Below are 56,702 nucleotides of genomic sequence, written 5' to 3' on the forward strand. Positions count from 1 at the left end.
CCGTTCCCCGAGGGAGCGAGCGACACGGCCAACTGCGGCGGGCTGTGCTCGCGCTGCCACCAGGTGAAGACCGCCGGGCACGCGACCATCGAGGACAGCGCCCAAGACGGGTTCGGAACGTGGGTCACCCGCTGGCGGCAGCGCATCCGCATCCCGGCCCAGCCGGTCCTCGAACCACCCCCACGCCACGCAGCACGATCGGCCGGACCTCAGGCCGGACCGCAGGCCGGACCACCTGCCCCGCCCGGCGGCGTACCCGCGCGCCCCGGTACGGAGGGGTCCGGCGGTGGGCACTCCGACCCCCTCGCGGACGATCCACCGGAACGCCCGCCGTTCTGACCGCGACCGCCACCCGAGCGCCCGTCCTGCCGCGGCCGTCGTCGGCTGCCGGGGCTCGGGCGACGGCGGTCCGGGCCCGTGGCGTCACCGTGAGGGTCGCGGCGGACGCCGCCGCAGGGTGCGCGCGAGGGGGCGTCGCCGCCACCGCCGAGCACGTCCGAGGCGGCGTTCGCCGTAGGACGAGCGGGTGGCGAGCGATCCACGTCGGCCGCCGCGGGCGACGCGGCGCCGGTGCGGCGCACGGCCCGGCCGGCGAGGCATCATCACGCCATGGGCTGCCTCCGCTGCGGTCGACGTCAGGTGGACCCGGTGTCCGGGCCGTCGGATTGGCGGCGCGCCGTCGTGCACGGCGCGCAGGTGCTGGTGTGCCCGGACTGCCAGACACCGGGCTGGACCGACGGGCTCGACCGCTGCGCGTCCTGCGGCTCCACCGCGCTGTCGAAGCGGCTCGGCGTCGTGGTGTGCCGTGCCTGCGGGCACGAGGACGCCGGCGCACCCACCCCGGCACCGGCGGAGCCTGCGCCGGCAGCCGGGGGGACCGGTCCCGAGACCGGCGTCGCGCCGGACGGGCCGGGTCGGCAGGGCCACCTCAGCGAGGCCGGCGGCAGCAGCGCACCGGGGTCCGGGTCGCGACGCTCGACGCCGGCCGGACCGCAGCGCGCCGCGGGCGGCCCCGACCCGGACGACCCGGCGCGGGCGGCGCTCGCGGCCGAGGTCGCGGCCGCCGTCGACCGCGTGCTCGGCCGTGGCTGAGGGCTCGTCCAAGATCGAGATGCGGGATCGGACGTCCTGACCCAGCATGACCACGCGGCCCCGTCGTCGATGGCCCGAGACCTCGACGGCGGGGCCGTGTCATGTCCCCGGGCTCCGAGGACGACGGCAGGCTCGACGACGACGGTCCGCGGTCCTCGCGGGGATTCGGCGCGGTGCGCCCGCCCCCGGTAGCCTCGCGGGCCACGGCGGATGCCCGTCGCGGGCGCATAGCTCAGCTGGTCAGAGCACCTGCCTTACAAGCAGGGGGTCAGGGGTTCGAGTCCCTTTGCGCCCACCGTGTCCCGTCCCAGGACGGCGTCGCGCTCACCGTGGGACGTCGCGGGAGGGCCCACGACCCGCGCCATGAACGGCACGCCCTGCCTGCGCACGCCCGGCGTGGCGATGGCCACAGCGGGCAGGTCGCGCGCCGGGGCCGTCGAGCCCGGCGATTACTCTTCGCCCATGCACCCTCGGTCCCCGTCCCGTCGCCGCGCCGGGGGTGTCCTGCTGCTGCCGCTGGTCGTCGTGCTGCTCCTGCTCGCGACCCCCTCGCCGGCGTCCGCGCACACCCAGCTGGTGGGGATGTCGCCCGCGGACGGGTCCGTGGTGTCGCAGGTGCCGGGCCAGGTGGTGCTCACGTTCGACGAGGCGGTCGAGAACGTCGGCTACGGGCTGGTGGTCACCGCGCCCTCCGGCGCGTCCGTCGTCGACGGCACCCCGGTGCTCGACGGCGCGCAGCTCTCGCAGAAGCTCGTGCCGCTGACCGAGCCCGGCCACTACACCGTGTCCTACCGCGTCGTCGCCGACGACGGTCACCCGGTCACCGGCACGCGCGGCTTCGAGCTCTCCGCCGACGCGGTGTCGGGCGCCTCGGCCCCGGCGACGCCGGCGCCCTCGGCGTCGTCGTCCGCGAGCCCGGCCGCTTCGACGGACCCGGGCATCGACAGCGGGTCGCCGGCTACCGCCATGGTCATCGGCGTGGTGCTGCTCGCCCTGGCGGGCGGGCTCACCTGGTTCGTCTCCTCCCGCCGGTCCGGCGGCCCGAGCTGACCCCGGCGCCGGCGCCCGTCCGGGCGCCGGTTCAGCCGCCGAGCACCCGGCGCACGGCGGCGCACAGGTCGGCGGCGGTCTCGGTGCCCTCCGGGAACGCCGCGGCGCTCTGCGGGACACCCACGAAGCCGGTGCCCGCGGCCCGGGCGGCCTCGGCGTCCCAGGACGAGTCGCCGATCATCACGGCCGCGGACGGCGCGACGCCGAGGGTGACGCAGGCGCGCAGCAGGCCGTCGGGCGCCGGCTTGGGACGGTCGTCCGGACGCCGCCCGACCACGACGAGCTCGGCGTCGCCCGCGGCGATCCCGTGCCGGGCGAGGGCCTCGCGCGCGACCGGCTCGGGCAGCAGGGTCACCACGGCCCGCGGGACGACCGCGGCGAGGGCCCACGCCTCGTGCAGGCCGGGCATCGGCACCGAGCGCGGCAGGGCCGCGGCCTCGTGCGCGGCGATGGCCGCGCTCACCGCCTCCCACCGCGCGTCGCCCGAGCAGGCCACCAGCAGCGCCATCGCGGCGCGGGTCTCGTGCGTCCAGTCCGTGGCGGGAGCGTCGTCGGCGGCCAGCGGCCCGGCCACCCGGCGGGCGTCGGCCAGCGCGGCGGCGTAGTCCGTGGCCGACTGCAGGTCCACGAGCGTGCGATCGAGGTCGAAGAGCACCGCGTCGGCCATGGCGACGATCCTGCCGCGGGTGCGCCAAGTCCGCCCGGGCTCGTCCCGCGGACGGCGCGCGATCCGGTCAGCCTGCGGGCGGCGGCCGGCGTCCCAGCGTCAGCATGACGAGCCCGCGACTCCCCGCTCCCGGTGTCGCGCAACCGTGACCGGTAGGCGCGGCGCAGCCGGTGCAGCCGCCCGCAGGGCAGCCGACCGGTGCCGTGCCGCGCTCGAGGTGGCCGAGCCGCGTGAGCGTGTCGAGCGCCACGGCGACCAGGTCGCGGTCGAGCCCGGTCGCCCGGCTGAGGTCCTCCGGGGTGGCGGCGCCGCCGCGCACGGCGGTGAGCACAGCACCCAGGGCGCCGCCGGAGCCGGGCGGGGGAGCGGGCACCGCGGCCGGCTGCGGTGTGCTCACGCGACCAGCCGCCCCACCTGGAACACCGCGACCGCGAGCACCCAGGCGACCACCAGCTGGATCCCGACGCCGGCCAGGGTCCAGCGCATGCCGATCTCGCGTCGCTGGGCCGCGAGCGTGGCCACGCACGGCGTGTAGGCGAGCAGGAACACCAGGAACGCGAGCACGGCCGGCACGGTGTGCCCGCCCGAGGAGTCCGCGAAGCTCGTTCGCAGGGCGTCGCCGAGAGCCCCGGGCTCCCCGGCGGCGTCGGGTTCCGCGGTGGCGAAGGTCTGCGCCCACGAGGAGATCACCGCCTCCTTGGCCACGAACCCGACCATGAGTGCGCTCGTGGCCTCCCAGCTGCCGAACCCCGCCGGGGCGAACGCCGGCGCGACCCCGCCGGCGACCGAGGCGTAGACGCTGTCCTGCACCGGCACGTCGGCGAACGAGCCGCCGGAACCGGGTGCCGGTACGGCGGAGAGCGCCCACACCACGACGACGGTGGCCACGATGATGCCGCTCGCCGTGCGCAGGAAGCCCTGCAGCCGGCGCCAGGTCGCCGCGGCCACCAGGCGGGGCAGAGGCAGCTGGTAGGGCGGCAGGTCGATCGCGAGCGGGTCGTCGCCCATGGCGCGCAGCAGGGTGGTGCGCAGCAGCAGGCCGACGAGCACCACGAGCACGATCGAGAGCACGTACATGGCGAACACCACGGTGCCGGCGTGGCCGGCGAAGAACGTGGTGGCCACGAGCACGTACACGGTCAGGCGCGCGCTGCACGACGTGAACGGCACGAGCAGCGCGGTGAGCAGCCGGTGGCGGGTGTCCGGCAGCACCCGCGTGGCGCTGATCGCCGGCACGTTGCAGCCGAACCCGACGATGAGGGGCAGGAACGCGCGCCCCGGCAGCCCGATCGCGCGCATGGCGCGGTCGGTCACGACGGCGGCGCGGGCCATGTAGCCGGAGTCCTCGAGCACGCTGAGGAAGGTGAACATCACCGCCATCACCGGCACGAACGTGAGCAGCATGCCGACACCCGCGACGAGCCCGTCGACGACGAGGCCCTCCACCCACGTCCCGCCGAGCCCCACCGCGCCGAGCAGCGCGCTCGCGGCGTCGGACACTGGCCCGCCGAACAGGTCGTCGAGCCAGCCCTGCACCGGTGCGGCCACCGTGGTGGTGGCCTGGAACACCAGCCACATCACCCCGAGGAAGAGCAGCGGCCCCACCACCGGCGCGGTGGTGAGCCGGTCGAGCCGGTCGGACCACGACCTCGGCGCCTGCTCGTCGCGGCGCAGCGCGCGCCCGACGGCGTCGGTCACGACGGCGAAGCGCCGCTCGGCCTCCGCGAGCGCGGTGTCGACGTCCGGGACCGCGCCCAGGACGACGTCGACGGCATCCCCGGCAGGTGACGTGGTGGTCGACGCCGGAGTCGCCGGCGGCGCGGCCGCCAGGGCCGAGGCGATCGCCGCCACGAGCGCGCCGTGGTCGCCCGAGCGGCGCGGGTCGACCACCACCACCTCGACGCCCAGGCTGCGGGCCAGCGACGCGACGTCGACCTCGACCCCGCGGCGGGCCGCGACGTCGGCCATCGTGAGGGCGACCACGGTGCGCAGCCCGAGCTCGTGCACCTGCTGCTGGAGGTAGACGCCCCGGGCGAGGTGCACGGCCGAGGCGACCACCACGACGACGTCCGGCCGCTCGTGCGGCGGCTGGTCGACGAGCAGCTCGCGGGTGAGCTCCTCGTCCGGCGACTGCGGGTCCAGGCTCACGGCCCCGGGCAGGTCGACGAGGACGGCGCGACCGAGCTCGGGCGTGGTCCACAGGTCGCGTCCCACCGCCACGGAGGCCGTTGAACAGCGTGGACTTGCCGACGTTGGGGTTGCCCACCAGCGCCACGACCGGGACCCCCGCAGGCGCGTCGACGGCGCCCGCCTCGGCGTGGCAGGACGGCACGGTCCGCGTGCCGCCGCGGGCCGGCGTCACGCGGCGCCGCCGGCGTGCGGCACCGGCTCCACGCCCACGCGGCGCAGCACGCGGCGCGCGAGCGCGAGGCGGGCGTCGTCGACGGCGACCACCCGGGCCCCGCCCGCCGTGCGGCCCAGGGGCACCACCACGGCACCGGGACGCACGCCGAGCTCGGCGAGGCGCCGGGCCAGCGCCGGGTCGGCGCCGCTGCCGGTCACGAGGACGGCGACGCCTGCGGGGGCGTCGTCGAGGGTGGGAGCAGGGGAGGACGCCGGCTCAGTAAGGGTCACCTAAGTAAGGCTACCCTAAACCGATCCGGTACCGCGCTCAGCCCACCGGTTCGGCGGCGAGCTCCTCGTCGTCGAGCGCCCCGACGAACTGCGCGTTGTAGAGCGCCGCGTAGGCGCCGCCGCGCGCGAGCAGCTCGTCGTGCGTGCCTTGCTCGACGATCTGCCCGTGCTCCATCACGAGGATGAGGTCGGCGTCGCGGATCGTGGAGAGCCGGTGCGCGATCACGAAGCTGGTGCGGTCCGAGCGCAGGGCCGTCATCGCCTTCTGCACCAGCACCTCCGTGCGGGTGTCGACCGAGCTCGTCGCCTCGTCGAGGATCAGCAGCGACGGCGCCGACAGGAACGCCCGCGCGATCGTCACCAGCTGCCGCTCGCCGGTCGAGAGGTTGCTGCCCTCGTCGTCGATGACGGTGTCGTAGCCGTCCGGCAGCGCCCGCACGAAGCGGTCGACGTAGGTGGCCCGTGCTGCCTCGAGGATCTCCTCCTCGGTGGCGTCGGGTCGTCCGTAGGCGATGTTGTCGCGGATGGTGCCGCCGAACAGCCAGGTGTCCTGGAGCACCATGCCGATCTGCTCGCGCAGGTGGTCGCGGGTCATCGTCGCGATGTCGACGCCGTCCAGCGTGATCCGCCCGGAGTCGATCTCGTAGAAGCGCATCACGAGGTTCACCAGGGTGGTCTTGCCGGCGCCGGTGGGTCCCACGATGGCGACCGACTGCCCCGGCGCGGCGACGAGGGAGAGGTCCTCGATGAGCGGGGCGTCCTCGACGTAGCGGAACGACACGTCCTCGAACTCCACGCGGCCGCGGGGGAGGTCGGAGCGGTTGGGGGAGACCGGGTCGGGGGTCTGCTCGTCCTCGTCGAGCAGCTCGAAGACCCGCTCGGCCGAGGCGACTCCGGACTGCAGCAGGTTGGACATCGAGGCCACCTGCGTGAGCGGCTGGCTGAACTGGCGCGAGTACTGGATGAACGCCTGGACGTCGCCGAGCGACAGGCTGCCGGAGGCGACGCGCAGCCCGCCGATGACGGCGACGAAGACGTAGTTGAGGTTCCCGATGAACTGGATGGCGGGCATGATGATGCCGCTGAGGAACTGGGCGCCCGCGCTGGCGCTGTAGAGGGCCTCGTTGCGCTCCCGGAAGATCTCCTCGGCCTCCTTCTGGTGGCCGAAGACCTTGACCAGCGCGTGGCCGGTGTAGACCTCCTCGATGTGGCCGTTGAGCCGGCCGGTCTGCCCCCACTGCTCGATGAACAGCGGCTGCGAGCGCTTGGCGATGACGGCCGTGACGATCATCGACAGCGGCACGGACACGAGGGCGACCAGGGCCAGGACCCACGAGATCCAGAGCATCATCGCGAGCACACCGACGAGGGTCAGCAGCGAGTTGAGTAGCTGGCTGAAGGTCTGCTGCATCGTCTGCTGGATGTTGTCGATGTCGTTGGTCACGCGGCTGAGCAGCTCGCCGCGCGGCACCGTGTCGAAGTAGCTCAGCGGCAGCCGGTGCAGCTTGTCCTCGACGTCGGAGCGCAGGCGCAGAGCGGTGCGCTGCACGACCGTGTTGAGCACGAAGGCCTGCCCCCACATGGACACCGACGCGACGACGTAGAGGCCGAGCACGATCAGGAGCACGTGCGCGAGCTGGGTGAAGTCGATGCCCTGCCCCGGGACCACGGTCATGCCGGAGAGGAGGTCGGCGAAGCCGTCGTCGCCCCGGGCGCGGGCCGCCGCGATCACCTGCTCCTGCGTCATCCCGGCCGGCAGCTGCTTGCCGATGACCCCCTCGAAGATGAGGTTCGTCGCGTTGCCCAGGATCTTGGGCCCGACGACGCTGAACGCGACTCCGAGCACGGTCAGCAGCACGACGACGACGACCAGCGCGCGCTGCGGCCGCAGCTGGGCGACGAGGCGGCGGGCCGACGGCCAGAAGTTGAGCGACTTCTCCGCCGGCATGCCGGCGCTCATCATGGCGCCGGGACCGCGCATCGGCGGCCCGCCGGCCGGCCGCTGCGGCAGGCGGGAGCCGCCGCCGGCGGACCGGGCCGGACCGGCCCCGGCAGGCCGCCCCGGGGGAGGCGTGGTCGGGGCGCTCATGCGGCCACCTCCGCCGGGAGCTGCGACTGGACGATCTCGGCGTAGGTCGGGCAGGTGAGCAGCAGCTCGTCGTGGCGCCCGATGCCGACGACCGCGCCGTCGTCGAGGACGACGATCTGGTCGGCGTCGACGATCGTGGACACCCGCTGCGCGACGACGAGGACGGTGGCCTCCCGCGTGGTGGGCCGCAGCGCCGCGCGCAGCCGGGCGTCGGTGGCCAGGTCCAGCGCGGAGAACGAGTCGTCGAACAGGTAGATCTCCGGGCGCCGCACCACGGCCCGGGCGATCGCGAGCCGCTGCCGCTGGCCGCCGGAGAAGTTGGTGCCGCCCTGGGCGACCGGGGCGTCGAGGCCCTCGGGCAGCGCCTGGACGAAGTCCGCGGCCTGGGCGATGCGCAGCGCGTCCCACAGCTCCTCGTCGGTGGCGTCCTCGCGGCCGTAGCGCAGGTTGTCGGCGACGGTGCCGGTGAACAGATAGGCCTTCTGCGGGACGAGGCCGATCCGCGCGTGCAGCTGATCGGGGTCGAGGTCGCGCACGTCGACGCCGTCGACGAGCACGGCGCCCTCGGTCGCGTCGAACAGGCGGGGGACCAGCGAGAGCAGCGTGGTCTTGCCCGACCCCGTGCTCCCGATGATCGCCGTCGTGCGACCGGCGACGGCGCGCAGCGAGATGTCGCGCAGCACGGGCTCGTCGGCGCCGGGGTACTGGAACGACGCCCCGCGCAGCTCGACCGTGCCGCGCTCGGGCACCTCGGCCACGGGGTGCTCGGACGGCACCACGGACGACTCGGTGTCGAGCACCTCGCTGATGCGCTCGGCACTGACCGCCGCACGCGGGATCAGCACGAGCATGAACGTGGCCATCATGATCGACATCAGGATCTGCACGAGGTAGCTGAGGAACGCGGTGAGCGAGCCCACCTGCATCTCGCCGTTGTCGATGCGGTGGCCGCCGAACCACAGCACGGCCACGCTCGACGCGTTGAGCACGAGGATGACGATCGGGAACATCAGCGCCATCAACCGGCCGACCTTGAGGGCGGTCTCGGTGAGGTCGGCGTTCGCGGACCCGAACCGCTCGCGCTCGACCGGCTCCCGCACGAAGGCACGCACCACGCGGATGCCGGTGATCTGCTCGCGCAGCACGCGGTTGACGTTGTCGAGCCGCTTCTGCATGCGGCGGAATTGCGGGACCATCCGCGTGACGATGAGCGCGATGGCCACGACCAGCACCGTGACGCTGACGACGATCAGCCAGGCGAGGCCGATGTCCTGGCGCAGGGCCATCACGATGCCGCCCACGCCCATGATCGGAGCGGCGACCATGAGCGTGCAGGTGAGCAGCACGAGCATCTGCACCTGCTGCACGTCGTTGGTGGTGCGCGTGATGAGCGACGGCGCGCCGAAGTGGGTGACCTCGCGCGCGGAGAACGTCCCCACCTGGTGGAAGACCGCGGCCCGCGCGTCGCGGCCGAAGCCCATGGCGCTGCGGGCCCCGAAGAACACCGCCGAGACCGTGCAGGCCACCTGGAGGACGGTGAAGGCCAGCATCACGGCGCCGATGCGCAGGATGTAGGCCGTGTCGCCCTTGGCCACGCCGTTGTCGATGATGTCGGCGTTGAGCGTCGGCAGGTAGAGCGCCGCGAGCGTGCCGAAGAACTGGAAGACCACGACGGCGATCAGCGCGTTGCGGTAGCGCGGCAGGAAGCGGCGCAGGAGCGAGACGAGCACGGGCGACTCCGGTGATGGGGCGCGGGTCGAGGCGGTGGCCGGTGGCGGGTGTCGCCGGCGTCGACGGTGGGTGCGGCGGTGGCCGTACCTGGCAGGGCTCAGGCGGCCCGACCGATGGTACGCAGCGCGTCCGACTCCAGCGCCGCCGTTTCGGCCCCCAGCGAACGCAGCAGGGCCAGCGTGTCGGCGTCGCCCGCGCGCAGCAGCCCGAGCAGCAGATGCGCGCTGGTGATCTCCCCGGACCGCAGGCGCTGCGCCTCGCGCACGCTCGCCGCCATCACCGCCCGCGACGGGGCGGAGAAGCGCGTGCGGCCGTGACGGCCGCGGGGCGCCGGGGCGAGGGCGTCGGGGCCGAAGGCGTCCTCGGCGCGCCGCAGCACCGCGGCGAGGTCGATGCCGAGCGCGGCCAGCGCGCCGGCGTCCTCGTCGGAGAAGCCCGCGGACGCCGGGTCCGGCCGGCAGGCGGCGAGCACGTCGCGGGCGCGGACGCCGTGCGCCTCGAGCACCTCGCGCGAGGGGCCGGCGGCGGGAGCGAGCAGCCCGAGCAGCAGGTGCACGGGCGTGATGGCGGGGCTGCCGAGCTCGCGCGCCCGCGCCTCGGCCTCGACGACGACGGACCTGCCCGCCCCGGTGAAGCGCTCGAACATCAGGACCTCCCGGCTCCGGTGCGCGGTGCGCCCCGCTCGAGCGAGCGGTAGCGCTGGTGGACCGCCTGGCGCGAGACGCCGAGCACGTCGGCGACCTCCTGCCACGACCAGCCCTCGCGCCGGGCCCGGGCCACCTGGGCCGCCTCGAGCCGCTGGGCGAGGCGGCCGAGCGCCGCCGCGGCCCGCAGGCCCTCGGCCACGTCGCCGCCGGCGGCGGTCGCCGCGACCGCGGCGAGGTCGCCGTCGGGCGCCGGCCGGTCGGGGGGAACGGAGGGTGCGGTCATGCGTCAAGAATAGTTGACACAGCGGGGCTGTCAAGGTGGCTTGACACGGCACGAGGCCCGCACGCGGGTGGCGTGCGGGCCTCGCGAGGCGCCGGGGGTCCGGCGAGGTCTCAGTGCTCGTGACCGGCGTGGTCGTGCCCGGAGTGGTCGTGGTCGGCGTGGTCGTGGTCGGCGTGGTCGTGGCCCGCCTGCGCCTGCTGCTCGGCCACCTGGCGGTGGACCTCGGCCATGTCGACCTCGCGCACCGCGGTGATGAGCTTCTCGAGCTGCGTGCCGGGCAGCGCACCGGGCTGGGCGTAGAGCAGGACGCCCTCGCGGAAGGCCATGAGCGTGGGGATCGAGGTGATGTCGGCCGCGGCGGCGAGCGCCTGCTCGGCGTCGGTGTCGACCTTGGCGAACACGATGTCGCCGTGGCTCTCGGAGGCCTTCTCGAACACCGGCGCGAAGCTGCGGCACGGGCCGCACCACGACGCCCAGAAGTCGACGAGCACGATGTCGTTGCCGGTCACCGTGGAGTCGAAGGTCTCGGCGGTGATGTCGATCGTGGGCACGGTGTCTCCTGTTCGTCGGGGCCGCGGTGGACGACGTCGTTCGCCGCCGCTGGGGTCCGTCGCACCTGCCGAGCACAACCGGGCCCGAGGGGCACGGTATTCCGCCGACCCCTGCGTAGGCTCGCCCGCGTGAGCGAGCCGCGCGCGACCGTCGCCGACGTGGTGGCCGCGGTCCACCGCCGCTTCCCGCCGGACACCGCCGAGCCCTGGGACGCCGTGGGCCTCGTCTGCGGCGACCCGGCCGCCGTCGTGCGGCGCGTGCTCGTGGCGGTCGACCCCGTCGATGCCGTCGTCGACGAGGCGCTCGGGTCCGGCACCGACCTCCTGCTCACCCACCACCCGCTGCTGCTGACGCCCGTGTCGTCGGTGGCCGCGACCACGCCCCAGGGGCGCGTGGTCCACCGGCTGGTCACGGGCGGCTGCGCCCTGCTCGCGGCGCACACCAACGCCGACGTCGCCCGCCCGGGCGTGAGCGACGCGCTGGCGGAGGCGCTCGGGCTGCGCGACCTCGTGCCGCTGCTGCCGTCGGCCCCGGGCTCGCCCACCGGGCTGGGGCGGGTCGGCGTCGTCGACGAGCAGCCGTTGCCGGACTTCGCGCGCCGCGTGGCGGCCGCCCTGCCCGTCACGGCGCACGGCGTGCGCGTGGCCGGCGACCCCGGCCGGGTCGTGCGCCGGGTCGCCGTCGTGGGCGGCTCGGGCGGCGACGCCCTCGGCGCGGCCCGGGAGGCCGGGGTGGACGTCGTGGTCACCAGCGACCTCAAGCATCACGTGGCGACCGACCACCTCGCCGCGGGCGGCCCCGCCCTGGTCGACGTCGCGCACGCGGCCTCCGAGTGGCCGTGGGTGCCGGTCGTCGCGGCCTCGCTCGCGGCCGAGCTCGCTCCGGTGGGGGTGCAGGTCGTCGCGTCGGCGCTGGTGACCGACCCCTGGACCTTCCGCGCCTGACCTGCGGCCAGCCCGCGCCCGCGCCCGGCGTTACGGTGGTCACCCGCGTCCGCCCGGGCACCTCCGGGAACGCCGGCGGCCGTCGCCGCCGCACCGCACGACACCCCCGAGGAGACCGGTGATCGCCGAGCCTGCCGACCAGCTCCGCCTGCTCGACCTGCAGGCGCTCGACGCGCGACTCGACCAGGTCGCGCACCGTCGTCGCACGCTGCCCCAGCTGGCCGCCATCGCCGACCTCGAGGCCCGCCTCGCCGTGCTGCGCGACCGCGTGGTGGCCGCCGAGACCGAGGTCGCCGACCTCGCGCGCGCCGTCGCGAAGGCCGAGGCCGACGTCGACCAGGTGCGCACCCGGGCGGCCAAGGACCAGGAGCTGCTCGACTCCGGCCGGGTGTCCTCGGCCAAGGAGCTCGAGAACCTCCAGCACGAGATCGCCTCGCTGGCCCGGCGCCAGTCCGACCTCGAGGAGGACGAGCTCGAGGTGATGGAGCGTCACGAGGACGCCCGCGCCGCGCTCGGGACCCTGAACCGGGAGCGGGCCGAGCTCCAGGCGCAGCTGGAGACGGCCACGGCCGAGCGCGACACGGCCTTCGCGAGTGCCGACGCCGAGACGGCCACGCTGGCGGCCGACCGCGCCGACCTCGCCGGGCGCCTGCCCGCCGACCTGCTCGCGCTCTACGACAAGCTGCGCGCCGACCACGGCGGGGTGGGTGCCGCCGCGCTGCACCAGCGCCGGTGCGAGGGCTGCCGCATGGAGCTCACCCCGACCGACCTCGGCCGCATCCGCGACGCCGCGCCGGACGCCGTGCTGCGCTGCGAGGAGTGCCGCCGCATCCTCGTGCGCACCGGCGAGTCCGGGCTGTGAGCCGCCGGCTCGTCGTCGAGGCGGACGGGGGATCGCGCGGCAACCCCGGCCCCGCCGCCTACGGCGCGGTGGTCCGCGACCCGGCCACGGGCGAGGCTCTCGTCGAGCTCGCCGGCCACCTCGGGATCACCACCAACAACGTCGCCGAGTACACCGGGCTGCTCGAGGGCCTGCGCGCCGCCTTCGCGCTCGACCCCGACGCCGTCGTCGAGGCGCGGCTGGACTCCAAGCTCGTCGTCGAGCAGATGAGCGGGCGCTGGGCGATCAAGAACGACCTGCTGCGCCGGCTGGCCCTCCAGGTGCGCGATCTCGCCCCGCGCGACCGGGTCACCTACACGTGGGTCCCGCGGGAGCGGAACAAGGCGGCCGACGCGCTGGCCAACGAGTCGATGGACGCCGTCGCCCGCGGCGGCACCGGCGACATCCACCGCGAGGCCGCGGAGCCCCTGGACGTGCCGGAGCAGGTGGAGGGCGACGTCGCGGGGCCGCGCCCGGCCATCGTGGGCTGGGGCCCGGACCTCGGGGCGCCGACCGTGACCGTCGTGGTGCGCCACGGCGTCACGCAGCACTCGCTCGAGCGCCGGTTCTCCGGCTCCGGCGGAGAGCTCGACCCGCCGCTGGTCGACGAGGGGGTCGCCCAGGCGCACGCGGCGGCCGCCGAGCTCGAGCGGCGCGGCGGCGGCGACGTGCTGGTGTGCTCGCCGATGCTGCGCACCCGTCAGACCGCGCAGATCGTCGGCGACCGGCTCGGGCTCGAGCCGCTGGTGGTGGAGGGGCTCGAGGAGGCCCGCTTCGGCGAGTGGGACGGCTCCACCTTCGCCGAGGTGGCGCAGCGCTGGCCGGACGAGATGGCTGCGTGGCTGGCCTCGCCGCTGGTCGCCCCGCCCGGCGGGGAGTCGCTGCGCGAGGTGGCCGACCGTGTCTCCGCCGCCCTCGACCGCGTGCTGGCCGCCTACGCCGGCCGGCGCGTGCTGGTCGCGGCCCACGTGGGCACGGTGCGGGCCATGACCGCCCGGGCGCTGCTCACGCCGCTGGGCTCGATGAACCGCATGGAGATCGCCCCGGCGTCGCTCACGACCCTCACCTGGTACGCCGACGGCAACGCCTCGATGCGCGCCTTCGCCGAGCAGGGCCACCTCGACGGCAGCCGCCACACCTGGATCCCCTGACCGCAGTCCCGGACGCGGACCGGCCCGCCCCTGCCCCGGAGGGCGGGAGCGGGCCGGTCGGACGTGACGCGTGCCGGGCGTGCGTCAGGGTGCGTAGGCGTACGCCGTGACCCAGGCGATCCGGACGTGCCCCGAGACGCTCGACGACGGGGCCGGCGCGTTGAGCGCCGTCTCGGTCTGGAGCACCCAGTGCATCGGGGTGGTGGGCACCAGGTGCGTGTTGGTGCCCACGACGCGGCCGTCGAGGTAGAAGACGACCTTGCCGGGGAGCCAGTCGATCGTGGCCGTGTGCCAGCTGCGGAAGTTGGCCGACAGCGTGAACGGGGCCTGGCCGCCCGAGCTCGTCGCGTAGTGCGAGAACGCCGAGAACGTCGAGTTGAGGTCGCCCTCGGGGAAGTCGATCTCGCCGTGCGCCGGCCAGATGTCGTCGTTGGGCCAGAGCATCCAGGCCGCCTTGTACCCCGGGATGGAGTCGGACTGGAACCGGATGGAGAAGCGGCCGTACGTCATGCGCGGCAGCTTCGGGGTCGGCGCCGCCACGTAGTGCGTGCCGTTGACCGTGTGCAGGTAGATGTCCAGGTTGCCGTTGGCGACCGACAGGGTCCGGTTGCCGTCGTAGACGCCGTGCCCGGAGGTGTCCCGCCAGCCCGGGCCGTAGGCCGACCACTTGGTGCGGTAGACCGACAGGAACGAGCCGCGCTTGGCCGGCGTGGTGAAGTCGTCGGCGAAGACCTGCTTGAAGCCCGCCAGGTTGCCCCGGGGCATGGAGACCGCCCCGACGGTGGCTGCGGCCGCGGTGGTGCCGGCGACGGCGTACCGGACCGTGGTGACCGCGGCCAGGGTGGCCGACGCGCGGGCGGCGCGGTCGGCGAGGCGGGCGGCCGCGGCGAAGGCCACGGCCCGCGCGCGGGCCACCGACGACACCGTGGAGGTCGCCCACGGCACGCGGCCGTCGGCCGAGCGGATGGCCCAGGCGGTGCGGGCCGCGAGCTTGCCGGACAGGCCGGCGAGGGCGCGCACCCACGAGGTGACCTTCATGCGGACGACGACGTCGTAGTGGCCGGGCCGCGAGGTGCTCGGGACGAGCTTCTTGGACACCACGACCTTGGCGCGCTTGACGACCTTGGTCGACACGACGGGCCCGGCCACGGCGGCCGTGGTGGCGGTGGCGTAGACCGCCGTGCCCGCGGTGGTGGCCGCGGTGGCGGCCGGGGCGTAGGCGGCGGAGGCGGAGCCCCCGGTGGTGATGAGGCCCGCACCGAGGATCCCGGCGACGAGCAGGGTGGACGGGAGGACCCGTCGGCGGAGTGCTGGCAGCACGAATCGATCTCCTCTCGACACCGACCGGGTGAGCTGACGGGCTCGGGCGGGAGGTGCCCTACGCCGCTGAGTGATCGGCGATTCGCCCCAATTGATTGGGTCCCCGGCACACCGGGCGGGCCCGGTGTTTAGGCGTGCCACCCGTGCGCGGTGCCCCGCGTCGGCGGCGGGTGGCGGGCCCAAACTAGGGAACGGAACGGGGTCGGCGTCACGTGACACGTCCGATCACGGGACGATAACGGCCCTTTGTGACGCAGGTCACACCCCCATCCGTCACGTTCGTCACATCCGACTCATCGGCACCACGGGTGCGGGCTCCCTACCGCCGTTCGGGTGATCCGCGACCCGTCGTTCGGCCGCCGTTCACCCGGCGACGGCCAGGGCCAGCACGCCGGCGACCACCACCACCGGGACGCCGAGCAGGCCGGTGGTCGCGAACTCCCGCCAGCCCACCTCCAGGCCGCGCGCGCGGCACCGCTCCCGCCACAGCAGGGTCGCCAGCGACCCCCACAGCAGCACCAGCGGCCCGGTGTTGACCCCCACGAGCAGGGCGAGCATGCGGGTCACGCCTCCGGCGGCCGGCTCGAGCGCGGCGTAGGCGGGGAGGTTGTTCACCAGGTTGGCCCCGGCGGCCGCCACGCCGGACAGGCGCAGCAGCGCCGGGGCGTCGTCGCCCGAGCCGGTGAGCCCGGCGAGCACGGCGTCGAGCCCGTGGGCGCGCGCGGCGGCCACGACGAGGAAGAGCCCGGCCACGAGCAGCACCAGGCGCCAGGGCACGAGCGAGACGCGCAGGACCGCGCGCCGGCGCACCGCGAACACCAGGGCCAGCCCCGAGGCGAGCACGAGGGCCACGCCGGCCACCGGCAGCCCCAGCAGCACCAGCGGACCGAGCAGCAGGCAGGCCGCCGCCGACGCACCGAGGAGCACGCGGTCCTCGACCCGGGTCCGCGGCGGGACGTCGTAGGTCGTGCGCCACGTGCGCCGGTAGCGCACGCCGAGCACCGCGACGGTGACCACGACCGCGGCGAGGGCCGCGGGCCAGCTCGCCGCGGCGAACGCGCGGGTGGACAGCTCGAGGGAGTCCTGGGCCAGCAGGTTGGTGAGGTTGGACACCGGCAGCAGCAGGGACGCCGTGTTGGCCAGCCACACGGTGGTCATGGCGAACCCCAGCGGCGGCAGGCCGAGCTGGTCGGCGAGCGCGAGCACCACCGGGGTGAGCAGCACGGCGGTGGTGTCCAGGCTCAGCAGCACCGTCGCCGCGGTGGCCAGCGCGACGACGAGCAGCCACAGCCGCCAGCCGGAGCCACGGCCCCAGCGGGCGCAGGCGTGCGCCGCGACGTCGAACAGGCCCGAGCCGTCCGCGAGCTCGGCGAGCACGGTGACCGCGACGAGGAACACCAGGATCGGGGCGAGCCGGCCCAGGGTGGACCCCGCCGTGTCGAGCGGCACGGCGCCCGTGAGCACCGCGACCACACCGCCCAGGGCGGCGACCAGCCACATGGGCTCAGAGGTCCCGGTCGACGACGTCGAGGCGGCGCACGGACCCGCGCCGGGCCGTCGGGGCCAGCTCGGCCACCACGCCCGCCCGCTCGCAGGCGGCGGCCAGGTCGTCGGCGTCGCGGACCACCGCGCCCTCCTGGAGCCACGCCCGCACGAGGCGTCCCTTCGTGGCCTTGTTGAAGTGGCTCACCACCGTGCGCCGCCCGTCGGGCAGCTCCTGCTGCACGCGCACCGCGACCGTGCGGTCGGCCACGTCGCCCACCGGCCGCCACAGCGCGGCGTAGGTGCCCGATCTCAGGTCGACGACGAGGCCGGGCCCGGCGGCCTCGGGGAGCGCGGTGGCGAGGGGGTCGCGCCACACGCCGCTGAGCGCGCCGATGCCGGGCAGGGAGACGTCGCCCGAGAGCCGGTACGCCGGGATGCGGTCGCCGAGGCGCAGCGCCCCGAACAGCGCGCTGCTCACCACGAGCGTGCGCGTGGCCCGCCGGCGGGCGGCCGGGTCGAGCGTCGCGAGGTCCAGCGCGTCGTAGAGGACGCCGGAGTACACCGAGCCCGCCGGTGCCGTGGGTGCCGTCTCCAGCAGCGCGTCGCGCCGCACCTCGTCGACCTGGCGCGGCGAGAGGCCCAGCACGCGGATCGCGGTGTCGGCGTCGCCGGAGGCGAGCCCGACGAGGGCGTCGAGGACGCGCTCGCGCGTCGCGGTCAGCGACGGGAACGACAGGGTCGCGAGGTCCAGCGGCCGGCCGCGCCGGGGCGCGGTCTTGCCCTCGGAGGGCGGGAGCAGCACGAGCACCGGCCGATCCTCGCCCACGGGTGCGCCCCCCGCCGCCGCGGGTCGCCTTCCGGCCGGGCCGATCTCCCGTGCCGCGGTGCGCGGCGGAACGTAGGTTGACCTGGTGACGCGTCGCTGGCTGAGGGCGAAGACCCGGCAGGGCGACGTGCTCCGCGCCGGCTTCCAGGCGATCCGCGACGAGCAGGGCGTGCCCGCCGCGTTCCCCGACGACGTCCTCGCCGAGGCCGACGCCGTGGCCCGCGCGCCCCAGCCGCCGCCCGCACCGGACGGCCGCGCGCGACGCGACGCCACAGACCTGCCGTTCGTCACCATCGACCCGGCCGGCTCCACCGACCTGGACCAGGCGGTGCACATCGAGCGGCGGGGCAGCGGCTTCCGTGTGCACTACGCGATCGCCGACGTCGCCACCTTCGTGCGCCCGGGGGGCGCGATCGACGCGGAGGCGCACCGGCGCGGCGTCACGTTCTACAGCCCGGACCTGCGCACGTCGCTGCACCCCACCGTGCTCTCGGAGGGGGCGGCGAGCCTCCTCCCGGACGTCGTGCGCCCCTCGGTGCTCTGGCGGATCGACCTGGACTCGTCGGGCAGCCCTGTGGAGGTCGACGTCGAGCGGGCCCTGGTGCGCAGCGTCGCCAAGCTGTCCTACACCGAGGTCCAGCGCGCGCTCGACGACGGCACCGCCGACGACGCGATCGTCGCGCTGCGCGACGTCGGCCGGCTGCGCCAGGACCGCGAGGTGGAGCGCGGCGGCATCGACGTGCGCGTGCCGGACCAGGAGATCGAGGACGACGGGCCCGGCTTCCGGCTCGCGATGCGCGCCCCGCACCCGGTCGAGTCCTGGAACGCGCAGATCTCGCTGCTCACCGGCATGTGCGCGGCCCGGATGATGCTCGACGCCGGCGTGGGCATCGTGCGGACGATGCCGCCCCCGGCGCCCGAGGACTACGACCGGCTGCGCCGCACGGCGGCCGGGCTCGACATCGACTGGCCGGCCGACGTCTCCTACGCGCGGTTCGTGCGCACCCTCGACCCGCGCCCGCCCGCGCACGCGGCCTTCCTCAATCTCGTGACGATCCTGCTGCGCTCCGCGGGCTACACGCAGGTGCTGCACCCGGTGGGCGACCAGGAGCCCGACGTGCTGCGGCACGCGGCGGTGGCCTCGGCGTACGCGCACGTCACGGCCCCGCTGCGCCGACTGGTCGACCGCTACGGCACCGAGTGCTGCCTGGCCGTCGCCGCCGGCGAGGAGGTCCCGGAGTGGGTGTGCGAGGCGCTGCCCGCGCTCCCCGAGGAGATGCGCGTCGCGGATCAGCGCGCCCGCGCCCTCGACCGGGCGTGCGTCGACCTCATGGAGTCGGTGCTCCTCGAGTCGCACGTGGGCGAGGAGTACCAGGCGGTCGTCGTCGACGAGCGCAAGGAGTACGACGTCGTGCAGCTGCACTGGCCGGCCGTGCGTGCGCACGTGCGCGGTGGGGGGCTCGGCCTCGGGCGGCGGGTGCGGCTGCGGCTCACCGCCGCCGACCCGGTGCGCCGCACCGTGGAGTTCGCGCCGGCGTAGCCGCCGGGGCCGACCCGGACGCCGACGCGCCTCAGGCGGTGGTGAGCTCGGCGGTCTCGAGGATCAGCCGCAGCGTGGTGTCCGGCTCGCGCACGCTCGGGTAGTGGTCGACGTCGGGCAGCTCGACCACCCGGCAGCCGGGGATCAGCCGCGCCGCCTCGCGGTCGACCGCCACGAGCCCGGGGTAGTCGCGGCCGCCGACCACCATCGTGGTGGGCACGGCGATCTCTCCGAGCCGGGCGTAGGTGGAGGGCTCCGGCTCGGTCTCGAACTCGCGGCTGTTCAGGCCCGCGCGCAGCCCGCGGACCGCGAGCTCGCGCACCCGTGGGTCGTCGCCGGCCGCCCCCCACAGCCGCAGCATGAGGTCGAGCAGGCCGGCCGGGTCGTGGCGGACGGACTCGAACTCCGCGTCGGTCGCGGGGTCGTCGGGCCACTGCGCGCCGTTCACGCCCGGGCAGAGCAGCGTGAGCGAGAGCACGCGCTGCGGGTGCAGCACGGCGAGGTCGAGCGCGCCGCCCCCGCCCATGCTGGTGCCCACCACGTGCGCCTGCTCCACGCCCAGGCCGTCGAGCACGGCGAGGGCGTCGCCGACCACGCTCCAGGGCCCGGTCGCCGCGGGGGAGCGGCCGTAGGCGCGGTAGTCGAAGCGGATGGCGCGGGCCACCGACGTGAGCCCGGGCCAGATGTCGTCGTAGAGGGTGGAGTCGGCCACCCCCGAGTGCAGGAGCAGGACCACGGCGTTCTCGCCGCCGGAGTCCTCGACCCACACCGAGTCCCCGCCGACGTCGAGCAGCCGCTGCACCGGTTCCGCCATGCCCTGACGCTAGCGGTGCGGGCGCGGCCCGACGAGGGCGTTGCCCCGTGCCCGGACGCGGCCGGCCGGTCGCGCGTCCGCGGTCAGCCGCGGCCGGTCGGCAGCAGGAAGAGGTCGTCCGCGTAGCACCAGCCCCAGTCCTCGTCCGGCTCGAACGAGCGCATGAGCACGTGGTCCGTGGCGTGCCAGTGCGCGGTCGCGTGGCGCCGCGGCGAGTTGTCGCAGCAGCCGACGTGGCCGCACTCGAGGCACAGCCGCAGGTGCACCCAGGTGGTGCCCTCGCGCAGGCAGTCCTCGCAGCCCTCCGTGGCCGACGGCGTGACCTCCCGCGCCCGGTCGAGGTGGGTGCAGACGGCGTCGGTGGGGGCGCCCTGGGCGTCGCCGCCGACGGCCCAGCCCGTCATCGGGCACCGGTCCGGGTCTCGAGGGCGGTGGTGTCGCGCATCGGGCCTCCTCCTGCGGGCGGGTGGCAGCGGCCACCCCGCCAGCCTCCCCGCACGAGGGAGGGAGCGCCAGCCCGGCTCGGGGCCGGGCGGGCAGCCGGGCGTGCGCGCTACCCTGACGGCGCAGACGAGTCGGTCGGGCGGCCGCGGCGTGGGCCCTGCGGGGCGTGCGTCGAGGAAAGTCCGGACTCCACAGGGCAGGGTGGTGGGTAACACCCACCCGGGGTGACCCGCGGGACAGTGCCACAGAGAACAGACCGCCGTCGGTGCTTGCACCGGCGGTAAGGGTGAAACGGCGGTGTAAGAGACCACCAGCGCGGCGGGTGACCGTCGCGGCTCGGCAAACCCCACCCGGAGCAAGGCCAAGAAGGAGGGTCCGCGAGGAGCTTCCGCGCAGGCGTTCGAGGACGGCCCGTCCGAGCCTGCGGGTAGGCCGCACCGAGGTCGTCGGTGACGACGGCCCCAGATGGATGGTCGCCCCCGGTCGTCCGCGACCGGGACAGAATCCGGCTTACAGACCGGCTCGTCTGCCTCACGCACGTGCCCCCACGGGGACCCAGGTCGACACCCGGGAACCCATGGGACGGTGAGCTGTCCAGGTGGGGGTGGTTGGGGGATGGTGGTGGGTGTGACTGAGCCGGAGGTGCTTTACCACTACACCGACGCCGCGGGGCTCCTCGGCATCATCCGCTCGCACACGATCTGGGCGACAGACGCCGAGTTTCTCAACGACGCTCAGGAGATGAAGTTTGGGCGAGCGGAGGTGCTGGAGGCGCTGCGCACCAAGGCTCGACGCCTCGACGCCTCGGGGGTCGGGTTCGGCACTGAGGAGGAAAGCCGCTCGGCGGTGATCCGCAGCGTCATTGACCATCTCCATCCGCGTGAGGGTGGCGTCACGAACCAGCAGTGGCATGCCGCGTACGTGGCGTGCTTCTGCGAGGACGGAGACTTGCTGAGCCAATGGCGTGGGTACGCGCCTGGCGGCGGGTACGCGATCGGCTTCACGACCAGCGGCCTGCGCAATCTGTCAGACCCGGGCGGGACTGTCGCGGGGCCTTCGCTAGTACGGGTCCGTTACGGGAATGAGGCGTTGATAGCCGCGGTGTCGCGTGTGGAGGCAGAGGTCGGGGAGCGGGCCACCGGGCATCCGGGTGTCACCGGCTTCGATGAGTCCGCCAGGTATGTCATTCCGGTGCTCGCGTCGATCAAGCACGCCGCGTTTGCGGAGGAGCGGGAGTGGCGTGTAGTGGTGTCGTCGGACCGAGTGGGGGTGCAGTTCCGGTCGACGGCTGTGTCGATCGCCCCGTACCTTGACCTGCCGTTCACTGCTTCCTCGATCACCTCCGTCGTCGTCGGGCCGGGCCCGTTCCCGGAGTTGCGGGAGGACGCGGTGAGGAGGCTCGTGCCGGAGTCAGTAGAGGTTCGGCGGTCAGCAGCACCATTCCGTGGCTAGCGCTGCCTCGCCCGTCTGCATGAATCGGATGGGTTGGGCAGTGGGCGATTCACCGTCGGGACCTCGTCACAAGGACCGCCCAAGCAGCCTCCATGCGTGTCACTCGGTCTGCTCCATGATCCCCGAGGCCGTCCTCACCCCTTAGAACGGCGGCTGAGGACCTCGCAGGCCTAGGCGGCCCTTGCTCCCTGCCGCCGTCGTGCGATCAGTCCGGCTCGATGGAGGGCGAGTGCTCGCCGACTCTCGCCGCATTCCGTGGTTGCCTTTCCGCCCAGTAGCCCTTGGAGTCGAGGCCTTCCCGCCGTCCGCACCGGCAGTGTCCGGACGATGATCCACGCGATCAGCCCACAAGCAGCCAGCGCCCCTCCCGGCTCACCCGCTCCCAATGCGGGCTGATCACACCTCGCAGACCTTCGTCGAAAGCACCGAGGACCCAGCCCGGCCGGTATCCGGCTGGCAGACCGGCTCGTCTGGCTCACACCTCGAAGACCGACCAGCAGATGTCGTTGCGCAGCCGCTGGTCGTCGAGCACCAGCTCGCGGATCGCGGCCGGCAGGCGCGCCCGCTGCCAGCGGCACTCGCGCCGGCCCGCGGCGCCGGCCCGCGCCGGCGGCGCTGCGGCGCGGGCGGCCTTGATGGCGTAGGCCGCCGCACCGAGCTCGTGCGCGGCCACGTGGGCCACCACCGCCGCCTGCCCCGCGGCGAAGGCGGCGTGGCGCGGGGCGCCGCGCAGGTCGCGGGCCGCGGCCATCGCGTGGCCGCCGGCGGACCGTGAGGCGGTCATGGTCGTCCCGCCAGCGGCCCAGGCGCGCACCGCCGCGATCGCGGCCCTGGGTCGGTCGTCGCCCGGCCGTTCGGCCTCCACGAGCGGCAGGACGTGCTCGGCGCACGTGGCCGCCCACAGCGCGAGCAGGTGGTGGTGCTCGTCCGTGAGGGTCCCGCCCCGTCGCAGCGTGACGAAGCGGGGGTCGCGCACCCGGGGCAGGATCACCCGACGCCGGCCGAGCGCCCGGGATCCACGGCAACCCCCGCCGGGCGGTGCGGGTGCCTCACACCTGCTCGAGCGGCCGGTAGCCGCTGCACATCACCCGCAGGTACCCGACACGGCCGTCGCGCTCCTGGACGTAGGCCTGCTGCTCGACGAGGTGCAGGCCGTCGTCGTTGCGCACCCGCAGCCGGTACTGCACCCGGGCGCAGTCGGCCACCTGCTCCGTGCTGATCTCCTCGACCGCGACGATCTCGTCGGTGTCGTCGAACCAGGCGGCCACGGCGGAGACGACGTCGTCGGGACGCTCGGCCTCCCAGATGCGGCGCGGGGTCATGGCCCGGAAGTCGAGCTCGGGATGGAGCAGCTCGAGGATCCGCCCGTGGTCCTTGGCCGAGACGGCCTCGCCCCACGCCTGGGCCAGCTTCTCGTCCTCGCCGTCGACGCTCATGGCGCCCAGGGTGACCCAGGCGGGGCGGGATGGCCAGCATCGCGCAGGTCGACGTCCGCTCCAGGCCCGTCGACGGGCAGGGGGCCGGGCTCCGCGGGCGTGGCGTCGTGCGGTGGCAGGTGGTGCACGGTGACGAACGGCAGCGCGCGGCCGTCGTGGCGGCGCTCGTGCCGCCCCGGCTCGCGCGCGACCTCGCGCACGTCGACCACCAGTCCCGGGAACCGCTCGCGGACGGCGTCGATGCGCTGGTGCACCACGGCGATGTCCGTGGTCTCGAAGCCGATGGGGTCCTCGTTGCCCGGCCACTGGCCGCCCAGGCGCCGAGCCTCGGCGTCGGTCTCGTCGACCGCGGCGCCGGCCTCGCGCAGCGCCGTGACGAGGAGCGAGTAGGTCCGCAAGCCGGCCGGCGTCGACTCGAGGACGTACTCGTTCACGGCGCCCATGCTCTCAGCGGATCCCTCGGCGCGAGAAGGGGTTCGGCGAATCCCGGCGCGTGCCGGGGTCCTAGGACCCTGGCACCTGGGCCCGCAGCCCCTCGACGACGGCGGCGCAGGAGTCCCACGTGGGCAGCAGCCCGCGCTGCCGTGCCTCGTCCAGGCCGGGCGCGGCGGCGTCCTTGGCCGAGAGCACCGGCTCGACGCCGTCGGGCCACGTGATGCCGAGGGCCGGGTCGAGCGGGTCGACGCCGTGCTCGCGCCCCGGGGCGTACGGCGTCGAGCACAGGTAGACGACGGTCGAGTCGTCCTCGAGGGACAGGAACGCGTGGCCGAGCCCCTCGGAGAGGTAGACCGCACGGCGGTCGGTGGTGTCGAGCCGCACGGCGTCCCACGCGCCGAACGTGGGCGAGCCGACGCGCAGGTCGACCGCGACGTCGAGGACGGCTCCGCGCACGCAGGTGACGTACTTCGCCTGGCCCGGAGGGACGTCGGACCAGTGGACACCGCGGAGCACACCGCGCCGCGACACCGAGCAGTTCGCCTGCGCGAGGCCGAAGGCGTGGCCCGTGGCCTCGAGGAACGACGTCCCGGTGAACCACTCGAGGAAGGTGCCGCGCTCGTCGTCGTGCTGCCGCGGCGTGAGCTCCCACGCCCCCGGCACGGCCAGCTCCCGGATCTCCACGCGCACTCCCGACGCTCGTCCTGTGCCCACCCTACGAGGGGGCGCGATGCGGCTCCCTCAGGGCAGGCGGCGCGCCACGAGGACGAACTCGTTGTAGGGGAAGAGCCTCCCGGCCGTGCGGGGGAGCGGGAAGGAGTACTGCCGCACGGGGGAGAAGCCGAGGCGTCGCGCCGTGGCCCGCAACCCGGTCTCGTCGACGAAGCGGACGTGCGTGGCGTCGCTGGCGTAGCCCTTCTCCTGCGGGCAGATCAGCACGAGCGTGGAGTCCGGGCGCAGGTAGGGCAGGTACGCCGAGAGCAGGCCGTCGGCGTCGTCCTGGGGGAGGTGCTCGAGCACGTGGGCCACGAGCATCGCGTCGAAGGTCGCGGGCACGGCGTCGGGGCAGGTGGGCCACTCGTCGCTCGTCCAGGCGCGCAGCCCGCGCTCCCGCGCGGTGCGCACCGAGTCCTCGTTGTGGTCGACGCCGACCCCGTCGTCGAGGGCCGTCAGGTTGCGCCCGAGGCCGCATCCGACGTCGAGGGTGCGCCCGAGGCCGAGGCGGCGCAGGTTCCACCGGTAGGGCCGCTGGACGTCGAGCACCTGCTTCCAGCGGGCTCCCTCCAGGCGGCGCAGGCGGTCGGCGTAGTCCGTGCCCGCGGTGCTCGGCGCGTCGGGAGCGCCCGCCGCGGCGTCGGCGTCCACGGACGCGCCGGGGCCCTCGGCGTCACCGGCGTCGTCCCCCGGTCCGACGTGCGGTGCTGCCATGCGACGACCTCCGGTGCGACGACGGGCTCGGTCCGGCCGGGACGCCCTCGCGCCCGGCCGGCGGCGCGGGCCCAGCGGGCGGGCGCCGGGCCGGCGGTGCGGCCCGCCGGCGTCCCTACGATGAGGGTTCCACAGCCGAGGGGGAGGGACGCGGGTGGGCCGTCGCCAGGTGCTCGCGTCGTACTCGCGCGGGCCGCTGCTCGTGGGGTCCGGGTCCGTCGTGCTCGGGCTGTGCTCCTACGTCTACCTCTCGGTGGCGGCCCGGCACGTGGGCCCGCACGACTTCGGCGAGCTCTCCACGCTGTGGGCGGTGCTGTTCGGCTTCGTCGCCGGCCTGTGGCTGCCGTTCGAGCAGGAGCTCACGCGGCTCGTGGCCTCCGGCGACGGCAGCGCGCGGGTGTCCGACCTGCGCCGGGTGGCGCTGCTCCAGGGCGCCACCTGGGTGCTGGCCGAGCTCGTGGTGGTCGGCGTCCTCTCGGTGGCCTCGGGCTCGCTGTTCGCCGGCTCGCCGATGCTCGGCGTCGCCCTCGCGGTCTCGGTGGCCACCGTGGCCGTGGCCGGCTTCCAGCGCGGCACGCTGCTCGGTGCCCGTCGCTTCGGCTGGGCCGCGGCGCAGCAGGCCGGCGACGGGCTCACGCGCGCGGTGGGCGCCGTGGTGTGCGCGGCGCTCGGCGCGTCGGTGGGCACCTTCGGGCTGGTGCTCGCGCTGGCGCCGCTGGGCGGCGTGCTCGTGGCCGCGTTGGGGACGCCTGTGCTCGACCGCGTCGCGGCGCCGTCGCGGGCCCTGCGCGACCTCGCCCGCGACGTCGCCGCCCTGGTGGCCGGCTCCTCGCTCGCCATCGTGATGCTCAACGTCGGCCCGCTCGTCGTGCGGCTGGGGTCCGGGGCGGCCGAGACGGGCCGCTTCATGGCCGTGTTCGTGGTGGCGCGCCTGCCGCTGTTCTTCGCCGGCCCGGTCGTGGCCGGCCTGCTCCCGTCGCTCGTCGACGCCCATGCCCGCGGCGACCGGCCCGCGTTCGTGCGCACGGTGCGGGCGGTGGTGGGCGTCGTCGCCGTGGGCGCGCTGGCGGGCTGCCTCGCGCTCGGGCTCCTCGGGCCGTGGGTGGCCCGGGTGTTCTTCGGCTCGGCGTACGACGGCGACCTGGCAGTGAGCGTGCTGGTCGCGGTGTCCTCCGCGCTGTTCGTGGTGGCCATGGTGATGCAGGGCGCGCTGGTCGCGGCGCAGGACCAGCGGGCCGTCGCCTGGTCGTGGCTCGTCGCCACCGTCGCCTTCGGGCTCGGCCTGCTGCTGCCCCTGCCGGTGGGGATGCGGGTCGCGACGGCCTACGTGGTCGCGGGCGTCGTCGCGGTCGCGGTGATGGCGGCGCTGCTGCGCCGCGACGCGGGGCGCCCGCTCGCGCCGGTGCGGGCGTGAGCAGCGCCGCCGCCGGGCGCCCGGCCGGCTCGGGGCCCGTCGCCGCCCACCTAGACTCCGGACCTGTGAGCCAGGGTCGGTCGGGTCGGGCGCTCGTCGTCGTCCCCGCCTGGAACGAGGCCGAGGCGCTGCCCGGGGTGCTGGCCGAGCTGCACGAGAAGCTGCCCGGGATCGACGTCCTCGTCGTCGACGACGGCTCCACCGACGGCACCGCCGACCTCGTGCGCGCCACCGGGACCGCACGCGTGATCTCGCTGCCGTTCAACGTCGGGGTGGGCGGTGCGATGCGCGCGGGCTTCCTCTTCGCCGAGCGGCACGGCTACGGCCCGGTCGTGCAGTGCGACGCCGACGGCCAGCACGACCCCGCCGACGTCCCGCGCCTCCTGGCCGAGCTCGACGCGGGCCTCGACGTCGTGATCGGGGCGCGGTTCGCGGGAGTGGGCGAGTACCACGTGAGCGCGTTCCGCCGGTTCGCCATGCGGTTCCTGGCCGTCTCGCTCTCGCGTCTCACCCGCGCCCGGCTCACCGACGTCACCTCGGGCTTCCGCGCGAGCAGCCCCCGCGCGGTGCGCGTGTTCGCGCGCGAGTACCCGCCGGAGTACCTCGGCGACACCATCGAGTCGCTCGTGGTGGCCGAGCGAGCGGGACTGCGGGTCGGCCAGCTGCCCGTGCAGCTGCGCGAGCGCCGGGCCGGGCGGCCCTCGCAGGGCGTCGTCCGCTCGGTGGCCTACCTGGCGCGCGCGGTGCTGGTGCTGGGCCTCGCGGTGCTGCACACCTCGACCGGGGCGGACGAGGCATGAGCACGAGCCTGGTCGGCGTCGTCGCGAGCCTCGCGGTGCTCGCGCTGACGATCGAGCTGCTGCGCCGGCGTGCCCTGCGCGAGAAGTACGCCGTGCTCTGGCTCGTGGTGAGCCTGCTCGGGGTCCTGTTCACCGTGTTCCCGGGGCTGCTCACCTCGGTCGCCCGGCGGCTGGGGTTCGCGCTGCCGGCCAACCTGGTGTTCGCCATGGCCGCCCTCGTGCTGCTCGTGGTGGGCATGCAGCTCAGCCTCGAGGTGGGCCGGCAGGAGGACCGCAGCCAGCGCCTCGCGGAGGAGCTCGCGCTGCTGCGCCAGCAGCTCGAGGAGCTGCGCGCGGGCTCGGCGGCCCCGGGCGACGTCGCACCCGACGAGGGACTGCTGGACGCCGGGCCCGAGGAGCCGCGCGACGCGCGACCGGACGAGGACACGGTGGGCGGCACCGGTGGCTGAGGCCGCGCCGGTCGTGCACCTCACGGTCCCGGCGTACGGCGACGACGCCTACCTGCGGGAGGCCGTGGCCTCGGTGCTCGCGCAGGACAGCGACGCGTGGCTGCTCACGGTGCTCGACGACGGCCCCGCCGACGACGCGCTGGCGGCATGGTTCGCCTCGCTGGGCGACCCGCGCGTGGAGTACCGGCACAACCCGGTGCGGCTGGGCATCAACCGCAACTTCCAGCAGTGCCTCGAGGTGGCCCGGGCGCCGTGGGTGACGCTCGTGGGTGCCGACGACCGGCTGCTGCCGGGCTACGTCTCGGCGGTGGCGCAGATGGCCCGGCGACGTCCGGACCTGGCCTGGATCCAGCCGTCGGTGCGCGTCGTCGACGACGCCGGGCGGCCGGTCTCGACGCGGGCCGACGCGGTGAAGGCGCGGCTCATGCCTCCGGCGAGCGCGGAGGGGTTCACCGTGCTGGGCGGGGAGGACCTCACCCGCTCGCTGCTGGTGGGCAACTGGATGTACTTCCCGGCCGTCGCCTTCAACCGCGAGGCGGTGCTGCCGCACGGCTTCCGCGAGGGCCGCGACATCGTGCTGGACGTCGACCTCTACCTGCGCCTGCTCGTCGAGGGTGCGCAGGCGGCCTACCTCGACGACGTGCAGTTCGAGTACCGGCGGCACGGCGCCAGCCTGTCCTCGACGCAGGCGCTCACCGGCGCCCGCTTCGCCGAGGAGCGCGCGTTCTTCCACGAGGCCGCCGCCACCCTCGACCGGATCGGCTGGCACCGGGCGGCCCGCGCCGCGCGCTGGCACGTCACCTCGAGGCTCTACGCCGTGCTCTGCCTGCCCCGGGCGCGCAGCGCGGACGCCGTCGGCTCCCTGCTGCGCCACGCCGTCGGCCCCTGACCCCAGCCCCCCGCCCCGTCGTTACTGCCGGAACGACCGGAGAACCGGCCAGGATCCGGTTCTTCGGGCAGTAACGTGCGGGTCGGAGGTCAGCGATCGGTGTCGAGCAGCCCGAGCAGGTAGGTGCCGTAGCCGCTCTTGACGAGGGGCTCGGCCAGGGCGCGGAGGCCGTCGTCGTCGATCCAGCCCGCGCGCCAGGCGATCTCCTCGATGCACCCGATCTTGAGCCCCTGGCGCTCCTCCACCACGCGCACGAACTCGCCCGCCGCCATGAGCGACCCGACGCTGCCGGTGTCGAGCCACGCGGTGCCGCGGTCGAGCACCGTGACGTGCAGCCGTCCCTGCGCGAGGTAGGCGCGGTTGACGTCGGTGATCTCGAGCTCGCCGCGGGCGCTGGGACGGATGCCCCGCGCGATCTCGACGACGTCGTTGTCGTAGAAGTACAGGCCCGGCACCACGTAGCTGCTGCGCGGGTGCTCGGGCTTCTCCTCGATCGACAGGGCCCGGCCGGTCTCGTCGAAGTCGATGACGCCGTAGTCGCGCGGGTTGCTCACGTGGTAGGCGAACACCTGGCCGCCGTCGACGTCGTGGTGCCGGGCGAGCGCGGTGCCCAGGCCCTGGCCGTAGAAGATGTTGTCGCCGAGCACCAGGGCCGCGGAGTCGCCGTCGAGGAAGTCCGCGCCGATCACGAAGGCCTGAGCCAGGCCCTCGGGGCGCGGCTGCTCGGCGTAGGAGATCGAGACGCCCAGGCCGCTGCCGTCGCCGAGGAGTCGCTGGAAGGCGCCGGCGTCCTCGGGCGTGGTGATGACGAGGATGTCGCGGATGCCCGCCATCAGCAGGGTGGACAGCGGGTAGTAGACCATCGGCTTGTCGTAGACGGGGAGCAGCTGCTTGCTCACGCTGCGGGTGAGCGGGTGCAGCCGGGTTCCGGAGCCCCCGGCCAGGACGATGCCGCGCATGCGCGCACTCTAGTGGCGCGACGCCGAGGCGCCGGACGCGCGGCGCGCGCCGCCCGGCCACCGGTCGGGCGACCGGCCGCACCCCCGCGGCGCACTACGATCGCAGCGACCCTGCCCGCCAGACGACCCCGGGGAAGGCATGCGGATCCTCGTCACCGGCGGAGCCGGCTTCATCGGCTCCCACTTCGTCCGCACGCTCCTGGGCGCCGGCTACCCCGGCGTCGACGACCCGCGCGTCACGGTGCTCGACGCCCTCACCTACGCGGGCAACCGGGCCAACCTCGACCCCGTGGCCGAGGACCCCCGGCTCTCGTTCGTGGAGGGCGACATCCTCGACGCCGCCCTCGTCGACGAGCTGGTGGCGGCGTCGGACGCCGTGGTGCACTTCGCCGCCGAGTCGCACGTCGACCGGTCGATCACCGGGGCGCGCGACTTCGTGATGACCAACGTCGTGGGCACCCAGACTCTCCTGGACGCCGCACGGCGGCACGGGCTCGGCCGCTTCGTGCACGTGTCCACGGACGAGGTCTACGGCTCGATCGAGGCCGGGTCCTGGCCGGAGACGCACGCGCTCGAGCCGAACTCGCCCTACGCGGCGTCGAAAGCGGCGAGCGACCTCATGGCTCGCGCCTACGCGCGCACCCACCACCTCGACGTCGTCGTCACCCGGTGCTCGAACAACTACGGGCCCTACCAGTTCCCCGAGAAGGTCATCCCGCTGTTCGTCACGAACCTCATCGACGGCGGCACCGTGCCGCTCTACGGCGACGGCCTCAACGTGCGCGACTGGCTGCACGTCGACGACCACTGCCGTGGCATCGCGCTCGTGCTCGTCGGCGGCCGGGCCGGCGAGGTCTACAACATCGGCGGCGGCACGGAGCTGACCAACCGCGAGCTCACTGCCCTGCTGCTCGAGCGCACGGGCGCGGACTGGAGCCGCGTGGTACCGGTGGAGGACCGGAAGGGGCACGACCGCCGCTACTCCGTGGACATCACGAAGATCTCCGAGGAGCTCGGCTACGCCCCGCGCGTGCCGTTCGCCGACGGCCTGACCGCGACCGTGGAGTGGTACCGCACGCACCGGTCGTGGTGGGAGCCCCTCAAGGCGCGCGCGTCCCTGGCGCGATGACCGCGCCGCGCGGCGACGGCCGCTGGCTCGTGGTGGGCCACCGCGGGATGCTCGGGGCGGACCTCATGGACGCCCTGCGCGGGCGCGACGTCGCCGGGCTGTCCCGCCCGCAGCTCGACCTGCTCGACGTCGCCTCGGTGACCGACGCGGTGCGCGGCGCCGACGTCGTCGTCAACTGCGCGGCGTGGACCGCGGTCGACGACGCCGAGGACCACGAGGAGGAGGCCTTCGCCGTCAACGCGCTCGGGCCCGCGCACCTCGCCCGCGCCGCCCGCGACGCGGGTGCCTGGCTGGTGCAGGTGTCCACCGACTACGTGTTCGCCGGCGACTCTGACACGCCCTACGCCGAGGACGCGCCGACCGACCCGCGCACGGCGTACGGCCGCACCAAGGCCGCGGGGGAGGAGGCGGTGCACGCCGAGCTGGCGGACCGGTCCTACGTCGTGCGCACCGCGTGGCTCTACGGCCGGCACGGCCGCCACTTCGTCTCCACCATCGCCGGGCTCGCACGCGAGCGCGACCACCTCGACGTCGTCGACGACCAGGTCGGCCAGCCCACGTGGACCGCCGACGTCGCCGCGCGCATCGTGGACATGGTCGACGCCGGCGTCCCCGCCGGGCGCTACCACGCGACCTCGTCCGGCGAGACGACGTGGTTCGGCCTGGCGCGCGAGGTGGTGCGCCGCATGGGCCTCGACCCGGCGATGGTGCGTCCGACCACGAGCGCCGCGATGGCGCGCCGGGCGCCGCGGCCGGCCTACTCCGTGCTCGGGCACGACGCGTGGGCGCGGGTCGGGATGCCTGCGCTGCGTCACTGGGAGGATGCGCTCGGTGCATCATGGCCGCCATTCGGGTGACATCCGAGCCGATGGCGAAGTCCCTTGGGCCCCAAGCGGTTCCCCAGTTTGAGGTATGTGCTCCCGAGGCGGGGGATGGCGCGCCGTTCACCCGCTAGGGTGAGCGCGCCGCGGCCCCGGTCGCGGTGCCGTCCGGTGCGCCGGACGGGGATCGAGGAGGCGTCGACCCGCGACCGCACCTGCGGTCACCCGCCCCGAGGGGCGAGGTCGCGGCGAGCCAGTGGTGAGCCCGGCCTTGATCGTGAGCAGAGCGCCCGGAGCTGACGCCACGACCAGGACGGACCCGCGATGACCGCGAACGACCCCGACCGGCCCTCGAGGCCACGCCCGTCGACGGGTCGCGACACCGGGCGTCGCGAGCGCGTCCCCGGCAGCCACGCGCGGGTGCCGGGAAGCCACGTCCGCGTGCCCGGCAGCAGGCTCCGCGTCCCCGGCGAGCACCTGCGCGAGCCCGCGGCGCACGCCGCACCCCTGCCTCCCGCGCCGCCGGTCACGCCCGCGCGCAGGCGCAGCGCGATCCTCGCCTCGGCCCTCGCCACAACCGCGGCCGCCCTGGTGGCCGCGCCCCTCGTCGTCGCCGACGCCTCGGTGTCCGTCGACGTCTCGCCGCAGGAGGTGCTCGCCGCGACCGACGCGCACCTGCTCACCTCCGGCTGGCCCCAGTGCTCGGACGGCTTCACCCTCGACATGGACGGCATCAGCTCGGTCACCTACACGCTCGAGCAGCCGTCCGGCCGGCTCGTGCTGCGGGCCGGGTCGTGGGACTTCGTGTGGACCCAGCCGGCCGCCGGGCCGCACGGCGTCCCGAAGGCGCCCGACGGCGAGGTGCACGGCATCACCCACGTCGTGGTGTGCGGGCCGAGCTCGCGGAGCGGGTCCGCGTCGGGCTCGGCGGGCTCCGGCTCCGCCTCGGGCTCGGGGGCGAGCGGGTCGGGGTCGGCGTCCGGGTCGGCATCGGGCTCGGCGTCGGGGTCGGCCTCCGGCTCCTGGGGATCGGGCTCGGCGTCTGCGTCGAGCAGCGGCTCGACGGCGTCGGGCACCGCCACCACGGCCGGGCCCTCGGGCAGCTCGAGCGGGTCCACCTGGTGCCCGCCGACCTCCGGCTCGCCCACCGGCACCGCCACCAGCCCCGGGCCGTCCTGGACCTCGACCACGAGCAGCCCGGGCACGACGCCGCCGGCCACCACCACGCCCCCGGCCACCACGCCGCCTGCGACGACGCACCCGGCCACGACTCCGCCGGCCACCACGCCTCCCGCGACCACTCCGCCGGCCACCACTCCGCCGGCCACGACGCACCCGGCCACGACGCCTCCCGCGACGACCCCGCCCGCGACGACCCCGCCCGCGACCACGCCTCCCGCGACCACGCCTCCCGCGACCACACCGCCGGCCACCACGCCTCCGGTGACGACGGCGCCCGCGACCACACCGCCCGCGACCACGCCGCCCGCGACCACCCCGCCGGCCACGACGCCGGGCACCCCGGGGCTCCCGCACACCGGCGGTGACGTCACGGTTCCGCTGCTGGCGGGCCTGAGCCTGTTCGCGGCCGGGTTCGTGGTGCTGCGCGCCACGCGGCGTCGCGGCGGCCACCTCTAGCCCGCAGCCGACTCGCGGTCGGGGGCTGGGCTGCGCGGACCGGTGCCCGCGCCGGGTCAGCCGGCGTCGCGCTCGCAGTCGACGTCGGCGCGCAGGTGGTCGGCGACGACGGACAGCGCCTCGCCGAGCGCGGCGAACTGCTCGTCGGTGAGCAGGTCGACGAGGTGCTCGCGCACGCCCTCGACGTGCACGGGGGCGGCGTCGACGAGCGTGGTCCAGCCCAGCTCGGTGAGCACGGCGTTGGCCCCGCGCTTGTCGCTCTCGCAGGGTTCGCGCGCGACGAGGCCGACCTTCTCGAGCCGGTCGATCTGGTGCGAGAGGCGGCTGCGGCTGGCGAGGGTGAACTCGGCGAGCTGGCTCATGCGCAGGCGCCGTCCGGGGGCCTCGGACAGCCGCACGAGGATCTCGTAGTCGGCCATCGACAGCCCGCGCGCCGCCTGCATCTCGCGGTTGAGCCGGTCGCCGAGCAGCGTCGTCGCGGCGATGTAGGCGCGCCAGTGCGCCTGCTGCTCCGCGGACAGCCACCTGGTCATGCGACCAGCGTAGCCAGGAGAGGCAGATGATTGAAAGCCGGACGATTGCGCTCTGCGCGAGCGCTCAGGCGTCGAGGTCCCACAGCCGGACGCCGCCGACGATGCCGGCGGTGTTGTCGACGATGCGCGCGTGCGTCGGCAGCTGCTCGGGATCGAGGTGCTTGGCGTTGCCGCCGCCGACGTAGATCGTGTCGAAAAACAGGAAGCGGTCGTAGGCGTCGATCGCCTTCGTGACGCGCTTGGCCCAGCGCTGGTTGCCGATGTCCTTGCGCGCCACGTTGCCGAGCTGCTCCTCGAACGTCTGGTCCTTGCGGAACGGGGCGTGGCCGCCCTCGATGTGGGGCAGCAGGCGGCCGTCGAGGAACAGCGCCGTGCCCACTCCCGTGCCCAGGGTCATCACGAACTCGAAGCCCTCGCCGAGCACCACCGCGCAGCCCTGCACGTCGGCGTCGTTGGCCACCTTCACCGGCACGCCGAAGGCCTCGCGCAGCGCCGCCGCGAGGTCGAACCCGCGCCAGGCCTTCTCGAGCGCGGGATCGGTCTCCCCGTCGTACGCCGTGCGCGACAGCGACGGGATGTTGCGGACCCGGCCGTTGCGCACGAGCCCCGGGAAGCCCACGGACACCCGGTGGTAGACGCCGAGGTGGTCGGTGAGGGCGACGAGCGAGCTCACCAGCACCTGCGGCGGACAGGGATAGGGCGTGTCCACGCGGACCCGCTCGGTGAGCATCACGCCCCCCGGGTCGAGCACGGCTGCCTTGAAACCGCTGCCGCCGACGTCGATGGCGAGGGTGCGCACGTCGTCCGGCCAGCCGAGGGGATGGGCGTCGTCGCTCATGGGCACGAGGCTAGCGACCACGACGACCGTCCGGCCCCGGGCGTCCGGACCTCAGGGCAGCGTGAGGATCTCGGCGCCCGTGTCGGTGACGACGATCGTGTGCTCGAACTGCGCGGAGCGACGCCGGTCGGCGGTGACGACGGTCCAGCCGTCCGGCCACATGTCCCACGCGTAGGTGCCCAGCGTCAGCATCGGCTCGATCGTGAACGTCATGCCCGGCTCGAGCACCGTCGTGGCGTCCGGGTCGTCGTAGTGCGGCACCACGAACCCCGAGTGGAAGACCGTGCTGATCCCGTGGCCGGTGAAGTCGCGCACGACGCCGTAGCCGAACCGGCGCGCGTACGACTCGATCACCCGCCCGATGACGTTGACCTGGCGCCCCGGGGCCACCGCCTTGATGGCCCGCATCATCGACTCGTGCGTGCGCTCGACGAGCAGGCGCGACTCCTCGTCGACCTCGCCGGCCAGGAACGTCGCGTTGGTGTCGCCGTGCACGCCGTGGATGTAGGCGGTGATGTCGATGTTGCAGATGTCGCCGTCCTGCACGACGGTCGAGTCGGGGATGCCGTGGCAGATCACCTCGTTGAGCGAGGTGCACAGCGACTTCGAGAACGCCGGTGCCCGTCCGTTGCCGGGGTAGCCGAGCGTCGAGGGGTAGGCGCCGTGGTCGCACAGGAACTCGTGGCCGATGCGGTCGAGCTCGTCGGTGGTGACGCCGGGCACGACGGCACGGCCGACCTCCGCGAGCGCCTGGGCCGCGAGCCTGCCCGCGACCCGCATGCGCTCGATGGTGTCGGTGTCCTGCACGTCCGACCCGGCCGGTCGCTCGGCGCGGGCGCGTCCGACGTACTCGGGCCGGGGGATGTCCGAGGGGACGCTGCGCAGGGGGCTGATGACGCCGGGTGCGAGTGGCATGGTGAGAGTCTAGGAGGCCCACGACGGAGGTCCTCCGCGTGCGGGCCTTCGGCAGACGGGAGCAGCCGTGAGCGAGCAGTGGTGGTTCAACCTGCGGACCCAGCAGGTCGAGCAGGGCCAGGGAGATCCGAACTCCGAGCGCCTCGGTCCCTACGCGACGCGCGAGGAGGCGGCCGGTGTGCTCGAGCGCATGCACCGCCGCACGGAGCGCTTCGACGAGGACGAGGACGACTGACCGCACCGCGCGACACCGCCCCGGTTCGCGGCGGGACGACGAAGGGGCCGGCACCTCGCGGTGCCGGCCCCTTCGTGCAGCTCGCCGGTGTCAGGCCTTCTTGGCAGCACGCTTGGCCGGAGCCTTGCGCGCCGGGGCCTTCTTGGCGGCGGTGCGCTTGGCGGGCGCGCGCTTGACCGCAGCCTTCTTCGCCGGAGCCTTCTTGGCGGCGGTGCGCTTGGCCGGAGCCTTCTTCGCCGCCGTCTTGCGGGCCGGAGCCTTCTTCGCCGCGGCCTTGCGGGCCGGAGCCTTCTTCGCCGCGGCCTTCTTCGCCGGGGCCTTCTTGGCGGCGGTGCGCTTGGCCGGAGCCTTCTTCGCCGCCGTCTTCTTCGCGGGCGCCTTCTTGGCGGCGGTGCGCTTGGCCGGAGCCTTCTTCGCCGCTGCCTTCTTCGCCGGTGCCCTCTTCGCTGCGGCCTTCTTGGCCGGAGCCTTCTTCGCCGCCGTCTTCTTCGCGGGTGCCTTCTTGGCAACCTTCTTCGCGGTGGACTTGGCAGCCGCCACGATGCCTCCCTGAGTCGCCTTCCGACCCTGGTGTCGGAAGCCTTCGTCTAGAACTGTGTCAGAGCGTGACAGAAAGTTGGCGGACGTTCGAGTCGTACGCGTTCTTCGTGTCGCGCTCGTGGTAACGCGATGTGCGATGCACAGCGTGTCACAACTTGTCGCGCGACGCCTCACCCTCACGCGCGCGACGTACGGCGGCGACCTCGGGCGACGTCGTGACGTCGTAGCGCCACAACGAAGGCAGCGCGGCACCGAGCGCGAGAACGCTTGCGGCACAGAGCAATCCGCCTGACGCGATGGAGACGCCCAAGCCACGCCACTGCGCGACGAGACTCACCCGCGCGTTGCCGAGCTGTGGGCCGATCGCGTACGAGAGCAGCTCGATGCCGGCGAGACGGCCGCGCAGCTCGTCGGGGATCGACTGGTTCCACACCAGCGCGCGGAACTGCCCGCTCACCATGTCGAAGGCGCCGGCGAGGACGAGGAACGCGAGTGCGAGGGCGAGTGAGGGCGACATGCCGAACCCGGCGATCGCGAGTCCGTACGCCGACGCCGCGAACACGATGGCCCTGCCGTGACGCCGGACCCGCGACGTCCAGCCGCTCACGAGCGAGGCCGCCGTCGACCCCACCGCCGACGCGGCGTAGAGCAGACCGAGCGCCCAGGGTGCGTCGTACTTCGCCGCGACGAACGGGAACACGGCCCACGGGAAGGCGAGCACCATCGCGAGCGTGTCGATCGCGTAGGTGCCCAGTAGGTCCTTGCGGCTCCAGGCGTAGCGCACTCCCTCCATCACGTGCGCGAGCCCGGGTGCGCCGTCCTCGTCGCTGACCCGACCGCGGCTGCGCAGCCGCGCGAGCAGCGAGAGCGAGACGAGGAACGACACGATGTCGACGGCATACGCGACGCCGACGCCGAGGGCGCTGGCCACCAGTCCCGCCAGCGAGGTGCCGAGGATGAAGCCGGTGCTCCACCTCAGGGACATCAGCGCCGAGGCCCCGGCGAGCCGGTCGTGGTCGACGGTCTGCGGCACCAGCGCGTCGAGCGACGGCCGCTGCAACGAGTCGGCCGTCGCGGCGAGCGCGCCCACGACGAAGAGCACCCACACGTGCGGCTCGGGCAGCAGCGCGTTGACGAGGAGCGCCACCGAGCACACCAGCGAGCCGGCCTCCGCGGCGAGGATCATCGCCCGGCGGTCGACGTGGTCGGCGAGCGCGCCGCCCCACAGCCCGAACACGATGATCGGCACCACCTCGACGAGCCCGAGCATCCCGACGACGACGAAGGACCCGGTGAGCTGCTGCGCCTGGAGCGGCACGGCGACGAAGGTGAACATCGACCCGAGGTAGGACACGACGCCGGCCCAGAACAGCAGCCGGAAGTCGCGGGACACCCGCAGCGGCGAGACGTCGATGCGCCAGCGCGGCGTCGCGGACCCGGTCACGAGCGAGGAGTGTGCGGCACGCCGCCCTCCGGGCGCACGCGGGTTGCCGCGACGGTCACCAGTCCCGCGGCGAGGGCGAGCCCTGGATCCCGTCGAGCACCCGGGCGAGGCGGTCGCGGAACCCGCGCCGCGGCGACGACGACGCGGGCGCGAGCACGAGGTCCTCGCCGGCGGCGACGGACACCAGGTGCTGCACGGTGTCGAACGAGACGTCGGGCAGGCTCAGGTCGACGTCGGAGAGCCCGGCCAGCTGGAGGCCGACGGCGAGGCCCGACGGCTCGCCGGTGGCGGTGAGGCCGCGCGAGGGGACGATGAGCTGGTCGTGCGCGAGGCCGGCGAGGTCGTCGTCGCCGGCGTCGATGGTGAGCAGGGTGGCGCCGACGCGGCGCGCGTCGGCGAGGCGCTCGAGCAGGTCCGCGGTGGGGTCGTCGGGGGCGACCACGAACAGCGTCTCCCCTCGGCGCGCGGCCTCGAGGCGGTCGAGGCCGTAGGAGAGGTGCTGCGGCGCACCCGGCGGCGGCGACCAGCGCACCAGCGTGGGGGACAGGGTGGGGATCCCGGCGTAGCGGGCCTCGTCGTCGAGGTGCGCGGCGAGGTGCCAGGGCTCCTGCGTGGGCGTGCCGACGAGCAGCAGCCCGTCGCCGCCGTCGGTGGAGCGGCGCAGCGACCGTGCGAACCCGCGCGTGCGGTCGACCCAGCCGGTGCTCGAGAGCACCTCGCGCAGCAGGCTCACCCGGGAGGAATCCACGGGGGCCATCGTGCCCCACGGGGCGGCGCACTGGTTGGATCCAGGCATGAGCGAGAGCAGCGTGCCGTCCCCGTCCGCGCCCGGCGTCACCCGTTCGGCCCACGACCTGCCGGACGTCTCCGGCCTCGTCGTCGGAGTGCTCGGCGGCACGGGGGAGCAGGGTCGCGGGCTCGCGGTGCGCCTCGCCGACGCCGGCCAGCGCGTGGTGATCGGCTCGCGGTCGCAGGACCGTGCCCAGGCCGCCGCCGCCGAGATCGGCCGCGGCGTGACCGGCGCCGACAACGCGCAGTGCGCCGCGTCGGCCGACGTCGTCATCGTGGCCGTGCCCTACGACGGTCACCGCGACCTGCTCGCGTCGCTGGCCGCCGAGCTCGACGGCAAGGTCGTCGTCGACTGCGTCAACCCGCTGGGCTTCGACAAGCAGGGCGCGTTCGCGCTCGCTGTCGAGGAGGGGTCCGCGGCCGAGCAGGCCGCCGCGGTGCTCCCGGGCGCGCGCGTGGTGGGCGCGTTCCACCACGTCTCGGCCGTGCTGCTGCTCGACGAGGGCGTCGCCCAGGTGGACACCGACGTGCTCGTCGTCGGCGACGACCGCGAGGCCACCGACGTCGTGCAGGCGCTCGCCGGCCGCATCGCCGGCATGCGCGGCGTCTACGCCGGCCGGCTGCGCAACGCGCGCCAGGTGGAGGCGCTCACCGCGAACCTCATCTCGGTCAACCGCCGCTACAAGGCCCACGCCGGCATACGCGTCACCGACGTCTGATCGAGGCGGTCGCCGCTCCCGGCCCACTGAGCCCTCGGGTCGGAGGCCGCCGGGAGCATGATGGTGGCCACGGGACGGAGGCGCGTCGTGGCGGTCATCGAGGTGGTGGGCCTGCGCAAGGCCTACGGAACGACTCTCGCCGTCGACGATCTCAGCCTCGCGGTCGAGTCCGGCGAGATCTTCGGCGTGGTCGGCCCCAACGGCGCGGGCAAGACGACGACCGTCGAGTGCGTTGCGGGGCTGCGCCGGCCCGATGCCGGCCGGATCCGCGTGCTCGAGCTCGACCCGGTCGGTGACCGCGAGGAGGTGCGGCGCCGGGTGGGGGTCCAGCTGCAGGAGAGCGCCTTCCTGCCGAAGATGCGCGTACGCGAGGCGCTTGAGCTGTTCCACGCGTTCTACGCCGGCCCCGCCGACCTCGGCGAGCTGGCGTCGTCCCTCGGTCTCGAGTCGCACCTCGACGCGTACTACCGCGCGCTCTCCGGCGGGTTGAAACAGCGGTTGTCGATCGCGCTGGCCCTCGTCGGCAACCCGACCATCGCCATCCTCGACGAGCTGACTACCGGGCTGGACCCGCACGCGCGCCAGGACACCTGGTCGCTCGTGGAGTCGGTGCGTGCGCGCGGCGTCACCGTGGTCGTGGTGACGCACTCGATGGAGGAGGCCGAGCGGCTGTGCGACCGGGTCGCCGTGATCGACCGCGGTCGGCTGGTCGCGTGCGGGTCGCCGGCCGAGCTGGCGGAGCAGGGCGGAGGGGTCACGCGCATGGAGTTCCGCCCGTCGGTCGAGGTCGACGACGAGGTGCTCCGGCGGCTCGGGTCCGTCTCCGGCGTCTCGCGCCACGGCGACCGGGTGGTGGTCTCAGGATCGGGCGACGTCGTGACCGACGTCGTGCTCGCGCTCGACGCGGTCGGGTGCCGGGCTCGTGAGGTGCGCGTCGAGACTGCGTCCCTCGAGCAGGCGTTCCTGACCCTGACCGCGGAACGGCCGGACGACGTCACGACCGGTGGGGGCACGGCATGAGCGCCCTGGCGACCCGATCTGCCGTGGCTCGGCACGCGTTCGCCGGTCTGGTCCGCAGCGAGCTGCGCCTCAACGTGCGCGAGCCGGCCGGTCTCGTGGTGGGCTTCGGCCTTCCGGTGGTGCTGCTCCTGGTGTTCGGAAGCATCCCGAAGTTCCTGGAGCCGACGCCCGAGCTCGGGGGGCTCACGCCGCTCGACCTCTACGGCCCGATCCTCATGGTCTTCACGTTGAGCATGCTCGCGCTCAACGCGCTGCCCATGCGCCTCGCGACCTATCGCGAGCTGGGCTTCCTGCGGCGCCTGGCGGTCACCCCCGTGCCGCCGACCCGGCTGCTGGCCGCGCAGCTGACCGTGTACGTCGGCGTGGCCGTGGCGGCGATCGCGGTGATGCTCCTGCTCGGCTACCTGCGTTTCGGGATGCGGCTGCCCGGCTCGATCCCGGGGCTGGTGGTGACCGTGGTGCTCACGGGCGCGGCGCTGTTCCCGATCGGCCTGTGGGTCTCGGCGGTCGCCGCTACCGCCAAGGCGGCGGGGGCGATCGGGAGCGTGCTGTTCTTCGTCCTGGCCTTCTGCGCCGGACTGTGGTGGCCCGTGCCCACGATGCCCGAGGCGCTGCGCGCCGTCGTGGAGCGCACCCCCACCGGCGCGGCGGTGCAGGCGCTGAACGACACCGTCGCCGGCGGCTTCCCCAGCCTCGCGCCGCTGCTGGTCCTCGTCGCGTACGCGGTCGTCTTCACCTCGCTCGCCGTCCGCACGTTCCGGTGGGAGTGAGACCCCGGTGTCCACCTCCGATCTGGTGGTGCGCGAACGGAGCCCGATGGCCCGAGCCACGGGGGCGCTCGTCGCGGCCGGGCTCCGGGCGAGCCTGATGGTGAGCCCGAGGCCCACCGTGGCGCTGCTGCGACGCGAGTTCGCCCGCAGCGGTGCCGAGCGGGCGGAGCGGCTGCGTCCCGGAGCCCCGCCCGACGTGCGCTCGATCGTCGACGAGCGCTACGGCCAGGGGGTCGACGAGCTGCTCGACGTGCACCTGCCCACCCCGGCGGCCGGGCCCCTGCCGGTGCTGCTCTGGACGCACGGCGGCGCGTTCGTGGGCGGCAGCAAGGACGAGATCGACTACTACCTCGCGCACCTCGCGCGGGCCGGGCTGTGCGTGGTCGCCCCCCGCTACACGCTGGCACCCGCTGCGCGCCACCCAGCACCGGCGCGCCAGGTCATGCGCGCGCTGACCCACGTGGTGGGCAACGCCCACCGCTGGGAGGCCGACGCGGGCCGCGTGGTCCTCGCCGGGGACTCCGCGGGCGCTCACATCACCGCGCAGGTGGCCGCAGCGGTGGTGGACGGCGACTACGCGCGGTTGCTCGGTCTCGAGCCCACGCTCGAGGCGGGCGCCCTGCGCGCCACCGTCCTCTGCTGCGGCATCTACGACCTGGGTCCGGCCGCGTTGTCGGCGTCCGCAGTCCTCCGCGCCTGCGGGTGGGCGTATTCCGGCTCGCGGGACGTGGCACGGGACACGCGCTTCCTCCGGTCGACCGCGGTCGTCGACCACGTGGGCGAGGCGTTCCCGGCGTCGTTCGTCACCGTCGGCAACGCCGATCCGCTGGCGCCCCAGACCGCGGCGCTCGTGCGGCGGCTGCGCTCCCTGGGCGTCGAGGTGGAGTCGGTCGAGTTCGACGCCGACCACGCGCCCGCCCTCGGGCACGAGTACCAGTTCGACCTGGCACTCGAGGATTCACGCGCCACTCTCGAGCGGATGATCGCGTTCGTGCGCGCCCGCACCGCCTGAGCGGGCCCGGGTGCGCCGCGGCGCCGCCGTCCCCGAGGACGACGGCGCCGACGGGCTTCGGCCGGACTACTCGTAGGTGTGCTCGGGGGCGGGGTAGGCGCCGGAGACGACGTCGGAGGCCCAGGCCCGTGTCGCATCGAGCAGCACGCCGTGGACGTCGGCGTACTTCCGGACGAACTTCGCGACGTGGCCCGAGTTCAGCCCGGCCATGTCCTGCCAGACGTTCACCTGCGCGTCGGTGTCGGGGCCCGCACCGATGCCGATCGTCGGGATCGTGAGCACCTCGGAGACGTGCGCCGCGAGGTCGGCGGGGACGACCTCGAGCACGACGGCGAAGGCGCCGGCGGACTGCAGCGCCTTCGCGTCCTGGAGGAGCCGCTGGCCGTCCTCGCCGCGGCCCTGCACGCGGTAGCCGCCGAAGGCGTGCACCGACTGCGGGGTGAGGCCGAGGTGACCCATCACAGGGATGCCGGAGGCCACGAGCAGCTCGACCTGCGGCAGCACGCGCGAGCCGCCCTCGAGCTTCACCGCGTGCGCGCCGCCCTCCTTCATGAACCGCGACGCGGTCTCGAGGGCCTGCTGCGGCGAGGCCTGGTAGGACCCGAAGGGCAGGTCCGCGACCACCATCGCGCGCTCGGAGCCGCGGACGACGCCGCGCACGAGCGGCAGGAGCTCGTCGACCGACACGGGCACGGTCGAGTCGTAGCCGTAGACGACCATCGCGGCCGAGTCGCCGACGAGCAGCACGGGGATGCCGGCCTCGTCGAAGACGCGTGCGGTGAGGGCGTCGTACGCCGTGATCATCGGCCACTTCTCGCCGCGGGCCGTGGCGGCGGCGAGGTCGCGCACGGTGACGCGCCGGCCGGTGGGGGAGCCGCCGTAGAGCGGCTCGGGGACGTGCGGGGACGTGCCGGTCATGAGGACCTCCATCGACTCGAGTCCCGGAGCGGGTACCCGTTCGTCTCCCAGGGTGGCACAGGCACCTCCCTCGCGGCGAGCACCCCCGGCCGGCCGTCCGCCGCGCCGCCGGAGCGCGGTTCCCCCGGGGGCGCTCGGGCCGGAACCGGGATGCGGATGTCGGAGGTCCGTGGTATCGAAACGGTACGGTTGCGTTTCGGATTAGCCTCGCCTAATCTCGACGCCGACACCTCGGACCCCGGAAGGCACCCCCATGACCGACTCCTCCGCAGCCCCCTCGGGCGCGGTCGCCGCCCGCGACCAGCAGCCCGCGGACGGCTGGCAGACCTCCGGCGAGGGCCACCCCCGCCGCTGGGCGATCCTCGGCGTGCTCGTCACGAGCCTGCTCGTCGTCGTCCTCGACAACACGATCCTCAACATCGCGCTGCCCACGATCCAGCGCGACCTCGGCGCGAGCCAGAGCGAGCTGCTGTGGGCGGTCGACGCCTACATCCTCGTGTTCGCGGCGCTGCTGTTCACGTGGGGCGTCCTCGGCGACACCTACGGCCGCAAGAAGGTGCTCATCACGGGGCTGACGGTCTTCGCCGTGGCCTCGGCCGCCTGCGCCTTCGCGGTCTCGCCGATCATGCTCATCACCTTCCGCGGGATCATGGGCATCGGCGGCGCCGCCGTCCTCCCCGTCACCCTGGCGATCATCACGGTCGTGTTCCCGCCGCACGAGCGGGGCCGGGCCATCGGCCTGTGGGCCGGCGCCGTCGGCGGCGCGGTGGCGCTCGGCCCGGTGCTCGGCGGCCTGCTGCTCGAGAACCCCGGCTGGACCTCGTGGCTGACCAACAACGACTGGGGCGGCGTCTTCCTCATCAACGTGCCGATCGTGGCCATCGGCCTGGTTGGGATCGTGTGGGTCGTCCCGGAGACCAAGAACCCGCACCCGCAGGCGCTGGACATCCCCGGCCTGGTGATCTCGTTCGTCGGCCTGGGCCTGTTCGTCTACGGCATCATCCACGCGTCGCAGACCCTCACGTTCTGGGACTGGACGGTGCTCGTGCCGATGCTGCTCGGGGCCGCGGTTCTGGCGCTGTTCGTCTGGACCGAGGCGCGCAGCTCGCACCGCAGCTTCGACGTGTCGCTGTTCCGCAACCGCGGCTACACGGTGAGCCTCACCGCCGTCACGCTCGCCTTCTTCGCGCTGTCGGGCATCACGTTCACGCTGCCCTTCTTCCTCCAGACCCTGCGGGGCTACTCCACGCTCCAGGCCGGCCTGTGCTTCCTGCCGTTCGCGATCGGGCAGCTGCTCGCCGCCCCGCGCAGCGCGGGGATGGTCGACCGGTTCGGCTATCGCCGGGTGATGGCGGGCGGGTTGCTCGTGGTCACGGCTGCGCTCGTCACGCTCGCGTTCTCGCTGCACCTCAGCACCCCGCTCTGGCTGATCCTCGTGGTGTTCTTCTTCTTCGGGTTCGGCATGGGCAACGTGATCGCCCCGGCGTCGACGGTGATGCAGAACGTGCTGCCGCTCGCCAGGGCGGGCGCGGGGTCCGCGGTGCAGAACACCGTCCGTCAGGTGGGCGGTGCGCTCGGCGTCGCGGTCATCGGCACGGTGCTGGCCACGCAGTACGCCACGCGGCTGCAGCCGGCGCTCGACGCCCTGCCCACGCAGTTCCCGTCGTCGGCCAAGGACGCGATGTCGAACTCGATCATCGCCACGGTCGACGTGCTCCAGCAGGCGGTGACGCAGGGGCTGCCGGCCTCGGTGGCGGCCGCCACCCGCGACAGCGCCTTCACCTCGTTCCTCGACGCCTCGCGCGTCACCACCCTCATCTCGGCCAGCCTCGTGCTCGTCGCGATGGTCGTGGTGTGGACCCTGCTGCCGCACATCACCCCCCCTCGGGTGGGCGGGCACGGGGTGGCTCCCGTCGCTCGCCGCGAGGGTGAGGGCCACGCCGCTGCCGCAGGCTCGGCCGACCGCGCCGACGCCGATGCCGGCGCCGACGAGCTCGAGGGCTCCTACGCCGCCGAGGCGGCGGAGGAGTACCGCGCGGTGCCGGAGGTCGACCCGGCGTGACCTCCCGCATCACGTCCTTCCTGCACGGTGACCCCGGGGGTCACGACGAAGCGCACGGCGACCCCGGCGGCAGCGGCCGCCGGGGTCCCGGGCGTCCGCGCGACGAGCGCGTCGACACCGCGATCCTCGAGGCCACGCTCGCCCTGCTCGGCGAGGTGGGGCCGACCGCGCTCTCGGTCGAGGAGGTGGCGGCCCGGGCCGGCGTCGGCAAGGCGACGATCTACCGCCGCTTCGCCGCCAAGGAGGACCTCGTCATCGCCGCGCTCGCGTCCGTCGACGACGCCGCCACCGCGGAGGTGCCCGACGGCCACGTGCGCGACGTGCTCGTGGCCATGGTCACCGCCTGGTGGAGGCAGAAGGACAGCCAGACCGGCCAGCTCTTCCCGCGCGTGCTCGCCCACGCCAAGAGCAACCCCGCGATGTTCTGCTCCTACTACGACCAGGTGGTCGAGCCCCGGCGCGCGGTCTACCGCACGGTCATCCAGCGCGGCATCGACCGCGGCGAGCTGCGGGCGGACACCGACGTCGACATGCTCACCACGCTGGTGGTGGCCTCGAGCGTCTACACGCTCCAGGTCCGCACGAGCGGTCGCGACAGCACTCCCGGCGCCGGCCCGGAGGACTTCGTCGACGCGATCCTGCGCGGCTTCCTGCCCGCGTGAGCCCGGCGCGGTCCGCGGCCTGACGCCGCGACGGCTCAGTCCGCGGTCTCGCGCCAGCGGTTGGTGACCGGGAGCCGGCGGTCGCGGCCGAACCCCTTGACCGAGATCTTGGTGCCGGGCGGGTACTGGCGGCGCTTGTACTCCGCGACGTCGGTGAGCCGCAGCACGCGCTCGACGAGCGCGCGGTCGAACCCGTCCGCGACGAGCTCGGAGGCGCCGCGGTCGTTCTCGACGTAGTCGTCGAGCAGGTCGTCGAGGACGGCGTAGTCCGGCAGCGAGTCGGTGTCGAGCTGGCCAGGCCGCAGCTCCGCCGAGGGCGGCTTGTCGATGCTGTTGGGCGGGACGGGCGGCGTCTGCCCGCGCCGCTCGGCCTCGGCGTTGCGCCAGCGCGCCAGCCTCCACACGTCCACCTTGGGCACGTCCTTGATCGGCGCGAAGCCGCCGACGGCGTCTCCGTAGATCGTGGAGTAGCCCACCGAGAGCTCGCTCTTGTTGCCCGTCGCGAGCACCAGGTGCCCCTCGGCGTTGGACACCGCCATCAGCGTGGTGCCGCGCACCCGGGCCTGGAGGTTCTCCTCCGCGAGCCCGGTGAGGCTCAGCTGCGACTGGTAGGCGTCGACCATCGGCGCGATGGGCACGGTGCGCAGGTGCAGCCCGGTGCGCGCGGCCATGTCGGCCGCGTCGTCCTGGGAGTGCCCGGACGAGTACACGCTGGGCATCGAGACGCCGTGCACGTGCTCCGCGCCGATCGCGTCGACGGCCAGCGCCGCGACCACGGCGGAGTCGATCCCGCCCGAGAGCCCCACGACGACCGAGCCGAAGCCGTTCTTGCGCAGGTAGTCGCGCAGGCCGAGGACGAGCGCCTCCCACACCTCGGCGTCGTCGGAGAGCCGGTCGGCCAGGGGTGCGGGCTGCGGCTCGTAGGGCGGCAGCGGGAAGCCGAGCGAGGCGACCGACCTGCTCGTGGTGGGGTCGGCCAGCGGCAGGTCGAGGTCGACCACGAGCAGGGACTCCTCGAACTGCGGCGCGCGCGCCAGCAGGTCGCCCTCCGCGTCGACCACGAGCGAGTCGCCGTCGAAGACGAGCTCGTCCTGGCCGCCCACCATGTTCACGTAGGCGAGGGCGCAGCCCGCCTCCCGCGCCCGCCGCGAGCACAGCTCGAGCCGGACGTCGTCCTTGTTGCGCTCGTAGGGCGAGCCGTTGATGACGACGAGGAGCCCGGCGCCGGCGGCCCGCACCTCGGAGACCGGTCCGCCGTCCTGCCAGAGGTCCTCGCAGATGGCGACGGCGACGTCGACGCCGTGCACGCGGACGACGGTGGACCCGGTGCCCGGCACGAAGTAGCGGTACTCGTCGAACACGCCGTAGTTGGGCAGGTGGTGCTTGGCGTACCGGGCGACCACGCGCCCTCCGGTGATGACGGCCGCCGCGTTCTGCGGCTCGTTGCGCGGGCGGCCGAGGACGGGCGCGGCGCCGCTGATCCTGTCGAGGTAGCCCACCACGCACACCAGGCCGCCGAGACCCTCGGTGTCCAGGCGTGCGGCCAGCGCGTCGAGCGCCGCGCGGCTCGCGTCCTGGAACGACGGGCGCAGGGCGAGGTCCTCGACCGGGTAGCCCGTGACCACCATCTCCGGGAAGGCCACGAGGTGGCTGCCCGCCTCGTGGGCGCTCCGTGCCGCGGCCAGGACGGCGTCGACGTTGCCGGACAGGTCGCCCACGGTCGGGTTGACCTGGGCGAGCGCGACGCGCAGCTGGGGCACGCGGCCAGCCTAGGGCGCGGCGCCCACCCGTGCGGCGGGCGGGCGAGGCGTGGGGCGGGCACCGGCGTCCCGGTCGGGCGAGCCGACGCACCGCGCCCGCGCGTCCTGGTCCAAGATGGGCGCCATGGACAAGCAGACGGAGTTCGTGCTGCGCACGATCGAGGAGCGGGACATCCGGTTCGTCCGGCTCTGGTTCACCGACGTCCTCGGCATGCTCAAGTCGGTGGCCGTGGCGCCGGCCGAGCTCGAGGGCGCCTTCGCCGAGGGCATCGGCTTCGACGGCTCGGCGATCGAGGGCTTCGCCCGCGTCTACGAGTCCGACATGCTCGCCAAGCCCGACCCCGGCACGTTCCAGGTGCTGCCCTGGCGCGGCGAGAGCCCCGGCACGGCCCGCATGTTCTGCGACATCCTCATGCCGGACGGCAGCCCGTCCTACGCCGACCCCCGTCACGTCCTCAAGCGCGCGCTCAACCGCGCCGCCGACCTCGGCTTCAGCTTCTACACCCACCCCGAGATCGAGTTCTTCCTGCTCGAGCAGGGGTTCGAGCGGGGCGCCGTCCCGCGACCGATCGACGACGTCGGCTACTTCGACCACACGCCGCACGGGCAGGGCTACGACTTCCGCCGCCAGGCCATCACGATGCTCGAGGCGATGGGCATCTCGGTGGAGTTCAGCCACCACGAGGGTGCGCCCGGCCAGCAGGAGATCGACCTGCGCTACGCCGACGCGCTCACCACCGCGGACAACATCATGACCTTCCGGCTGGTGATGAAGGAGGTCGCGCTCGAGCAGGGCGTGTACGCGACCTTCATGCCCAAGCCGTTCCCCGACCACCCCGGGTCCGGCATGCACACGCACGTGTCGCTCTTCGAGGGCGACCGCAACGCGTTCTACGAGGCCGGCGCGGAGTTCCAGCTGTCCAAGGTGGGCCGCAGCTTCATCGCCGGGCTGCTGCGCCACGCCCCGGAGATCACCGCGGTCACCAACCAGTGGGTCAACAGCTACAAGCGGCTCGGCGGCGGCGGAGAGGCGCCGGCGTACGTGTGCTGGGGCCACAACAACCGCTCGGCTCTCGTGCGCATCCCGATGTACAAGCCCACCAAGGGCAACGCCACGCGCATCGAGTTCCGCTCGATCGACACCGCGGCCAACCCCTATCTCGCGTTCGCGGTCATGCTGGCCGCGGGGCTCAAGGGCGTCGAGGAGGGCTACGAGCTGCCCCCCGGCGCGGAGGACGACGTCTGGGCCCTCACCGAGGCCGAGCGCCGCGCCCTGGGGATCGAGCCGCTGCCCAGCTCGCTGGGCCAGGCGGTCACGGTGATGGAGCGCAGCGAGCTGGTCGCCGAGACCCTCGGCGAGCACGTCTTCGACTTCTTCCTGCGCAACAAGCGGGCCGAGTGGGCCGAGTACCGGCGACAGGTGACCCCGTTCGAGCTCGCGCGCTACCTCCCGGTCCTGTGAGCGACCAGCGGCGCACGCGTCTGCTCGTGGTGCGCAACGACCCCACCGACCCGCCCGCGCTGCTCGGCCGGTGGTGGGCCGAGGCCGGCGTCGAGGTGGTCGAGGTGCTCGCCGACGCGGGGGAGCCCGTGCCCGAGTCGCTGCCCGAGGACGTGGACGGGCTCGTGGTGCTCGGCGGCGCGATGGCGGCGTGGGAGGACGACGTCGCCCCCTGGCTGCCGGCCGAGCGCGCGCTCGTGGCGCGCACGGTGGACGAGGGCCGGCCGGTGCTCGGCGTGTGCCTCGGTGGGCAGGTGATGACCCTGGCCTGCGGCGGTCGGGTCGAGCGGGCGCAGACCGCCGAGGTGGGCATCACCGAGCTCACGCTGCTGCCCGCGGCCGAGAAGGACCCGTTGCTCTCGCAGGTCCCCCAGGGCGCACCGGTGGGCCAGTTCCACATCGACGCGATGACCGTGCTGCCCGACGGCGCCGTCCCGCTCGCGTCCACGGCGGCGTGCGCCCACCAGGCGTACCGCATCGGCGAGCACGCCTGGGCGCTCCAGTTCCACCCGGAGATCGACGCCGCGATCATGGACAGCTGGATCGACGACGACTCCGACACCGTCGCCCGTCTCGGCCTCGACCGCGACGAGGTGGTGCGGCCGTTCGTGGAGCGCGAGGACGAGCTCGTCGCCGCGTGGCGTCCCTTCGCGATCGCGTTCGCCGACGTGGTCCGGGCCGGCGCGCGGGACTGACGTGCCGTCGGACGCGGCGCCCGGCGACCGGGCCGGGAGCCTGCAGGGCCGGCTCGCCCGCCTCGGGTTCGTCGACGCCGGCGCCGCCGTCCGGCTGCTGAGCGCCCCGGGCCTCGTGGCACTGGGCGAGGACGCCGTCGACGACCTCGCCCTCGCGCCCGACCCGGACCTCGCGCTCGCGACGCTCGCCCGCATCGCCGACACCGGGGCGCTGGCCTCGGCCGCGCTCGTCGGCGCGCTCGACACCGACCCGCGCCTGCGCGCCCGGGTGTACGCCGTGCTCGGCACCTCGGCCGCGCTCGGCGACCATCTCGTGCGCCACCCCGACCACGTGACCGTGCTGGCGGGACCCGGCCCGGACGACGAGCCCGCGGTGCGCCTGCCGGACGGCACGGAGATGCGGGCCGAGCTCATGCGCGCGGTGGGCGCCGATCCCTCCGACGCGCAGCCGGTCGCCGGCAAGTCGGCGGGCGACGCGCTCGCGGCGCTGCGGGCGGCGTACCGGCGCGAGCTGCTGGCCGTCGCCGCGGCCGACCTCGCCGACGGGGCGCCCTTCGCCGACGTCGCGGCCGCCCTGGCCGACCTGGCCGACGCGACGCTCGAGACGGCGCTCGCCGTGGCCCGCGCCGAGCACCCGGACGACGCCCGGCGCTGCCGGCTGGCAGTGGTCGCGATGGGCAAGTGCGGCGGCCGGGAGCTGAACTACATCTCCGACGTCGACGTGCTGTTCGTGGCCGAGGCGGTCGACGACGCCGACGAGACCGAGGCGCTGCGCTCGGCGACGCGGCTGGCCCAGGCGCTCATGCGCGCGTGCAGCGCGCCGACCGCCGAGGGGACGATCTGGGAGGTCGACGCCAACCTGCGGCCCGAGGGCCGGCAGGGCACGCTCGTGCGCACGCTGCCGTCGTACGAGGGCTACTACCGGCGCTGGGCCTCGACGTGGGAGTTCCAGGCGCTGCTCAAGGCGCGCCCTGCCGCGGGCGACCTCGCGCTCGGGGCGCGGTTCGTCGACCTCGTGACCCCGATGGTGTGGTCTGCTGCGGGCCGCCCGAACTTCGTCGAGGACACGCAGGCGATGCGGAGGCGCGTCGAGGAGAACGTGCCCGCCCGCGACGCGGACCGCCAGCTCAAGCTCGGAGTCGGCGGACTGCGCGACGTCGAGTTCTCCGTGCAGCTGCTCCAGCTGGTGCACGGCCGCTCCGACGTCATGCTGCACAGCCCCACGACGACCGTCGCGCTCGAGTCGCTCGCCACGTGGGGGTACGTCGGGCGCGACGACGCCGGCACGCTCACGTCGTCGTACGTGTTCCTGCGCACGCTGGAGCACCGCATGCAGCTGCACCGGCTGCGCCGGACGCACGTGATCCCGGAGGGCGAGGACGACCTGCGTCGCATCGCGCGCTCGATGGGCTACCGCAGCGATCCCGTGGCCGAGCTCGACAAGGCCCTGCAGGGGCACCGCCGCGAGGTGCGCCGGCTGCACGAGAAGCTGTTCTACCGTCCGCTGCTCAACGCCGTCGCCCGGCTGCACGCCGGTGAGGCGCGGCTGACGTCCGAGGCCGCGCGCGAGCGCCTCGAGGCGCTCGGGTTCAGCGACCCCGCCGTCGCGCTCCAGCACCTCGAGGCGCTCACCTCCGGCGTCACGCGTCGCGCCGCCATCCAGCGCACGCTGCTGCCCGTGATGCTCGGCTGGTTCGCCGGCGCCCCGGACCCCGACGCGGGCCTGCTCGCGTTCCGCCGCGTGAGCGACGCGCTGGGCTCCACGCCGTGGTACCTGCGCCTGCTGCGCGACGAGTCGCTCACCGCGCAACGGCTCGCCACGGTGCTCGCGTCGAGCCGCTACGCCAGCGAGCTGCTCCAGCGCGCGCCCGAGGCCGTCACGATGCTCGCCGACGACGCCGAGCTCGAGCCGCGGCCGCGCGAGGCGCTGGTCACCGAGGCGCTCAGCGCGGCGCGCCGCTACGACGAGCCCGAGGTGGGCATCGCGGCGGTCCGCGCGCTGCGCCGCCGCGAGCTGTTCCGCACCGCGGTGGCCGAGCTGCTCGGCGTCGCCGAGGTGGACGACGCGGGAGTGGCGCTCTCGGACATCGCTGCGGCCACGGTGGTGGGCGGCCTCGAGATCGCCGTGCGCGCGGTCGAGGCGGGGCGGGGCGCCCCCATGCCCACCCGGTTCCTGGTGGTCGCGATGGGCCGGTTCGGCGGGGGAGAGCTCGGCTTCGCCAGCGACGCCGACGTGCTGTTCGTGCACGACCCGCTGCCGGGCGCCGACGACCAGGACGCGCACGCCGCCGCCCTCGCCGTCGCCGGCGAGCTGCGCCGCCTGCTCATGCTCCCGACGCCGGACCCGCCGCTGGAGGTCGACGCCGACCTGCGACCGGAGGGGCGCAACGGGCCGCTGGTGCGCACGCTCGCGTCGTACGCGGCCTACTACGCGCGATGGTCGTCGCCGTGGGAGGCGCAGGCGCTGCTGCGCGCCGAGCCGGTCGCGGGGGACGTCGAGCTCGGGGAGCGGTTCGTGGCCCTCATCGACCCGTTGCGCTACCCCGCGGGCGGCGTGCCCGAGGGCGACGTGCGGGAGATCCGGCGGCTCAAGGCGCGCATGGAGGCCGAACGGCTGCCGCGCGGCGCGGACCCCGGCCTGCACACGAAGCTCGGTCGCGGCGGGCTGAGCGACGTCGAGTGGGTGGCCCAGCTCGTCACCCTGCGCCACGGCCACGACGTGCCCGGCCTGCGCACCACCCGCACGCTGCCGGCCCTGGCCGCGGCCGCCGACGCAGGCCTGCTCGACCGCGAGGACGCCGAGCACCTCGCGTCCGCCTGGCGGATGGCCACGCGCGTGCGGGACGCCGTCATGCTCGTGCGCGGACGCGCGAGCGACATGGTGCCGACCGACACGCGCGACCTCGCGGCCGTCGCCCGGCTGCTGGGATACCGTCCTGGCGAGAGTGGGGCGCTGCTCGATGACTACCGTCGCATCACGCGGCGGGCACGGGGGGTCGTGGAGAGGGTGTTCTACGCGTGACCGATCTCGGGGACGGCCGCGCCGCGCACTCGCCGGGCCGGGCCCGGCTGCGCGACGTGCTGGCGGTGCGCGAGTACCGCGGCATGCTGCTCGCCCAGATCACGAGCGAGGCCGGCGACCAGATCGCGCGCGTCGCCCTGGCGCTGCTGGTGCTCTCGCACACCGACTCCCCGCTGCTGGCCGCCGCGACGTTCGCCGTCTCGATCCTGCCGTCGCTGTTCGGCGGTGCGCTGCTCAGCCCGCTCGCCGACCGCTTCTCCCGGCGGAGCGTGATGCTGGGGGCCGACGTGCTGCGCGCCGTCGTCGTCGCCCTGCTGGCGCTCGCCGCGCTGCCGGGCACCCCGCTGTGGCTCCTGTTCGCGCTGCTGTTCGTCGCCGAGACGGCGACGCCGCTGTTCGCCTCCGCCAAGGCGGCCATCGTCCCCGAGGTTCTGGGCCGGGTCGACCTCGTCACCTACGGGTCGGGGCTCTCGCGCTCGCTGAGCCTCGCCAACCAGGCCGTGGGCCTCGTGCTGGGCGGCGTCATCGTGCAGCTGACCGACGCGCGCGCCGCGCTGTTCCTCGACGCGCTGTCGTTCGTGGCGTCGTTCGTCATCCTGCTCGCCTACCTGCGGCCCCGGCCCGCCGCGCTGGCCGGGGCGGGCTCCATCGGCGTGCTGGACCTCGTCCTGGACATGATGAACGGCTGGCGGCTGCTGTTCAGCGACTCCTCGCGCCGGGCGCTCGTGCTGCTCGGCTGGGGCATGGCGCTGCCGCTGGTGGCGCCGGAGGCCGTGGCGCTCGCCTACGGGCGCCAGCAGGGTGAGAGCGACGGCGTGGGCGCCCTGCTCATGGCCGCCGTGGTGACCGGCGCCGCCGTCGGGGCGTTCCTCGTGGGCCGCGCGATGCCGAGGACGCAGCTGGACCTCGTGCTGCCGATGTCGATCGGCATGAGCCTGCCGCTGCTCGTCACCGGCATCGAGCCGCCCGTGATCGTGCTGCTCGTGCTGTGGACCCTGTCCGGGATGGCGCAGGCGTTCCTCGTGCCGGTGATGACGTTCACGACGCTCTTCACCGCGAACGAGAACCGCGGCGCGGTGGTCGGCGTCGCGGCCGCGGGCTTCGGCCTGCTCACCTTCCTCGGCTACCTCGTCGTGGGGTGGGTGGCCACCGTGACCAGCCCGGCGTTCTCCGTCGTCGTCATGGCCGTCGTCGGCCTCGCGGTGGCCGCGGTGGCCTTCCTCGTGTGGCCCTCGCGCCAGATCCTGGCCGACCTGCACCGCATCGAGAGGGACCCCGGCGCCGCCGGCTGACCCCCCGGTCCGTCCGTCGACGTCAGCCGGCGAGGAAGGCGCGGGTGCCGATGATGATCCGGGCGTTGTCGCCCGGGTGCAGCCACTGGAGCACCTGGCGCATGTGGGCCCACTGGATCGACACGCACCCCGCGGTGGCGCCGCGGCCGAACGCGTGCAGGAAGATGCCGGCGCCGCGGCCGATCACGGGGTGGGGCCGGTTGAAGTCGACGACGGCCACGTAGTCGTACTGCGAGCCCATGCGCGCGAGGTGCTCGGACCCGTTGTAGCCGTGCGTCGTCACGTGGAAGCCGCCCTGACTGGCCCGGCGCATCTGGTTGTAGTACGCCGAGGTGCGGTCCTCCACCCACCAGTCGTCGTCGGTCACCTTCGTGTAGGGCATCGACGTGCCGGGGTTGGCGCGGCGACCGAAGGCCGTGGTGATCGCGAAGCTGCCCTCGGGGGTGGTGCCCGTCCCCTGCACCCGCCGCCAGCCCGGCACCAGGCCGCCGTAGCCGAGGCGGGCCGGCCACGTGCTCACGCGGTGCCAGCCGGCGCCCGACCGGCGATACAGGGTGAGCAGCGCGACGGTGCTGCGGGTGGACGCCGCGGTGACCACGATGACCTTGCGGACGTCGGCGCGCACGATGCCGCGGTAGGGCGCGGCGCCCGGGATGGCCGGGGCGTAGACGACGGCGGGCACGACGGCCGCGGCGCGCGTCGCGGCGGCCGCCGACGTCGCCGCACGTCCCGGGGCGGACGCCGGCGCGACGCCGGCCGCGGGAGCGGCGGGCAGCGCCGCGAGGCCGGCGAGCAGCGCGACCGCCAGCGTGGTCCGTGCCGTCGTGGTCCGCCGCATACCGCCTCCTCGTCGCGTCCGCCGACCACGGTAACCCGCCGTCCGGGCGGTCCTGCCGCACGCGTCCGCGCCCCGACGTGTCGCCGCCGTACCCGCCGGCGGCGTCAGCGCGCCGGGACCACCGCCCCGGGACGGACGAGGTACATGAGGAACCGTCCGCCCGCGCCGATACCGACGACGGCGGTCGCGGTGAGGTAGTCGCGCTCGGGGGCGACGGTGTCGAACGCGGCCCACGTCTCGGACGTCTCGAGCCGCGCGGCGAGGGTCTGGAGCGGCAGAGGCATCTCGAAGTTCTCCGACAGCGTCAGCCGCAGCGCGCCCCCCGAGCTCGTCGACAGCGGGCCGGCGGAGCGGGTGGTGAGCTCCCAGCGTCCCGAGACGGTGATGGAGCCGCCCCGGCGCTGCCACACGAGGGTCAGGCGGTGCCCGTCGTCGAAGCGCAGCACCGCGCTCGGCGTGCTCCCCGGGTCCCCGGGCAGGCGGGCGAGCGACGGCGCGACGGTCCCGCCGAGCGCGACCACCCACACCGAGCCCACGAGGCCGTCGGGCACCGGCCCGGCGAGCGGATCGCGTGCCACGGACGGCGACGGCGCGGGACCGACAGCCGGCGCGGAGTCCGGCGCGCGCAGGAGCTGGGCGCCCAGGGCCAGGCACACCACGAGGCCGACCGTGCCCGCGAGCGCCCCGACCGCGCGCGAGCGGCGGGCGCGCCGGCGGCCGAGCTCCCGGACCTCCGCGGCCGGCGGTCCCGGCTCGCGGACGACCGGCACGGCGGCCTCGAGCAGCTCACGGGTGGAGGACATCGGGCACCTCGATTCGCGCGACGGCGGGCACGGCGGTCGGTCGCGCCCTCGACGGGTCGGTTGCGGACGGGGGGACCGGCGCGGGTGCGCCGGGCGCCGGCCGAGGCGGCGGGTCGGGCGGTTCGGCCAGGAGCCGGGCGAGTGCCGTGCGGGCCCGCGCGAGCCGGGACTTCACCGTGCCGCGCGGCACGCGCAGCGACGCCGCGATCTCCTCGACGCCGAGGTCGCACAGCTCGTGCAGCACCAGCACGGCGCGGTGCTCGGGCGACAGGGCGGCCAACGCCTGCCGCACCGCGACGACCTCCGCCGTGCCCACGGGGGCCACGACGTCGTCCACCGCGACCCGCGGTGCGGCGCGCCGGGCCGTCACGAGCCGGCGCCAGTGGCTCACGCACCGCCGGTAGGCCACGGTGCGCACCCAGCTCTCCGGGTCGTCGTACTCGGCGATGCGGTCCCACTGCTGCCAGGCGCGGATGTAGGCGTCCTGGAGCGCGTCCGCCGCCTGCTCGCGGTCGAGCGTCACGAGCGTGAGCTGCTGGAGCAGCCGGGGGCGCGTCCGCGCGTAGAAGGAGTCGAACTCGAGCTCGGCTCTCATGGCGCCTCCCCTCACCCGCAGACACGCGGTGGGCGGCAGTCCGGTTCCCTCGCGGCGCCAGTGTGCTCCCGGGCGCGGCGGCGCGACGGGGGATCGACCGGCGACGGGCGCAGCGAGAGGCGGGCATCCTCCCGGGACGTCCGCCTCTCGCCGCACATCGTAGGCGAGCGTGCCCCGCCGTGGGCGGGCGGGCTCACGTGAGCCGGCGGCCGCCACGGGTGGTGCGGAACCCGCCGGCCACCCGCTGCCGCTCGCGCGGCAACCCACCCCGTGGCATCCGTAACATCAGGAACGAGGCCGTTGCCTGCTCCTGCGAGGAGGGGACGCCGTGACCGCGTCAGGGTCGGAGGACCGCATCCGGGTCTTCCTCGTGGATCCCTGCGAGGTGGTGCGCCGTGGGCTGACGTGCCTGCTGGACGCCGAGCCGGATCTCGTGGTGTGCGGTGAGGCGTCGCGTGCGGCAGACGCTCTGCGCCTGGTGCCCGCCGCGCGACCGGACGTGGTGATCCTCGACATCCGCCTCCCCGACGTCTCGGGGGTCGAGCTGTGCCGCGAGATGCAGGCGCGGCACCCGCAGGTCGCCCTGGTGGTCCTCACGGGGGAGGACGACCAGGACTCCGTGGTGGATGCGATCGAGGCGGGTGCGGCCGGCTTCCTGCTGAAGCAGGTGCGCGGCGCGACCATCGTCGACGCCGTGCGCAGGGGCGCTGCCGGGGAGTCCACCCTCGACCCCGCGGTGA

Annotated in this window: 53 protein-coding genes, 1 tRNA gene, 1 other RNA gene, 3 pseudogenes and 1 riboswitch (1 of these 59 running past the window's edge); of the genes and pseudogenes, 27 read left to right on the plus strand and 31 right to left on the minus strand. The window is 74.7% G+C overall.

Going from position 1 to position 56,702, the window contains the following annotated elements; genetic code table 11:
* Nucleotides 1-648: 648 nt before the first annotated feature.
* From GC157_05020 to GC157_05030, 3 genes are all read left to right on the plus strand, one after another.
* Entirely contained in the window at nt 649-1,092 is a 444-nt protein-coding gene (locus GC157_05020; GenBank protein MBI1376832.1) for a hypothetical protein, read from the plus strand.
* Between the two features lie 221 nt (nt 1,093-1,313).
* Nucleotides 1,314-1,387: transfer RNA gene (locus GC157_05025), tRNA-Val, on the plus strand.
* 68 nt (nt 1,388-1,455) lie between these two features.
* Nucleotides 1,456-2,142: a copper resistance protein CopC gene (locus GC157_05030; protein ID MBI1376833.1), complete on the plus strand. Its 687-nt coding sequence runs from the start codon at nt 1,456-1,458 to the stop codon at nt 2,140-2,142.
* 31 nt (nt 2,143-2,173) lie between these two features.
* On the opposite strand, the gene GC157_05035 is transcribed toward GC157_05030, so the two are convergent.
* From GC157_05035 to trxA, 9 genes and pseudogenes are all read right to left on the minus strand, one after another.
* On the minus strand, nt 2,174-2,809 hold the full coding sequence (locus GC157_05035) for an HAD hydrolase-like protein (GenBank protein MBI1376834.1): 636 nt from the start codon (nt 2,807-2,809) through the stop codon (nt 2,174-2,176).
* 67 nt (nt 2,810-2,876) lie between these two features.
* Nucleotides 2,877-3,206 (minus strand): hypothetical protein, encoded by a 330-nt coding sequence (locus GC157_05040; GenBank protein ID MBI1376835.1) that lies wholly within the window; start codon nt 3,204-3,206, stop codon nt 2,877-2,879.
* Nucleotides 3,203-5,141 (minus strand): annotated as a pseudogene (feoB, locus tag GC157_05045) (ferrous iron transport protein B). The gene GC157_05040 and the pseudogene feoB overlap by 4 nt, the downstream one beginning before the upstream one ends.
* A gap of 26 nt (nt 5,142-5,167) precedes the next feature.
* A complete protein-coding gene (locus GC157_05050) occupies nt 5,168-5,443 on the minus strand; it encodes a ferrous iron transport protein A (GenBank protein MBI1376836.1) in 276 nt (91 codons plus the stop codon).
* 37 nt (nt 5,444-5,480) lie between these two features.
* Nucleotides 5,481-7,532, minus strand: a complete 2,052-nt coding sequence (locus GC157_05055) for an ATP-binding cassette domain-containing protein (protein ID MBI1376837.1) — start codon at nt 7,530-7,532, stop codon at nt 5,481-5,483.
* On the minus strand, nt 7,529-9,262 hold the full coding sequence (locus GC157_05060) for an ATP-binding cassette domain-containing protein (GenBank protein MBI1376838.1): 1,734 nt from the start codon (nt 9,260-9,262) through the stop codon (nt 7,529-7,531). Before GC157_05060 ends, GC157_05055 begins: the two co-directional genes overlap by 4 nt.
* A 98-nt stretch (nt 9,263-9,360) precedes the next feature.
* Nucleotides 9,361-9,909: a Clp protease gene (locus tag GC157_05065; GenBank protein ID MBI1376839.1), complete on the minus strand. Its 549-nt coding sequence runs from the start codon at nt 9,907-9,909 to the stop codon at nt 9,361-9,363.
* The gene (locus tag GC157_05070; protein MBI1376840.1) at nt 9,909-10,193 is read right to left on the minus strand and encodes a helix-turn-helix domain-containing protein; all 285 of its coding nucleotides are present in this window, start codon (nt 10,191-10,193) and stop codon (nt 9,909-9,911) included. The genes GC157_05065 and GC157_05070 overlap by 1 nt, the downstream gene beginning before the upstream one ends.
* A 110-nt stretch (nt 10,194-10,303) precedes the next feature.
* Nucleotides 10,304-10,744: a thioredoxin gene (trxA, locus tag GC157_05075; protein ID MBI1376841.1), complete on the minus strand. Its 441-nt coding sequence runs from the start codon at nt 10,742-10,744 to the stop codon at nt 10,304-10,306.
* A 129-nt stretch (nt 10,745-10,873) separates the two neighbouring features.
* On the opposite strand from trxA, the gene GC157_05080 reads away from it, so the two are divergent.
* From GC157_05080 to GC157_05090, 3 genes are all read left to right on the plus strand, one after another.
* Nucleotides 10,874-11,689, plus strand: a complete 816-nt coding sequence (locus GC157_05080; protein MBI1376842.1) for a Nif3-like dinuclear metal center hexameric protein — start codon at nt 10,874-10,876, stop codon at nt 11,687-11,689.
* Between the two features lie 118 nt (nt 11,690-11,807).
* Complete coding sequence (locus tag GC157_05085) at nt 11,808-12,551, plus strand: hypothetical protein (GenBank protein ID MBI1376843.1); 744 nt, start codon at nt 11,808-11,810, stop codon at nt 12,549-12,551.
* On the plus strand, nt 12,548-13,720 hold the full coding sequence (locus GC157_05090) for a bifunctional RNase H/acid phosphatase (GenBank protein MBI1376844.1): 1,173 nt from the start codon (nt 12,548-12,550) through the stop codon (nt 13,718-13,720). Before GC157_05085 ends, GC157_05090 begins: the two co-directional genes overlap by 4 nt.
* An 84-nt stretch (nt 13,721-13,804) precedes the next feature.
* Here GC157_05090 and GC157_05095 read toward each other — a convergent pair whose 3' ends face one another.
* From GC157_05095 to yaaA, 3 genes are all read right to left on the minus strand, one after another.
* Complete coding sequence (locus GC157_05095; GenBank protein MBI1376845.1) at nt 13,805-15,040, minus strand: family 16 glycosylhydrolase; 1,236 nt, start codon at nt 15,038-15,040, stop codon at nt 13,805-13,807.
* A 363-nt stretch (nt 15,041-15,403) separates the two neighbouring features.
* The gene (locus GC157_05100; GenBank protein MBI1376846.1) at nt 15,404-16,540 is read right to left on the minus strand and encodes an arsenic transporter; all 1,137 of its coding nucleotides are present in this window, start codon (nt 16,538-16,540) and stop codon (nt 15,404-15,406) included.
* Between the two features lie 4 nt (nt 16,541-16,544).
* Nucleotides 16,545-17,333, minus strand: a complete 789-nt coding sequence (gene yaaA / locus GC157_05105) for a peroxide stress protein YaaA (protein ID MBI1376847.1) — start codon at nt 17,331-17,333, stop codon at nt 16,545-16,547.
* 145 nt (nt 17,334-17,478) lie between these two features.
* Between yaaA and GC157_05110 the strand changes: the two genes are divergently transcribed.
* Nucleotides 17,479-18,891 carry an RNB domain-containing ribonuclease gene (locus GC157_05110; GenBank protein ID MBI1376848.1) on the plus strand — a complete coding sequence of 471 codons (1,413 nt, stop codon included), beginning with the start codon at nt 17,479-17,481 and terminating at the stop codon, nt 18,889-18,891.
* A 31-nt stretch (nt 18,892-18,922) separates the two neighbouring features.
* Here the strand turns inward: GC157_05110 and GC157_05115 are convergent, their stop codons facing one another.
* Nucleotides 18,923-19,705 carry an alpha/beta fold hydrolase gene (locus GC157_05115; GenBank protein MBI1376849.1) on the minus strand — a complete coding sequence of 261 codons (783 nt, stop codon included), beginning with the start codon at nt 19,703-19,705 and terminating at the stop codon, nt 18,923-18,925.
* Nucleotides 19,706-19,788: 83 nt separating this feature from the next.
* On the minus strand, nt 19,789-20,109 hold the full coding sequence (locus GC157_05120; protein ID MBI1376850.1) for a hypothetical protein: 321 nt from the start codon (nt 20,107-20,109) through the stop codon (nt 19,789-19,791).
* Between the two features lie 167 nt (nt 20,110-20,276).
* On the opposite strand from GC157_05120, the gene rnpB reads away from it, so the two are divergent.
* Together rnpB and GC157_05130 are read left to right on the plus strand one after the other, a co-directional pair.
* Nucleotides 20,277-20,678, plus strand: an RNA gene (gene rnpB, locus GC157_05125) — RNase P RNA component class A.
* Nucleotides 20,679-20,764: 86 nt separating this feature from the next.
* Nucleotides 20,765-21,601 carry a DUF2971 domain-containing protein gene (locus GC157_05130; GenBank protein ID MBI1376851.1) on the plus strand — a complete coding sequence of 279 codons (837 nt, stop codon included), beginning with the start codon at nt 20,765-20,767 and terminating at the stop codon, nt 21,599-21,601.
* A 475-nt stretch (nt 21,602-22,076) separates the two neighbouring features.
* Here the strand turns inward: GC157_05130 and GC157_05135 are convergent, their stop codons facing one another.
* The 5 genes from GC157_05135 to GC157_05155 form a co-directional block, all read right to left on the minus strand.
* Entirely contained in the window at nt 22,077-22,592 is a 516-nt protein-coding gene (locus tag GC157_05135) for a hypothetical protein (protein ID MBI1376852.1), read from the minus strand.
* A 58-nt stretch (nt 22,593-22,650) separates the two neighbouring features.
* Entirely contained in the window at nt 22,651-23,037 is a 387-nt protein-coding gene (locus GC157_05140; protein MBI1376853.1) for a hypothetical protein, read from the minus strand.
* Complete coding sequence (locus tag GC157_05145) at nt 23,034-23,471, minus strand: hypothetical protein (protein MBI1376854.1); 438 nt, start codon at nt 23,469-23,471, stop codon at nt 23,034-23,036. Before GC157_05145 ends, GC157_05140 begins: the two co-directional genes overlap by 4 nt.
* Nucleotides 23,472-23,541: 70 nt before the next feature.
* Entirely contained in the window at nt 23,542-24,156 is a 615-nt protein-coding gene (locus GC157_05150; protein ID MBI1376855.1) for a dTDP-4-dehydrorhamnose 3,5-epimerase, read from the minus strand.
* A gap of 57 nt (nt 24,157-24,213) precedes the next feature.
* On the minus strand, nt 24,214-24,900 hold the full coding sequence (locus GC157_05155) for a methyltransferase domain-containing protein (protein MBI1376856.1): 687 nt from the start codon (nt 24,898-24,900) through the stop codon (nt 24,214-24,216).
* Between the two features lie 154 nt (nt 24,901-25,054).
* Between GC157_05155 and GC157_05160 the strand changes: the two genes are divergently transcribed.
* From GC157_05160 to GC157_05175, 4 genes are all read left to right on the plus strand, one after another.
* A complete protein-coding gene (locus GC157_05160) occupies nt 25,055-26,314 on the plus strand; it encodes a hypothetical protein (protein ID MBI1376857.1) in 1,260 nt (419 codons plus the stop codon).
* A gap of 65 nt (nt 26,315-26,379) precedes the next feature.
* Nucleotides 26,380-27,114 carry a glycosyltransferase gene (locus GC157_05165; protein MBI1376858.1) on the plus strand — a complete coding sequence of 245 codons (735 nt, stop codon included), beginning with the start codon at nt 26,380-26,382 and terminating at the stop codon, nt 27,112-27,114.
* Entirely contained in the window at nt 27,111-27,563 is a 453-nt protein-coding gene (locus GC157_05170; GenBank protein ID MBI1376859.1) for a DUF2304 family protein, read from the plus strand. Before GC157_05165 ends, GC157_05170 begins: the two co-directional genes overlap by 4 nt.
* The gene (locus tag GC157_05175; GenBank protein ID MBI1376860.1) at nt 27,556-28,452 is read left to right on the plus strand and encodes a glycosyltransferase; all 897 of its coding nucleotides are present in this window, start codon (nt 27,556-27,558) and stop codon (nt 28,450-28,452) included. Before GC157_05170 ends, GC157_05175 begins: the two co-directional genes overlap by 8 nt.
* Before the next feature lie 89 nt (nt 28,453-28,541).
* Here GC157_05175 and rfbA read toward each other — a convergent pair whose 3' ends face one another.
* Nucleotides 28,542-29,411 (minus strand): glucose-1-phosphate thymidylyltransferase RfbA, encoded by an 870-nt coding sequence (gene rfbA / locus GC157_05180; GenBank protein ID MBI1376861.1) that lies wholly within the window; start codon nt 29,409-29,411, stop codon nt 28,542-28,544.
* A 139-nt stretch (nt 29,412-29,550) separates the two neighbouring features.
* Here rfbA and rfbB point away from each other — a divergent pair, with 139 nt between their 5' ends.
* The 3 genes and pseudogenes from rfbB to GC157_05195 all read left to right on the plus strand — a co-directional run bounded on the left by rfbB (nt 29,551) and on the right by GC157_05195 (nt 32,870).
* Nucleotides 29,551-30,540 (plus strand): dTDP-glucose 4,6-dehydratase, encoded by a 990-nt coding sequence (gene rfbB, locus GC157_05185; protein MBI1376862.1) that lies wholly within the window; start codon nt 29,551-29,553, stop codon nt 30,538-30,540.
* Nucleotides 30,537-31,397, plus strand: coding sequence for a dTDP-4-dehydrorhamnose reductase (gene rfbD / locus GC157_05190; protein MBI1376863.1), 861 nt, complete (start codon nt 30,537-30,539; stop codon nt 31,395-31,397). Before rfbB ends, rfbD begins: the two co-directional genes overlap by 4 nt.
* A gap of 146 nt (nt 31,398-31,543) precedes the next feature.
* A riboswitch (cyclic di-GMP riboswitch) is annotated at nt 31,544-31,641 on the plus strand.
* A gap of 953 nt (nt 31,642-32,594) precedes the next feature.
* Nucleotides 32,595-32,870, plus strand: a pseudogene (locus GC157_05195) (hypothetical protein).
* Nucleotides 32,871-33,055: 185 nt separating this feature from the next.
* Here the strand turns inward: GC157_05195 and GC157_05200 are convergent.
* The 6 genes from GC157_05200 to GC157_05225 form a co-directional block, all read right to left on the minus strand.
* The gene (locus GC157_05200) at nt 33,056-33,532 is read right to left on the minus strand and encodes a MarR family transcriptional regulator (protein ID MBI1376864.1); all 477 of its coding nucleotides are present in this window, start codon (nt 33,530-33,532) and stop codon (nt 33,056-33,058) included.
* A 64-nt stretch (nt 33,533-33,596) separates the two neighbouring features.
* Complete coding sequence (locus GC157_05205) at nt 33,597-34,370, minus strand: ROK family protein (GenBank protein MBI1376865.1); 774 nt, start codon at nt 34,368-34,370, stop codon at nt 33,597-33,599.
* 51 nt (nt 34,371-34,421) lie between these two features.
* Nucleotides 34,422-35,285, minus strand: a complete 864-nt coding sequence (gene map / locus GC157_05210; protein MBI1376866.1) for a type I methionyl aminopeptidase — start codon at nt 35,283-35,285, stop codon at nt 34,422-34,424.
* Between the two features lie 325 nt (nt 35,286-35,610).
* Nucleotides 35,611-36,060: a histone gene (locus tag GC157_05215; GenBank protein ID MBI1376867.1), complete on the minus strand. Its 450-nt coding sequence runs from the start codon at nt 36,058-36,060 to the stop codon at nt 35,611-35,613.
* Between the two features lie 148 nt (nt 36,061-36,208).
* Entirely contained in the window at nt 36,209-37,504 is a 1,296-nt protein-coding gene (locus tag GC157_05220; GenBank protein ID MBI1376868.1) for an MFS transporter, read from the minus strand.
* A gap of 55 nt (nt 37,505-37,559) precedes the next feature.
* Entirely contained in the window at nt 37,560-38,261 is a 702-nt protein-coding gene (locus GC157_05225; protein ID MBI1376869.1) for a hypothetical protein, read from the minus strand.
* 37 nt (nt 38,262-38,298) lie between these two features.
* On the opposite strand from GC157_05225, the gene npdG reads away from it, so the two are divergent.
* The 4 genes from npdG to GC157_05245 all read left to right on the plus strand — a co-directional run bounded on the left by npdG (nt 38,299) and on the right by GC157_05245 (nt 41,814).
* Nucleotides 38,299-39,012 (plus strand): NADPH-dependent F420 reductase, encoded by a 714-nt coding sequence (npdG, locus tag GC157_05230; GenBank protein ID MBI1376870.1) that lies wholly within the window; start codon nt 38,299-38,301, stop codon nt 39,010-39,012.
* An 87-nt stretch (nt 39,013-39,099) separates the two neighbouring features.
* Nucleotides 39,100-40,032 (plus strand): ATP-binding cassette domain-containing protein, encoded by a 933-nt coding sequence (locus GC157_05235; protein ID MBI1376871.1) that lies wholly within the window; start codon nt 39,100-39,102, stop codon nt 40,030-40,032.
* Entirely contained in the window at nt 40,029-40,802 is a 774-nt protein-coding gene (locus GC157_05240; GenBank protein ID MBI1376872.1) for an ABC transporter permease, read from the plus strand. The genes GC157_05235 and GC157_05240 overlap by 4 nt, the downstream gene beginning before the upstream one ends.
* 7 nt (nt 40,803-40,809) lie before the next feature.
* Entirely contained in the window at nt 40,810-41,814 is a 1,005-nt protein-coding gene (locus tag GC157_05245; protein MBI1376873.1) for an alpha/beta hydrolase fold domain-containing protein, read from the plus strand.
* 66 nt (nt 41,815-41,880) lie between these two features.
* Here the strand turns inward: GC157_05245 and panB are convergent, their stop codons facing one another.
* Nucleotides 41,881-42,732: a 3-methyl-2-oxobutanoate hydroxymethyltransferase gene (gene panB, locus GC157_05250; GenBank protein ID MBI1376874.1), complete on the minus strand. Its 852-nt coding sequence runs from the start codon at nt 42,730-42,732 to the stop codon at nt 41,881-41,883.
* Between the two features lie 253 nt (nt 42,733-42,985).
* Here panB and GC157_05255 point away from each other — a divergent pair.
* Together GC157_05255 and GC157_05260 are read left to right on the plus strand one after the other, a co-directional pair.
* A pseudogene (locus tag GC157_05255) lies at nt 42,986-44,590 on the plus strand (DHA2 family efflux MFS transporter permease subunit).
* A 200-nt stretch (nt 44,591-44,790) separates the two neighbouring features.
* Entirely contained in the window at nt 44,791-45,456 is a 666-nt protein-coding gene (locus GC157_05260; GenBank protein MBI1376875.1) for a TetR family transcriptional regulator, read from the plus strand.
* Between the two features lie 35 nt (nt 45,457-45,491).
* Here the strand turns inward: GC157_05260 and GC157_05265 are convergent, their stop codons facing one another.
* Nucleotides 45,492-47,216, minus strand: coding sequence for an NAD+ synthase (locus tag GC157_05265; GenBank protein ID MBI1376876.1), 1,725 nt, complete (start codon nt 47,214-47,216; stop codon nt 45,492-45,494).
* A gap of 124 nt (nt 47,217-47,340) precedes the next feature.
* Here GC157_05265 and GC157_05270 point away from each other — a divergent pair, with 124 nt between their 5' ends.
* Genes GC157_05270 through GC157_05285 form a run of 4 tightly spaced genes read left to right on the plus strand, consistent with a single transcriptional unit; the run spans nt 47,341 to nt 53,726 of the window.
* Complete coding sequence (locus tag GC157_05270; protein ID MBI1376877.1) at nt 47,341-48,678, plus strand: glutamine synthetase; 1,338 nt, start codon at nt 47,341-47,343, stop codon at nt 48,676-48,678.
* Nucleotides 48,615-49,412, plus strand: coding sequence for a type 1 glutamine amidotransferase (locus GC157_05275; protein ID MBI1376878.1), 798 nt, complete (start codon nt 48,615-48,617; stop codon nt 49,410-49,412). Before GC157_05270 ends, GC157_05275 begins: the two co-directional genes overlap by 64 nt.
* Before the next feature lie 40 nt (nt 49,413-49,452).
* Entirely contained in the window at nt 49,453-52,434 is a 2,982-nt protein-coding gene (locus tag GC157_05280) for a bifunctional [glutamine synthetase] adenylyltransferase/[glutamine synthetase]-adenylyl-L-tyrosine phosphorylase (GenBank protein ID MBI1376879.1), read from the plus strand.
* The gene (locus GC157_05285; protein ID MBI1376880.1) at nt 52,431-53,726 is read left to right on the plus strand and encodes an MFS transporter; all 1,296 of its coding nucleotides are present in this window, start codon (nt 52,431-52,433) and stop codon (nt 53,724-53,726) included. The genes GC157_05280 and GC157_05285 overlap by 4 nt, the downstream gene beginning before the upstream one ends.
* 22 nt (nt 53,727-53,748) lie before the next feature.
* On the opposite strand, the gene GC157_05290 is transcribed toward GC157_05285, so the two are convergent.
* From GC157_05290 to GC157_05300, 3 genes are all read right to left on the minus strand, one after another.
* Complete coding sequence (locus GC157_05290) at nt 53,749-54,564, minus strand: L,D-transpeptidase family protein (GenBank protein MBI1376881.1); 816 nt, start codon at nt 54,562-54,564, stop codon at nt 53,749-53,751.
* A gap of 104 nt (nt 54,565-54,668) precedes the next feature.
* Entirely contained in the window at nt 54,669-55,367 is a 699-nt protein-coding gene (locus GC157_05295; GenBank protein ID MBI1376882.1) for a hypothetical protein, read from the minus strand.
* Nucleotides 55,351-55,962, minus strand: coding sequence for a sigma-70 family RNA polymerase sigma factor (locus tag GC157_05300; protein MBI1376883.1), 612 nt, complete (start codon nt 55,960-55,962; stop codon nt 55,351-55,353). Before GC157_05300 ends, GC157_05295 begins: the two co-directional genes overlap by 17 nt.
* A 328-nt stretch (nt 55,963-56,290) precedes the next feature.
* On the opposite strand from GC157_05300, the gene GC157_05305 reads away from it, so the two are divergent.
* Nucleotides 56,291-56,702: the 5' portion of a response regulator gene (locus GC157_05305; protein MBI1376884.1), read on the plus strand. 239 nt of this gene lie beyond the right edge of the window; 412 of the gene's 651 nt are visible here — the first part of the coding sequence; the start codon lies at nt 56,291-56,293; its stop codon lies beyond the right edge, outside the window.

It is taken from the genome of Frankiales bacterium (assembly GCA_016125335.1).
GTDB lineage: Bacteria > Actinomycetota > Actinomycetes > S36-B12 > CAIYMF01 > Longivirga.

Bases quoted from the DNA above. Each gene is read 5' to 3' on its own strand.
- npdG (MBI1376870.1), top strand. From the start codon at position 38,299: ATGAGCGAGAGCAGCGTGCCGTCCCCGTCCGCGCCCGGCGTCACCCGT.
- GC157_05205 (MBI1376865.1), bottom strand. From the start codon at position 34,370: ATGAGCGACGACGCCCATCCCCTCGGCTGGCCGGACGACGTGCGCACC.
- GC157_05225 (MBI1376869.1), bottom strand. From the start codon at position 38,261: ATGGCCCCCGTGGATTCCTCCCGGGTGAGCCTGCTGCGCGAGGTGCTC.
- GC157_05290 (MBI1376881.1), bottom strand. From the start codon at position 54,564: ATGCGGCGGACCACGACGGCACGGACCACGCTGGCGGTCGCGCTGCTC.
- GC157_05070 (MBI1376840.1), bottom strand. From the start codon at position 10,193: ATGACCGCACCCTCCGTTCCCCCCGACCGGCCGGCGCCCGACGGCGAC.
- GC157_05055 (MBI1376837.1), bottom strand. From the start codon at position 7,532: ATGAGCGCCCCGACCACGCCTCCCCCGGGGCGGCCTGCCGGGGCCGGT.
- GC157_05030 (MBI1376833.1), top strand. From the start codon at position 1,456: ATGAACGGCACGCCCTGCCTGCGCACGCCCGGCGTGGCGATGGCCACA.
- GC157_05100 (MBI1376846.1), bottom strand. From the start codon at position 16,540: ATGTGGCTGGTCGCCGCCCTGGGCGGTGTGGTCGCGGTGCTCACGGGC.
- GC157_05140 (MBI1376853.1), bottom strand. From the start codon at position 23,037: ATGAGCGTCGACGGCGAGGACGAGAAGCTGGCCCAGGCGTGGGGCGAG.
- GC157_05130 (MBI1376851.1), top strand. From the start codon at position 20,765: ATGGTGGTGGGTGTGACTGAGCCGGAGGTGCTTTACCACTACACCGAC.
- GC157_05240 (MBI1376872.1), top strand. From the start codon at position 40,029: ATGAGCGCCCTGGCGACCCGATCTGCCGTGGCTCGGCACGCGTTCGCC.
- GC157_05120 (MBI1376850.1), bottom strand. From the start codon at position 20,109: ATGACGGGCTGGGCCGTCGGCGGCGACGCCCAGGGCGCCCCCACCGAC.
- rfbA (MBI1376861.1), bottom strand. From the start codon at position 29,411: ATGCGCGGCATCGTCCTGGCCGGGGGCTCCGGAACCCGGCTGCACCCG.
- GC157_05065 (MBI1376839.1), bottom strand. From the start codon at position 9,909: ATGTTCGAGCGCTTCACCGGGGCGGGCAGGTCCGTCGTCGTCGAGGCC.
- rfbD (MBI1376863.1), top strand. From the start codon at position 30,537: ATGACCGCGCCGCGCGGCGACGGCCGCTGGCTCGTGGTGGGCCACCGC.
- rfbB (MBI1376862.1), top strand. From the start codon at position 29,551: ATGCGGATCCTCGTCACCGGCGGAGCCGGCTTCATCGGCTCCCACTTC.
- GC157_05300 (MBI1376883.1), bottom strand. From the start codon at position 55,962: ATGAGAGCCGAGCTCGAGTTCGACTCCTTCTACGCGCGGACGCGCCCC.
- GC157_05035 (MBI1376834.1), bottom strand. From the start codon at position 2,809: ATGGCCGACGCGGTGCTCTTCGACCTCGATCGCACGCTCGTGGACCTG.
- GC157_05170 (MBI1376859.1), top strand. From the start codon at position 27,111: ATGAGCACGAGCCTGGTCGGCGTCGTCGCGAGCCTCGCGGTGCTCGCG.
- GC157_05115 (MBI1376849.1), bottom strand. From the start codon at position 19,705: ATGGCGGAACCGGTGCAGCGGCTGCTCGACGTCGGCGGGGACTCGGTG.
- map (MBI1376866.1), bottom strand. From the start codon at position 35,285: ATGCCACTCGCACCCGGCGTCATCAGCCCCCTGCGCAGCGTCCCCTCG.
- GC157_05200 (MBI1376864.1), bottom strand. From the start codon at position 33,532: ATGACCAGGTGGCTGTCCGCGGAGCAGCAGGCGCACTGGCGCGCCTAC.
- panB (MBI1376874.1), bottom strand. From the start codon at position 42,732: ATGACCGGCACGTCCCCGCACGTCCCCGAGCCGCTCTACGGCGGCTCC.
- GC157_05270 (MBI1376877.1), top strand. From the start codon at position 47,341: ATGGACAAGCAGACGGAGTTCGTGCTGCGCACGATCGAGGAGCGGGAC.
- GC157_05155 (MBI1376856.1), bottom strand. From the start codon at position 24,900: ATGGCAGCACCGCACGTCGGACCGGGGGACGACGCCGGTGACGCCGAG.
- GC157_05295 (MBI1376882.1), bottom strand. From the start codon at position 55,367: ATGTCCTCCACCCGTGAGCTGCTCGAGGCCGCCGTGCCGGTCGTCCGC.